Annotated in this window: 50 protein-coding genes (1 of these 50 running past the window's edge); 20 read left to right on the plus strand and 30 right to left on the minus strand. The window is 41.8% G+C overall.

The genetic code is table 11. The features are described from left to right. Positions 1-31 precede the first annotated feature (31 nt). From FCV43_RS10885 to FCV43_RS10895, 3 genes are all read right to left on the minus strand, one after another. Complete coding sequence (locus FCV43_RS10885; RefSeq protein ID WP_136995186.1) at positions 32-436, minus strand: cytochrome c3 family protein; 405 nt, start codon at positions 434-436, stop codon at positions 32-34. Positions 437-450: 14 nt separating this feature from the next. Further along, the gene (locus tag FCV43_RS10890; RefSeq protein WP_136995187.1) at positions 451-1,047 is read right to left on the minus strand and encodes a cytochrome c3 family protein; all 597 of its coding nucleotides are present in this window, start codon (positions 1,045-1,047) and stop codon (positions 451-453) included. 86 nt (positions 1,048-1,133) lie between these two features. After that, the gene (locus FCV43_RS10895) at positions 1,134-2,183 is read right to left on the minus strand and encodes an ethylbenzene dehydrogenase-related protein (protein WP_136995188.1); all 1,050 of its coding nucleotides are present in this window, start codon (positions 2,181-2,183) and stop codon (positions 1,134-1,136) included. Between the two features lie 299 nt (positions 2,184-2,482). On the opposite strand from FCV43_RS10895, the gene FCV43_RS10900 reads away from it, so the two are divergent. The 3 genes from FCV43_RS10900 to FCV43_RS10910 all read left to right on the plus strand — a co-directional run bounded on the left by FCV43_RS10900 (position 2,483) and on the right by FCV43_RS10910 (position 5,020). After that, complete coding sequence (locus FCV43_RS10900; RefSeq protein WP_136995189.1) at positions 2,483-3,880, plus strand: sensor histidine kinase; 1,398 nt, start codon at positions 2,483-2,485, stop codon at positions 3,878-3,880. Then, positions 3,871-4,503 carry a response regulator gene (locus FCV43_RS10905; RefSeq protein ID WP_017054572.1) on the plus strand — a complete coding sequence of 211 codons (633 nt, stop codon included), beginning with the start codon at positions 3,871-3,873 and terminating at the stop codon, positions 4,501-4,503. The genes FCV43_RS10900 and FCV43_RS10905 overlap by 10 nt, the downstream gene beginning before the upstream one ends. A 340-nt stretch (positions 4,504-4,843) precedes the next feature. Then, the gene (locus tag FCV43_RS10910; RefSeq protein WP_136995190.1) at positions 4,844-5,020 is read left to right on the plus strand and encodes a CCGSCS motif protein; all 177 of its coding nucleotides are present in this window, start codon (positions 4,844-4,846) and stop codon (positions 5,018-5,020) included. An 86-nt stretch (positions 5,021-5,106) separates the two neighbouring features. Here the strand turns inward: FCV43_RS10910 and FCV43_RS10915 are convergent, their stop codons facing one another. The 7 genes from FCV43_RS10915 to FCV43_RS10945 all read right to left on the minus strand — a co-directional run bounded on the left by FCV43_RS10915 (position 5,107) and on the right by FCV43_RS10945 (position 15,951). After that, positions 5,107-5,343: a hypothetical protein gene (locus FCV43_RS10915; RefSeq protein ID WP_017054391.1), complete on the minus strand. Its 237-nt coding sequence runs from the start codon at positions 5,341-5,343 to the stop codon at positions 5,107-5,109. 177 nt (positions 5,344-5,520) lie between these two features. After that, positions 5,521-7,410: a methyl-accepting chemotaxis protein gene (locus tag FCV43_RS10920; protein WP_136995191.1), complete on the minus strand. Its 1,890-nt coding sequence runs from the start codon at positions 7,408-7,410 to the stop codon at positions 5,521-5,523. Between the two features lie 354 nt (positions 7,411-7,764). Beyond that, positions 7,765-10,917 carry an efflux RND transporter permease subunit gene (locus FCV43_RS10925; protein ID WP_136995192.1) on the minus strand — a complete coding sequence of 1,051 codons (3,153 nt, stop codon included), beginning with the start codon at positions 10,915-10,917 and terminating at the stop codon, positions 7,765-7,767. 11 nt (positions 10,918-10,928) lie between these two features. Beyond that, complete coding sequence (locus FCV43_RS10930; protein WP_136995193.1) at positions 10,929-12,062, minus strand: efflux RND transporter periplasmic adaptor subunit; 1,134 nt, start codon at positions 12,060-12,062, stop codon at positions 10,929-10,931. A gap of 150 nt (positions 12,063-12,212) precedes the next feature. Further along, a complete protein-coding gene (locus tag FCV43_RS10935) occupies positions 12,213-13,058 on the minus strand; it encodes a mechanosensitive ion channel family protein (protein ID WP_136995194.1) in 846 nt (281 codons plus the stop codon). Between the two features lie 183 nt (positions 13,059-13,241). After that, positions 13,242-14,471, minus strand: coding sequence for a peptidase T (gene pepT / locus FCV43_RS10940; RefSeq protein WP_017054396.1), 1,230 nt, complete (start codon positions 14,469-14,471; stop codon positions 13,242-13,244). 271 nt (positions 14,472-14,742) lie between these two features. Then, positions 14,743-15,951, minus strand: coding sequence for a NupC/NupG family nucleoside CNT transporter (locus tag FCV43_RS10945; protein WP_136995195.1), 1,209 nt, complete (start codon positions 15,949-15,951; stop codon positions 14,743-14,745). A gap of 522 nt (positions 15,952-16,473) precedes the next feature. Here FCV43_RS10945 and FCV43_RS20385 point away from each other — a divergent pair. Next, the gene (locus FCV43_RS20385) at positions 16,474-16,611 is read left to right on the plus strand and encodes a hypothetical protein (protein WP_170961645.1); all 138 of its coding nucleotides are present in this window, start codon (positions 16,474-16,476) and stop codon (positions 16,609-16,611) included. Positions 16,612-16,618: 7 nt separating this feature from the next. Here the strand turns inward: FCV43_RS20385 and FCV43_RS20765 are convergent, their stop codons facing one another. Continuing rightward, a complete protein-coding gene (locus FCV43_RS20765; protein WP_136995233.1) occupies positions 16,619-17,170 on the minus strand; it encodes a type II secretion system protein in 552 nt (183 codons plus the stop codon). Positions 17,171-17,460: 290 nt separating this feature from the next. Here FCV43_RS20765 and FCV43_RS10955 point away from each other — a divergent pair, with 290 nt between their 5' ends. After that, positions 17,461-17,901, plus strand: coding sequence for a GNAT family N-acetyltransferase (locus FCV43_RS10955; protein ID WP_136995196.1), 441 nt, complete (start codon positions 17,461-17,463; stop codon positions 17,899-17,901). A 233-nt stretch (positions 17,902-18,134) separates the two neighbouring features. On the opposite strand, the gene dbpA is transcribed toward FCV43_RS10955, so the two are convergent. Next, on the minus strand, positions 18,135-19,514 hold the full coding sequence (dbpA, locus tag FCV43_RS10960; RefSeq protein WP_029203549.1) for an ATP-dependent RNA helicase DbpA: 1,380 nt from the start codon (positions 19,512-19,514) through the stop codon (positions 18,135-18,137). Positions 19,515-19,657: 143 nt separating this feature from the next. Continuing rightward, positions 19,658-20,566 carry an aldo/keto reductase gene (locus FCV43_RS10965; RefSeq protein ID WP_017054402.1) on the minus strand — a complete coding sequence of 303 codons (909 nt, stop codon included), beginning with the start codon at positions 20,564-20,566 and terminating at the stop codon, positions 19,658-19,660. A gap of 241 nt (positions 20,567-20,807) precedes the next feature. Here FCV43_RS10965 and FCV43_RS10970 point away from each other — a divergent pair, with 241 nt between their 5' ends. Beyond that, positions 20,808-21,755, plus strand: coding sequence for a LysR family transcriptional regulator (locus FCV43_RS10970; protein ID WP_136995197.1), 948 nt, complete (start codon positions 20,808-20,810; stop codon positions 21,753-21,755). 74 nt (positions 21,756-21,829) lie between these two features. Here FCV43_RS10970 and FCV43_RS10975 read toward each other — a convergent pair whose 3' ends face one another. Continuing rightward, positions 21,830-22,489 (minus strand): NAD(P)H-dependent oxidoreductase, encoded by a 660-nt coding sequence (locus tag FCV43_RS10975; protein ID WP_136995198.1) that lies wholly within the window; start codon positions 22,487-22,489, stop codon positions 21,830-21,832. A 250-nt stretch (positions 22,490-22,739) separates the two neighbouring features. Next, entirely contained in the window at positions 22,740-23,333 is a 594-nt protein-coding gene (locus FCV43_RS10980; protein ID WP_136995199.1) for a hypothetical protein, read from the minus strand. A gap of 331 nt (positions 23,334-23,664) precedes the next feature. On the opposite strand from FCV43_RS10980, the gene FCV43_RS10985 reads away from it, so the two are divergent. From FCV43_RS10985 to nqrM, 3 genes are all read left to right on the plus strand, one after another. Then, entirely contained in the window at positions 23,665-25,758 is a 2,094-nt protein-coding gene (locus FCV43_RS10985) for an alpha-amylase (protein ID WP_113800222.1), read from the plus strand. 263 nt (positions 25,759-26,021) lie between these two features. Next, positions 26,022-26,492 (plus strand): NifB/NifX family molybdenum-iron cluster-binding protein, encoded by a 471-nt coding sequence (locus FCV43_RS10990; RefSeq protein ID WP_136995200.1) that lies wholly within the window; start codon positions 26,022-26,024, stop codon positions 26,490-26,492. Then, positions 26,492-26,710 carry a (Na+)-NQR maturation NqrM gene (gene nqrM, locus FCV43_RS10995; RefSeq protein ID WP_136995234.1) on the plus strand — a complete coding sequence of 73 codons (219 nt, stop codon included), beginning with the start codon at positions 26,492-26,494 and terminating at the stop codon, positions 26,708-26,710. The genes FCV43_RS10990 and nqrM overlap by 1 nt, the downstream gene beginning before the upstream one ends. Before the next feature lie 21 nt (positions 26,711-26,731). Here the strand turns inward: nqrM and FCV43_RS11000 are convergent, their stop codons facing one another. Beyond that, positions 26,732-27,046, minus strand: coding sequence for a DUF134 domain-containing protein (locus FCV43_RS11000; RefSeq protein ID WP_136995201.1), 315 nt, complete (start codon positions 27,044-27,046; stop codon positions 26,732-26,734). 81 nt (positions 27,047-27,127) lie between these two features. Here FCV43_RS11000 and FCV43_RS11005 point away from each other — a divergent pair, with 81 nt between their 5' ends. After that, the gene (locus tag FCV43_RS11005) at positions 27,128-27,535 is read left to right on the plus strand and encodes a PaaI family thioesterase (RefSeq protein ID WP_170961646.1); all 408 of its coding nucleotides are present in this window, start codon (positions 27,128-27,130) and stop codon (positions 27,533-27,535) included. Positions 27,536-27,544: 9 nt separating this feature from the next. Here FCV43_RS11005 and FCV43_RS11010 read toward each other — a convergent pair whose 3' ends face one another. Together FCV43_RS11010 and FCV43_RS11015 are read right to left on the minus strand one after the other, a co-directional pair. Next, the gene (locus FCV43_RS11010) at positions 27,545-28,810 is read right to left on the minus strand and encodes a sensor histidine kinase (RefSeq protein WP_136995203.1); all 1,266 of its coding nucleotides are present in this window, start codon (positions 28,808-28,810) and stop codon (positions 27,545-27,547) included. Continuing rightward, entirely contained in the window at positions 28,811-29,491 is a 681-nt protein-coding gene (locus FCV43_RS11015; RefSeq protein WP_017054412.1) for a response regulator transcription factor, read from the minus strand. Between the two features lie 155 nt (positions 29,492-29,646). Between FCV43_RS11015 and FCV43_RS11020 the strand changes: the two genes are divergently transcribed. The 3 genes from FCV43_RS11020 to FCV43_RS11030 all read left to right on the plus strand — a co-directional run bounded on the left by FCV43_RS11020 (position 29,647) and on the right by FCV43_RS11030 (position 34,541). Then, a complete protein-coding gene (locus FCV43_RS11020) occupies positions 29,647-30,450 on the plus strand; it encodes an efflux RND transporter periplasmic adaptor subunit (RefSeq protein ID WP_136995204.1) in 804 nt (267 codons plus the stop codon). Positions 30,451-30,458: 8 nt separating this feature from the next. Continuing rightward, the gene (locus tag FCV43_RS11025; protein ID WP_136995205.1) at positions 30,459-33,509 is read left to right on the plus strand and encodes an efflux RND transporter permease subunit; all 3,051 of its coding nucleotides are present in this window, start codon (positions 30,459-30,461) and stop codon (positions 33,507-33,509) included. Positions 33,510-33,749: 240 nt separating this feature from the next. Further along, entirely contained in the window at positions 33,750-34,541 is a 792-nt protein-coding gene (locus FCV43_RS11030; protein WP_136995206.1) for a hypothetical protein, read from the plus strand. A gap of 84 nt (positions 34,542-34,625) precedes the next feature. On the opposite strand, the gene FCV43_RS11035 is transcribed toward FCV43_RS11030, so the two are convergent. Further along, positions 34,626-35,597 (minus strand): DUF2860 domain-containing protein, encoded by a 972-nt coding sequence (locus FCV43_RS11035; RefSeq protein WP_136995207.1) that lies wholly within the window; start codon positions 35,595-35,597, stop codon positions 34,626-34,628. A gap of 505 nt (positions 35,598-36,102) precedes the next feature. Here FCV43_RS11035 and hpf point away from each other — a divergent pair. After that, entirely contained in the window at positions 36,103-36,459 is a 357-nt protein-coding gene (gene hpf, locus FCV43_RS11040; protein ID WP_017054418.1) for a ribosome hibernation-promoting factor, HPF/YfiA family, read from the plus strand. Between the two features lie 189 nt (positions 36,460-36,648). Here the strand turns inward: hpf and glpT are convergent, their stop codons facing one another. The 3 genes from glpT to FCV43_RS11055 form a co-directional block, all read right to left on the minus strand. Beyond that, positions 36,649-38,025, minus strand: a complete 1,377-nt coding sequence (gene glpT / locus FCV43_RS11045; protein WP_136995208.1) for a glycerol-3-phosphate transporter — start codon at positions 38,023-38,025, stop codon at positions 36,649-36,651. 398 nt (positions 38,026-38,423) lie between these two features. After that, positions 38,424-40,022, minus strand: a complete 1,599-nt coding sequence (locus FCV43_RS11050; protein WP_113800160.1) for a BCCT family transporter — start codon at positions 40,020-40,022, stop codon at positions 38,424-38,426. Between the two features lie 318 nt (positions 40,023-40,340). Beyond that, positions 40,341-40,742 carry a hypothetical protein gene (locus tag FCV43_RS11055; protein ID WP_136995209.1) on the minus strand — a complete coding sequence of 134 codons (402 nt, stop codon included), beginning with the start codon at positions 40,740-40,742 and terminating at the stop codon, positions 40,341-40,343. Positions 40,743-40,917: 175 nt separating this feature from the next. On the opposite strand from FCV43_RS11055, the gene FCV43_RS11060 reads away from it, so the two are divergent. Both FCV43_RS11060 and FCV43_RS11065 read left to right on the plus strand, forming a co-directional pair. Next, the gene (locus tag FCV43_RS11060; RefSeq protein WP_017054422.1) at positions 40,918-42,765 is read left to right on the plus strand and encodes a M3 family metallopeptidase; all 1,848 of its coding nucleotides are present in this window, start codon (positions 40,918-40,920) and stop codon (positions 42,763-42,765) included. Between the two features lie 151 nt (positions 42,766-42,916). Next, positions 42,917-43,231 carry a DOPA 4,5-dioxygenase family protein gene (locus FCV43_RS11065; protein ID WP_136995210.1) on the plus strand — a complete coding sequence of 105 codons (315 nt, stop codon included), beginning with the start codon at positions 42,917-42,919 and terminating at the stop codon, positions 43,229-43,231. 133 nt (positions 43,232-43,364) lie between these two features. Here FCV43_RS11065 and FCV43_RS11070 read toward each other — a convergent pair whose 3' ends face one another. From FCV43_RS11070 to FCV43_RS11090, 5 genes are read right to left on the minus strand one after another with little or no spacing between them, the layout of a single operon-like run. Further along, the gene (locus FCV43_RS11070; RefSeq protein WP_136995235.1) at positions 43,365-44,057 is read right to left on the minus strand and encodes an ABC transporter ATP-binding protein; all 693 of its coding nucleotides are present in this window, start codon (positions 44,055-44,057) and stop codon (positions 43,365-43,367) included. 46 nt (positions 44,058-44,103) lie between these two features. Beyond that, positions 44,104-45,387, minus strand: coding sequence for an ABC transporter permease (locus FCV43_RS11075; RefSeq protein WP_136995211.1), 1,284 nt, complete (start codon positions 45,385-45,387; stop codon positions 44,104-44,106). Beyond that, the gene (locus FCV43_RS11080; RefSeq protein ID WP_136995212.1) at positions 45,387-46,631 is read right to left on the minus strand and encodes an ABC transporter permease; all 1,245 of its coding nucleotides are present in this window, start codon (positions 46,629-46,631) and stop codon (positions 45,387-45,389) included. Before FCV43_RS11080 ends, FCV43_RS11075 begins: the two co-directional genes overlap by 1 nt. Next, positions 46,628-47,929, minus strand: coding sequence for a TolC family protein (locus FCV43_RS11085; protein WP_136995213.1), 1,302 nt, complete (start codon positions 47,927-47,929; stop codon positions 46,628-46,630). The genes FCV43_RS11080 and FCV43_RS11085 overlap by 4 nt, the downstream gene beginning before the upstream one ends. Further along, positions 47,922-49,070, minus strand: coding sequence for an efflux RND transporter periplasmic adaptor subunit (locus FCV43_RS11090; protein WP_170961647.1), 1,149 nt, complete (start codon positions 49,068-49,070; stop codon positions 47,922-47,924). The genes FCV43_RS11085 and FCV43_RS11090 overlap by 8 nt, the downstream gene beginning before the upstream one ends. Positions 49,071-49,280: 210 nt before the next feature. Between FCV43_RS11090 and FCV43_RS11095 the strand changes: the two genes are divergently transcribed. Then, positions 49,281-50,531 (plus strand): DEAD/DEAH box helicase, encoded by a 1,251-nt coding sequence (locus tag FCV43_RS11095; protein ID WP_136995214.1) that lies wholly within the window; start codon positions 49,281-49,283, stop codon positions 50,529-50,531. A 127-nt stretch (positions 50,532-50,658) separates the two neighbouring features. Here FCV43_RS11095 and FCV43_RS11100 read toward each other — a convergent pair whose 3' ends face one another. From FCV43_RS11100 to FCV43_RS11110, 3 genes are all read right to left on the minus strand, one after another. Further along, on the minus strand, positions 50,659-51,453 hold the full coding sequence (locus tag FCV43_RS11100; RefSeq protein ID WP_136995215.1) for an EAL domain-containing protein: 795 nt from the start codon (positions 51,451-51,453) through the stop codon (positions 50,659-50,661). A 279-nt stretch (positions 51,454-51,732) separates the two neighbouring features. Next, a complete protein-coding gene (locus FCV43_RS11105; protein WP_136995216.1) occupies positions 51,733-53,658 on the minus strand; it encodes a M48 family metallopeptidase in 1,926 nt (641 codons plus the stop codon). Continuing rightward, positions 53,658-54,248 carry a LemA family protein gene (locus tag FCV43_RS11110; RefSeq protein WP_017054432.1) on the minus strand — a complete coding sequence of 197 codons (591 nt, stop codon included), beginning with the start codon at positions 54,246-54,248 and terminating at the stop codon, positions 53,658-53,660. Before FCV43_RS11110 ends, FCV43_RS11105 begins: the two co-directional genes overlap by 1 nt. Before the next feature lie 232 nt (positions 54,249-54,480). Between FCV43_RS11110 and FCV43_RS11115 the strand changes: the two genes are divergently transcribed. From FCV43_RS11115 to FCV43_RS11125, 3 genes are all read left to right on the plus strand, one after another. Beyond that, positions 54,481-54,972 carry a peptidylprolyl isomerase gene (locus FCV43_RS11115; RefSeq protein WP_136995217.1) on the plus strand — a complete coding sequence of 164 codons (492 nt, stop codon included), beginning with the start codon at positions 54,481-54,483 and terminating at the stop codon, positions 54,970-54,972. A gap of 140 nt (positions 54,973-55,112) precedes the next feature. Then, on the plus strand, positions 55,113-55,970 hold the full coding sequence (locus FCV43_RS11120; RefSeq protein ID WP_136995218.1) for a PA4780 family RIO1-like protein kinase: 858 nt from the start codon (positions 55,113-55,115) through the stop codon (positions 55,968-55,970). A gap of 269 nt (positions 55,971-56,239) precedes the next feature. Beyond that, a protein-coding gene (locus FCV43_RS11125; protein ID WP_136995219.1) for a GGDEF domain-containing phosphodiesterase crosses the window boundary here: on the plus strand, positions 56,240-57,671 show its 5' portion. The gene runs 872 nt beyond the window's last position; the window shows 1,432 of its 2,304 coding nt (coding positions 1-1,432); its start codon is at positions 56,240-56,242; its stop codon lies beyond the right edge, outside the window.

Below are 57,671 nucleotides of genomic sequence, written 5' to 3' on the forward strand. Positions count from 1 at the left end.
TAATTTTATAGCATCCATTTAGCTAAGATATTCAAAGATGAAATGCCTTGATATAGCGGTTTAATCTCATCGAGTAAAAATCAGACAATTCTTCATCATCTTCGTCGTGGCAATCAGTGCAAGTTTCTTTAGGGTCAAACTCCTCATGAGGAAGGTGGCACTCAACGCACTCCATCTCTTCGCTCTCTCTATGTTTTACGTTATGTTGACGCCCTTCCAGAATGCCGAAATCATCATGACACTCCATACAGCTATCATATTCAAACTTTAGATCATCAGAAGGATCTTCATCTTGGTGACACTGCCCAGCACAGGTTTCATCTTTTAAATGAAAATTCGCTAAGTTATTTTCATCTGGATTAGGCAAATCTCCAGCGTATGCCGATACGCAGAACACACTAAATAACAAAGCTATTGAACCTTTAATGATACTCATAACTCTTATCCTCGCTAATTCATTGCGGCCTTTCTTTCACGTACAATATCTTCATGACAAGTTGCACATAGCCCAATACGAAACTTCTTACTGATTCCAATGATAGGATCGGAATCAGCGTGTAAATTATGGCAATTTGAGCACGTAAGCTTGGTAACATGTACATCATGGGTCCATTCACTGCGCCTTAAATTTTGAGGAGTATGGCATGCAATACATTGTTCGTTCTGTACAAGAATGGGCATATCGATATGATCATCAAATGGGATGATATTCAGCACATCTGAATCCTTTGGATGAGCCCCTTTTCTACCATGGCAAGCGGTACAATTGTTATAAAACTCAGGGCTTGTATGCGCGCCAACAGAAGAAATGGCGTCTATGTTTTTAAGCAGACGCTTTTTTTTATGACAACGGATGCAACGCTTGTTCTCTTTGACTAAGATTTGCATTTCAGCATCATTCGTCACTTGGCTAGAAAATGATTTTTCTTCTTGGGTTATTAAAGGCTGAACACTTGACTCAGAAGAATATGATGTCGACACATATAGCGCATTAGCGATGATCAGCCAGAAAAGCATAGAAATATATCGAGTGACTGTTTTGGCCATAATAGTACTCTTTTATTTGAGAATGATTTGAGCCATTTTGATTAGCTCAAATCATTTCAGTTCATTGAAAAAATGCAATATTGCGCTTATTTAAATTCGAGATTTAATACTCCACGATGGAATATGTGATTAATCTGTGAATTGTCGAACACCGCAATACCAAATGGATACTCTTTACTCAAATCATTAAATTGAACATCTTGAGTGGCTGCATTTTCTCCAGTGGTCACCAGTTTACGTTTCATTTCAAGCGTCCAGACGCCATCTTTCCACTCAGCTCCTACGTCTATATCGCCACGAGATCCTGTAAATGGCTTACCCGTTAGCCCCGGAATACGATCCAATTTATCGTAACCAGCAGTGAAAGGTTGTTTCTCGGAATCTAAAATAAGCAACGTATCATCGGTCAAACTCGCCGATATATACGCTGGCTGTCCATCTTTTATGTTATTAACGTAGCCGCCACCTGTTTTACTATCTCCTTTACGTCCCCAACCTTTATTTTGCTTTGGATCCGTATTGCTATCTACATATTGGTCATCCAATTGATTATGAACTGCCGTTCTTACCCCTTTCCAGTGCCACATATCGATAAATTCACCTTCTCGCTTGGTGTATTTACGCGCAGGGTTTTTATCTTTACGTCCGGCGTTCATTCCATCTTTTGCTCTATGGCAAGCGATGTTACACCCCTTATCAGCAAAGCCTTCGGTGTTAATGTCCCAGAAAACCGCAAATTTATCTTCGTAATAAGTATTGTCGTGTCCGGTACTATCTTTATTCTTAAGCTGTTTCCAAGTGCCATCCTCTTGCTTCACCCAAGGAAAACGGTCGATGCTTTTAGTTGGATCGGCATAGGTAAATAGAAAATAAACATACTCATCATCATACAATGACTTCATTTCAACACTGGTTTTTTTAATCCCTTCATAACCATTATTGGGTTTATAAGGCAATTTTTTTAATTTCTGAGTTATCGATTTAGCTTGCTCCCAAACCGGATCTATTTTCCCATCAATAGTAATATTTGAAGTGATTTTACTGCTCTCCAAAGTCTTTCCTTTGGCCTGAGCGGCATTTATAGGCACTATCGCTAATGCGACCATGGTGGATACTGCGATTATTGAAAGCTTCATTGCTATTCTCCTAATGTCCATTGCTATGCTGTTATATTAAGCGTAGGAATGAATAGCCATTTGTCAGTTGATCAAAATCAAGTTGTGAGCGGGGAGAGAGATTCGTTGAATGCATCTGTGACGCTATATCGATAAGCTGATAATTAGGCTTATCCAATAATCTCAATATGATAAATATATTTATCACTTTCCATCTGAAATTCTTGTATTTTAATTGGGCGATACGTGGGACATCGCTCAATATAACCAACACATAATTCGTCTATAGTTATAAAAGTTTTATTTGATAATGAGTGGGTATGTTCGAGCTATTTCAATTTAGTCTCTATATTCTTTATGGCTTTGTTTTCATTGCAATAGGGTTTTCTATTCTATTTCGTGACATGCGTTTTAGTCATTTATCTATTGCCACCGCCCTCCCCTCATTAGCTGTTTTTGGGTTTATTCATGGTCTGCATGAAATCTCAGAGCTATACCTGATTGTTTATCAACAAGATATTCTTATGCACAATACGGTGAAGTTATTTAAGGTAATTAAGCTTTGGGTATCTTTCATTGCTCTGGGTTGCTTTGCAATGCAAATGCTGACGATGACGCAATGGCAGCGTAGAGACGAATTGAAAAAGTTAATTCAAGTCACCATCATCTTATTCATCATCTATTTTTGTTATCAGTTTGCCATCAAAAACATCGATGTCTTCCTTAATGAATGTACGCTATATATCCGCTGGTTATTTGGATCAGGATCTGGATTACTTGCAGGGTTAGCACTGATCAACTACTCCAAGAAATTAAAATTCGAAGAACGACAAGCCTCTCATGCCGTCCAGCATCTTGGTATATCTATCATTCTGTATGGTCTATTCGCTGGTATTTTTTACATCGATGATCTGTTTTATGGTGTCCCTATTCGAGGCGGCTTGGCTTTTGTTATTCTCATCTACCTTCAAAAAACCATGGCGCTATTCGATGCAGAACGACAAACTCAAATAGAAAGAGCACTTCAAAAAGCGCTGCATAACAAAAAACTGAGTGATGTCGGAGAACTCACATCAGGTATTGCCCACGAGATAAAAACACCGCTCAGTAGTGCTTTGATGCGTTGTGATATTTTAGAGAAACAGATCAACACAACAGGCTCAAGCGCAGCAGACTTTAAGCCTCAACTTGAACACATTCGAAAAGGTCTGTTAAAAGCCGCACACATTAGCCAAGAACTACTACAATTTTCACATAAGAGAGCACCAGTAATTGAAGAGATTTCCGTCAGTGTCTTAATCGATGAGGCTTTACAGTTAATGGTACATCGACTCGACGAGTTTGATATTCGTGTACTTGTGCCCAATGACTTGCATGTATTCGCAGATAAAGAGCAGATTGAAGAGGTCGTCGTCAACATACTCAACAACGCCATTGATGCCTCGACAGACAAAAAAGTAGTCTGTATTGAGGCACAACAAAAAGGGCTCAATATTCACCTGTCGATCACAGATTTTGGTAGTGGAATAGACGATAGCATTAAAGATAAAGTAACAATGCCATTCTTTACCACTAAGGCTAAAGGTTCAGGCACAGGGCTAGGTCTCACGCTTTGTCAAAAGATACTGGAACAAAATCATGCAAGATTCTGGTTTCAGAATACGAGTGATGGGCTCTGTGTCGTTATTGAATTACCAATGGAGTACTCATGGGCTTAAAACTGCTCTTAGCTGAAGATGATTTCGATTTACGAGAGTCGATTACCCTTGCTTTAACTATGGATGGCTTTGACGTCACGGCCTGTGAAAGTGCAGAACAAGCCATCGGGTGTACTATGCGCCATCAGTATGACGTCGCGTTGCTTGATTTAGTCATGGAAGGCATGAGTGGCATTGATGCCATTGCTTCCCTCAAGAAGTTAAATCCGAACATTGGGATCGTCATAGGGACCGCGTTTGGGACGATAGATACGGCTGTAGATGCAATGAAAAAAGGAGCGGACGAGTTCTTAACGAAGCCGTTTCAATTACAAACCTTATCCGTCACACTTAAACGAGTTCATGCTGAAAAATCTCTAAAAGCACCAACAGCAGATAAAGATAGCGATCAAGTGTTTAGTGCTTTGGCCAATCCTATTCGCCGCAATGTCATCTATCAATTAACGATTCATCAAAAGCTCAAATTTATGGATCTATGCCGCTTAGTTGGTATTGATGATCATACAAAGTTCAACTTTCATTTACGTCAATTGATTAAAAGTAACCTGGTAAAACAAGAGGAAGGAAAATCATATATATTGACGAAAAAAGGGGTTGATGTTGAATCTCGCCTTCATTTATAGGCGCAATCGGTGCTCTTGAGTAAAATTGCACTGATTAAAACCTTATCAAAATGAAGCAAGTAAAATCGTGAAGCTCAATAATGGATCGAAACCTCGATCAAATCAATATCCGACTAAAACACTATGGTATTATGTGCAAATACCGTACTACATAATACCAATCACAGTAAGTAGATGGTCATAAAAAGCGTAGGAAAAATGCTTGAGAACAAGGCAGAAATTTTCGATAAGTAGTTATTCTACAATCAAAATTTCTAACGCCGTTATCGAGTATTTTAACAAGCTAGGATGACCAGTTATTTACTACGATTGGTATAACTACCTGTATTGAGGCAACACCATGGCACTATCATTTAAGAAAATTTTCAAAGGCAACAAAGAAGAGACTGAACAGGTTAAAGTGACAACAGAAGCAGCGTCATCAGAAAACGCAGCAACTGAAGATAAGACTCAAGAAACATCAGGTGACAAAATCAAACACAATACGCCAAGTGGTTGCTGTGGCTCTTGCTCGTAAGTAACTACGGCTAAATTATTATTAATAATAAGCCTCGATTTTCGAGGCTTATTCATTTCCCAACTGTTATTTCCCAGCAGCTCACACTACTGAAATTCATCACCGTGATTCTCAAGCCTCTTATGGCCGCACTCCTGACACACAATATATCGGTCTACTAATTCTAAAGAGGCCAGCGCTGGACTTGCCACGCCTGAGAAAAAACCTTCAAGAAATGCTTTAAATTGCTCTTTTCTACTTTTTCCGTATTTAGATGGCTTTTGTTTAATTATCTCTTTATGCAGGGTTTCTTTATTGCATTGAACGCAAAATTGTTGATTCATATTCCATTAAGCCTTTGAATTATTCATTATATTTTCATATGCATTAAGTCACATCATCATAAACAAATCAATAATTTATAAATTACTTTTTGGCATAAAAAAAACCGTCTTAGACGACTACCTAGACGGTTTCATATACGCTCAATAACTGGCGATAATCATAATCGCCTAGTAGAGTTACACCTTAAACATACTAATCGCACTGCTTAAACGTGATGCCATTGTATTAAGCTCATCAGCGGTACGAACGTTTTCTTGTACGTCATTCGCGGTATTAGCCGCCAAATCATTCACACTAACAACATTTTCATTAATCTCTGCCGCTACGCTAGACTGCTCTTCAGCTGCGGTGGCGATCTGATTATTCATGTCTTGAATGGTTTTGATTTCACGCTCAATTGTCGAAAGAGCGCTGCTCGCTTCATCTGACTTGCCTAGTGTCTGTTGAGCATTGGTGGCATTTTCTGTCATCAAGCCTACAGAGCGTGACGCCTGCTCTTGTAGCTTCTCAATCATAGATTGAATTTCATTGGTACTTTGTTGCGTTTTCGTCGCCAAAGTACGAACTTCATCGGCTACAACTGCAAAACCACGACCATGTTCACCTGCACGAGCTGCTTCGATTGCAGCATTCAGCGCCAGCAAGTTGGTCTGATCGGCAATGCCACGAATAACATCTAGGATACCACCCACATTCTCAGTTTCAGTATGCACGTTGGTGATAACCTCTTGAACTTGGCCAATGTCGTTCACCAACCGAGTGATCTCTTCGTTCATTTGGCTCACAACTTGTAAGCCTTGAGCAGAACTTTGGCTCGCATCATCAGAAGAGCTAGAAGCTTCCACGGCGTTCTGTGCAACTTCATTGACTGTTGCCGCCATTTCGTTCATCGCGGTTGCGACCTGCTCTAGTTGCATCATCTGAGATTTCGACGAAGTATCAACTTTCGCAGATGAAGCACCTAATTGCGTTGAAACGTTAATCAGATGATTAGATGACTCATTAATATCGGTAATGATGCTTTTAAGATTGTTCGCCATGGCTACCGTAGAGCGGTAAACACCAACGCTACTATTGTCTAGTTGTGGCACATTAGTCAGATCACCATTAGCAATTTTGTTTACTAACGCTTCAATCTCTTTCGGCTCACCACCAATAGGAACGTACATCAATTTCGTAATCAAGAAATATACGCCAGCAACGCCTAAAACGATAAAGAATAGACCTGAAAGTACGTTTACTTTAACCGCAGAATTGGATGTTGCATTAATATCGTCCCATTTCGCCCACGCCCATACCGTCCAGTGGAGAGAATCTATCTTCGAAGAAACAACATAGAAATCCCCTTTATCCGGTACTGAGTATGAGTGCTCACTACTAGATTCATTGGCATACTGCTTATAGCTTGGGCGTAAATCAAACAGGTTTTTTCCTACATAATCTGCATAGCTTGCCGCCATAGTAAAGCCATCTTCACGAGCTACAAATATATTCGGTTCTGATGAAAGTTCGTTTACATAGTCCGTGATATCACTCATTTTCAAGCTCATACCAACAGTCGCAATAACGGTTCCATTTTGTTTAACTGGTACCACAAATGCCATCGTCAAGTGACCGGTGCTGGCCATAAATGGATTAGTTACCGTACGCTCCGCCCCTTGCATACCTTTAACAAACCACTCTCGCTGCTTTTGTTTTGCGTTAAAATTTGGAATGACCCCTCGATTTGATGCATCGTAAGTTGTCCCGTCAGGTAAACCGATAAACATATTTAGAGCTTTCATTCTTTGTGCGCTATCGACTAAAAGACCTAATGCTTTTTCATCAATTTCAACTTGACCTTGCTCAACATCAATTGCAGAAACTAAGCTTTCTAACGCTGTAAAATAGCTTTCAACTCGACCTTCAACTGACTTCGCGATTAAAAAAGATTTATTAGATAAATTGTTACGATAATCACGTGTAGACGAGTTGTTGATTTGCGTATAACCAAGGCTAGACAACACCAAAATAATCAGAGCAATCAATGCCCCGATAGACAACATTAATTTATTTCTTGCGCTCATAAGGATCTCGACTTCCAAATAGTGGATATATTCATTATGTAGAACGGAGGTTTATTCAACACATGAACGAATCGTGAGAATGTTATAATAGTGGTAATTCACCGCTCATTTCGTCCATTATTAAATTAACTGAAGGACAATTAATATATCGGCAATACCACTTTAAACTTAAGGTAGATTCATAGCGTTGCGCGAAGAATCTTTTGAAAATGCGAGATCACGGGCATGGGTCTGTCCAATATCCAACATAGGTCAAACTACCAGAAGCAAAAAGCCTCCTTCAAGTCCGTTGAAGAAGGCTTTGAAAAGATGACAGTAAGCACATTGTCATCTAAGAAGTCACGAACTGTTTACCTACTCATCATCTAATGGGATCAGCTTTGTGCTTCCTCCATGAATTTTTTCACGTCGCCTCTGTATTAATGCGTAAAATCCCGGGATCAAGAATGTTCCAACCAGCAACACACACAGTAAACCGCCGATCAATGAGACGCCTAATGAGTTTTGGCTTACATGCCCTGCCCCTGAAGCAAATAGCAGCGGCGTAATACCTAATATAAACGACCACGATGTCATGTTTACGGCGCGAAAACGTAGCTTACCACCAGAAACCGCAGCCTCATCGAGTGGGATTTCTTTCTCTTCACGTTCCACTTTAGCAAACTCCACAATCAGTATTGCGTTTTTGGCGGCTAACGCAATCAACAGAACTAACCCTATTTGCGCGTAAAGGTTGAGTGGCATTCCTGCGATCGTCAACGCTAAGAATGAACCGAGTGTTGCAACGGGCACCACCAGTATGATCGCGAGAGGAATACTCCAACTTTCATATTGAGCCACCATAAACAGGTAAATGAAGATTAAGGCCAAGGCAAAAGCATAAATCGCCTGATTTCCCGCTTGTACCTCTTGGTATGCCATGCCAGTCCACTCAAACTGATAACCTTGCGGCAGGATATCAGCCGAGACGCGCTCCATTGCAGCAATCGCGTCACCACTGGAATATCCCTCCGCCGCTTGGCCTTGAATAATTGCACTGCGATACATGTTGTAGCGCCACGCGACATCGGGTTCGAAAACCTGTTCATACGAAACAAGAGTACTAAGTGGAATCATATCACCAGACGACGAACGTACATGAAACAGAGCAAGATCTTCTATCCCACTACGGTGCTCACTATCGGCTTGCATCGTTACACGAAAGTTCTTACCGAACATCGTAAAATCATTCACATAAAGTGAACCTAAATTACCCTGCAATGTTTGAAATACTGATGCCAACGGAATGCCAAGTTGCTGAGCTTTCTCGCGATCAATATCAACATAGTAGTGTGGGACATTGGCACGAAAAGTACTGAAGGTATAGGCGATCTCAGGTTGCTTATTCGCTTCCTGAATCACGTCATTCATTAGAATCGCTAAATCCGTTCTGCTACGCCCTAATGAATCTTCCAGTACATATTCAAACCCTGAAGCAGCGCCCATACCAGGAACAGCAGGAGGCCCCATCGCAAACACTATCGCTTGTGGTAATTCGGCAGCTGCACGACCGTTGATCCTAGCAGCGATGGCATTGGCTGACTGCTCACCGTCCATTGCATTACGCTCATCCCACGGCTTTAACTTGATAAATAGAGAGGCTCCATTCGATGCCGCAGCGCCTGTCATAAAGGCATAACCGTTAGCGACCGTAATTCCGTCAATAGCGGGTTCCTGCTCAATCATTTCCATCAATTGCGCACTGGTCTCTTCCGTTCGAGATAAAGATGCGGCATCCGGTAGCTGCACATTAACCAACAAAATCCCTTTATCTTCTTGTGGAACAAATGCCGTTGATGTGGTTTTCGCTAAGTAAGTCACCGCCCCTAACGCAAAAACGAAGAAGGTAGCCAGTAAAAATACTTTCTTGACTAAGAAACTCGCCCCCCGTCCATAGCGTTCCGTCACTTTATCCAAACCACGGTTGAATGCTTTAAACCAACTCGCGGTATTACCACCACCTTGTTTAAGAACTAATGAGCACAAAGCAGGAGACAGCGTTAATGCATTAATCGATGAGATCACAACCGATATACAGATAGTGAGAGCGAACTGGCGATACATAATACCTGTAATACCCGGAAGCATAGCGACAGGTAAGAATACTGCGAGCAAAACTAAGGTAGAGGTGACAATTGGCCCCGTCACCTCCTTCATCGCGATCAACGTCGCTTTTCGTGGTGAGAGGCTTGGATCCTTTGCCATCGTCGTGTCGACATTCTCAATAACCAAGATGGCATCATCTACGACAATACCAATGGCTAAGATAAGCCCGAAAAGGGTCACGGTATTGATAGTAAAACCGGCCAACACCATAATCGCGAATGTGCCAATTAATGAAACCGGAATGGCAACCACAGGGATGAGTGTGGCGCGCGCACTTCCCAAGAACAGGTAAGTAACGGCGATAACCAATAGTATTGCTTCAATAAGCGTTTTCAGTACCCCCTTAATCGACTCTTCCACGAATAACGTCGTGTCATAACTTGTTTCATAGGCCATGCCTTCAGGGAAATTACCACTGAGGCCATCAAGCAGATCCATAACGGCTTGTCCGCTCTCTAAGGCATTGGCATCCGACTGCAACGATAGCGTGACAATAGAGGCATCTTGACCACGGAATTGACCGCTTCCATCATAGAATTTTTTACCAAGCTCAACGCGAGCCACATCCTTTAAGTAGACAGTCTCACCATCACTTTGAGCCCGTAATACCACCTCTTCAAACTCGCTTACCGATTCAAGTCTTCCTTTTGTCACTAGGTTAAATTGCACTTCTTGCGGGTTGTTATAAGGTGCAGCACCAATACGGCCGGTTGCAACCTGTACATTTTGCTCCGCAAGCGCAGCGTAAACATCGGAGGTCGTCAGCTTCAAGTTGGCCATTTTTTCAGGGTCAAGCCACACTCGCATGGCGTATTCACCGCCACCTATCACATTAACTTCACTGATCCCTTTAACACGTGCCAGTTGATCTTTCACATTCAAGTTAATGTAATTGATCAGAAATTTATCGTCATACTCACCATTCGGAGAGTAGAAGTTCAATACCATGAGAAGATCTGGTGAGCGTTTTTTGACAGTAACACCAACCATTCGAACATCTTGAGGTAGCTTAGATTCAATTTGAGAGACACGGTTTTGAACATTGACTTGCGCCATGTCTGGATCGGTCCCTACATCAAACGTGACGTTAAGGGAATAAGAACCATCATTGGCGCTTTTTGAAGACATATACAGCATATCTTCCACACCATTCACCGAAGTCTCGATTGGATCGGCAATAGCTTGCTCTACCACTTCTGCACTTGCACCGGTGTAATAGGCATTCACGCTCACAGATGGAGGGCTAATTTTAGGGTACTCCGCCACTGGAAGTACCGTGAGCGCAATCATCCCAGCAAGCGTGAGTATAATGGAGATAACCAGCGCAAATTTAGGACGCTGAATAAAGAAACGACTTAGCATAGACTTCTCCTTTATTTCACGTCAGTTGTTGCTGATTGTTGTTCCAAACGGACTGGCATCCCATTGCGGACGCGTTGCAACCCTTGAGTGATCACACGCTCACCGTCTGCGATACCGCTACGGAGAATGATCCCCTCTTCGACTTGTTTGCCTAACTCAACATTACGACGTTCCGCTACATTGCCTTCCGTCACGATCATCACGAAGTTGCCTTCTAGATCGGTCTGCACTGATCGGCGAGGAACAACAAAAGCTTTATCGACCTGCTTCTGGCGTAACTCAACACGGACATGTTGCCCTGGGAGCAGTCGCTGGTCAGGATTATCGACAACAGCTCGCATCGCGATCGTACCCGTATTGAGGTTGATACGGTTGGCTAAGTAATCAAGTTTGCCTAAATGCTCAAAAACATCACCTGTCTCTAAAATGACTTGCACTTCGACATTCTGAGATTCACCTGAGCCATCCCCTTGAATTTGATCAATCCCTAGCGCGATGCGTTCGCGTTCACTCATACTAAAACGAGTGTGAATAGGATCTAAACTAACCAAGGTGGTGAGCACGCCGGAAGAGGGAGAAACGAGATCGCCTTTGCTCACATTTGTATCACTGATTCGGCCTGAAAATGGTGCTGCGATTTGAGTATGAGAGAGATTTACTTCAGAGAGATTTAATTGTGCTGTTGCGGATTCAACACTAGCTTCAGCACCAAGTAAATTGGCCGTTAATGCATCGAATTCAGATTGAGAAATACTGCCTTTAGGTAGTAAGTTTTTTCCACGTTCAAAATCCAACTGTGCTTTTTTAAGAAGCGCATTGGCTTGCGCAACCGCAGCTTTTGCAATCGCGACTTGAGCTTCAAACGAGGAAGGTTCGATGGAGTAAAGCAGTTGGCCTTTTTCGACCATTTCACCTTCGACAAAATGGCGCTCTTTAAGATACCCAGATACTTGGGCTGTGATCGCCGTATCTTCAACTGCCTCAACGCGTCCAACGTAGCGTTTGCTTTGTTGGTGAGCAATGACATTTACATCCTGTACAGTCACTAAGGGTAAAGGTGCTTGTTGATTTGATGTGGTAGCTTCACCACAACCAACAAGTACTAAAGAGCTAATAATGGATGTAAGTAATAACTTCTTGCGCATTGATAAACCATAATATTGAATTAACAGAAAGTCGTTAAACCTTATCAATATCAAGTATTTCAATGTCCGAAGATTATCAAATCCTACGGCGCATTTGTTTCAAACTGTGTACTGCAGTATGAATCATTTGCGCCGATTCATCACTTCTATTTATGCTTCATTAATAGGGAACCTAATCGCATAGGCTTCCATAAAATCTTGACGGATATGTTGCTCTAAATGAGACGCTCTTTCTGTCGGACAGAAAATCATGAAATGAATCAATTGCTCACCCGTAGAGGAACTGGTGACATGAATATGAGGCTCAGAACCAGGTAAATCAACGCCTGCATGTTTCTCAATCACAGCATTATACCGACGAGCGACATCGATGAAGTCTTCACAATGTTCTTCAATTTTCGAGATCAATTCAGGAAACATTGGATACACATTCACAAAATCTCGCACCGTAATATTGAAGTTATGATAAACATAACGCTTCATGAAATTGAGATTCTTTACCGGGTAAGTAAAAAACATACTATTAGGCAATGTCGCCGTTTTTCCGGTGTAATGATATTGGCCGTGGTGAAGATCAATTTCCTGAATAACGGTTGCCATCATATTATGTTCGATAACTTCACCACAAAGCTTACCGACTTCGATCCAATCTCCAATCCGAAAAGAGCGAGAACTCGCGCGTTGAATTGAACCCGTAAAACACAAAATGATCTCTTTTGAGGCAACCACGATAGCCACCGCAATGGCAGTCACAGATAGTGCAAACTCATTAATTTCAAATCGCCATAATGCAAAGAGAGCAAAAATAGTTAAGGCAAATGACCAATTCTTAGTTCGTGACATCCAGTTGCGTTGATCTTCCGAAAGAAATGCAACATCCCCACGAATACGTGACAGTGTTATTCGTCTGATGAGAGCAATAATGGCTATGATTAACAAACTGGTGAGAGTTTTGTAAGTAAGAAGAAAATCAATTACCAACGACACTTTGTCCATGTTCTACACCTTTGACGCTTTTCATTATTTGGGAATATCACGACTAGCTTCCCATAATCGACGATTATCAGCCACTTTATTTTGATTATTTACTGAAATTTATAAACTAATTCAAAAGTTTGCAGATACAAAAAAGGCAACTTAAAAAGCTGCCTTTACGATTTGATGCTTAGCGAGAGTTAGTTACTTGTAGTTTAGTGCCGTTTTCTCAACTAATTTAACGATAACTTTCACAGAAAGCTCCATACCTTGAACGGTAATGAACTCATGAATACCGTGGAAGTTGTAACCGCCAGTGAAAATATTCGGACATGGTAAACCCATAAATGATAAACGCGCACCATCAGTACCACCACGAATTGGTTTAATCATTGGTTCAACGTCACATTCAATCATAGCTTGCTTTGCCAATTCAATGACATGTGGGTGTGGTTCTACCATTTCACGCATATTGAAGTAGCAATCTTTCATTTGAACTTCAATACGATCATGACCAAGCGTTTCGTTCAGTTCAGCGGCTTTTTGCAGCATGAACGCTTTGCGGTTCTCTAAACCATCACGGTCAAAGTCACGAATAATGTAGTTGAGTTCTGTACGTGCAACGTTCATCGAACCTGAACCAAGGTGATAGAAACCCTCGTAGCCTTCTGTTGTTTCAGGCGTTTCATCTGCAGGCATCATCGCTTGGAATTTAGCCGCAATATTCATCGCATTAACAAGTTTACCTTTTGCAGTACCAGGGTGAACACTTACGCCGTGGCAAACAACCGTTGCATTGGTCGCATTGAAGTTTTCAAATTCCAACTCACCAACGGGGCCACCATCAATCGTGTACGCCCACTGAGCACCAAACTTCTCAACGTTAAACAGATCAGCACCACGGCCAATCTCTTCATCTGGAGTGAAACCAATGCAAATCTCACCGTGTGGGATCTCTGGGTTCGCAACAAGTGTTGCCATCGCGGTTAGGATTTCTGCAATCCCAGCTTTGTTATCTCCACCAAGTAGAGTTGTACCATCAGTAGTAATAATGCTGTGGCCATGAAGCTTATGGAGATCTGGGTATTGAATTGGTGAAAGAACTTCATCACCTTTACCTAGAGCAATATCACCGCCACGGTAATCATCGATAATTTGTGGTTTAACATTGGCACCAGAAGCGTCAGGCGCGGTATCCATATGCGCAACAAAACCAATCGCAGGTACTTCATAATCAACGTTTGACGGTAATTTGGCCATCAAGTAACCATGTTCATCTAGGCTAACATCACTCAGGCCCATCTCGATCATTTCAGCTTTCAACTGTTCAGCCAGTACCAACTGACCCGGAGAACTTGGGCAAGTTGCATCAGACGGGTTAGATTGAGTATCAAAAGTTACATAACGGATAAAGCGATCAACAAGATTATTCATATTAAATTCTCAAAGCTTAAAAGCGGAAACGACTGCCATCAGGGCAGAAAGATAACCACTAGCAAAAGAGTTAACTAAGCCAGTGCAGTTAGATGCGCTAAATAGTACGCTGAATTGGATAAGATAAATTGCGGTGAATCAGTTTTTTTTAAGAAAGAACTGTTTTCTAAAGATAATGAGATATACAACAGGATCGAATAAAAAACGCTCATGCGAACCAATGGTTACAGGGCATGAGCGAGTTATATAGTAGATTAGTTCAATATAATAATTACAGTAAAATGAACATACCTGCTAGGCAAGCACTCATTAGGTTAGCTAATGTACCTGCAACTACCGCTTTTAAACCTAAGTTTGCCACTTCTGAACGGCGCTCAGGTGCAATCACACCGATTGAACCAAGTTGAATCGCAATAGAACCGATGTTAGCAAAGCCACATAACGCGAAAGTAATGATCACTTGGCTGTGTTCTGAAAGTAGTGCTTTGTTTTCAACAAAATCAATGAATGCCACAAACTCGTTCATTACCACTTTCTGACCAATATAAGAGCCCGCCGCTAATACTTCATGGCTTGGGATACCAATCAACCATGCCAATGGCGAGAAAATGTAGCCAAAAATTGCTTGTAGCGTGATGCCCGTGAAGCCAAATAGCTCACCTAAACTTTCTAGCCCAGTATTGACCATCGCGATAACACTCACAAAAGCAATCAGCATAGTGCCCACCGCTACCGCGACTTTCATGCCACTCATTGCACCGCTTGCTAATGCATCAATCACATTGCTTTGGTCCGCTTTATCCATCTCAATATCAGATTGGTTACAAGGAGTATCACGCTCAGGAACAATGATTTTCGCCATCATTAAGCTACCTGGAGCCGCCATAAAGCTTGCGGCAATGAGGTACTTAAGCTCAACGCCTAGCCCTGCATAACCCCCTAAAACACTACCCGCAACGGAAGCCATACCACCAGCCATCACGGCAAATAGCTCTGAACGCGTCATTTTTGATAAAAATGGACGGATAAGCAGTGGAGATTCACCTTGAGACAGAAAGATATTACCAGTAGCGACTAATGACTCAGCTTTACTCGTACCAAGAAATTTCTGAATCGCGCCACCAATCACTTCAATCACTTTTTGCATGATTCCAAGGTAGTAGAGCGCAGAAATAAGAGCACTAAAAAAGATGATGATTGGTAGAACACGAATCGCAAAAATGAACCCGCTGTTCGCCAGATCCCCAAATAGGAATGCAATACCAACATCAGCAAATCCAAGCAGGCTAGATACACCACTACTTAAACTGGTAAGCGCCGCTTGTCCCCAAGGAAAATAAAGAACAAGTGCAGCAAAACTTACTTGAAGTAATAACGCACGCGAAACCGTTTTCCAGTTAATCGCCTGGCGGCTTTCAGATAGTAGATACGCGCAAGCCATTAGTCCGACGATGCCGACTAAGCTAAATAAAATGTTCATTATATTGTCCTATTAAAGAGTGGAAATAAAAGCGGCACCAAAAGAATTGGCAAAAAAGGTATAGGACTGTGATTCGCCCGAGCAATTTGCAGCGAATGAATGGAGGAACAAGTTGTTCATATTGTAGATCACCTTATACAAGCATTAAAAATAGCTGGTCCGGTCCTTGAGGTCGTTCACTGTTCCATGTGACGGCTTGTATTGGCTAAGCATCGGCTTAAAACCGGGAGAGGATTATAACGAACAAAACGAGATATTCATCACATTTTCACACGCAAACGTTCAACCGTTTATTTTGCGTACAAAGCGACGAAAGATTGATTCAAAGGCAAAGAGATTCAGCAAGCTATCAAAACCAAGAAAGCAACAACTCACCCATAAAACCAACAAGAGGTTTATTTTTAATCAGCGCCTCATCCCTAAAAAATGACAAGCTCATCCCTTAAAAATTTTTAATAGGAGGATGATCACACTTTAGATATACGCCACTATCTAAGCATGCATAAACACTAGGATCTAAAAATGGTTATCAACAAATACTATGTTTTTATTGCTCAAGAACTAAATGAGTCAGAGAAACAGGAACAACAATCCCTAACGGAGCAAGAATTGCACCGCCAAGAATTATTGAAAAATGCACAACAACAAGGTGGGCTATAAGCTTATTCTAGTCGCAGTCAACGATCTCAATTGTTGGAGCAGGATCTTCTGCATCCAAATCGATAGATCGCCTATAACTTATATAACAGCGACTACTATCTGTACTACTCGCTGTTATTTTTACTTCATTTTCCGCCCCCACAACTCCGACACCATAGAGGAGCCAGTCTTCCTCTCCAGGAATTGCACTTAAGCCAGTCACTAAATTAGACAAGGTTGCAAAATTAGCTTTGGGGTACCCATAATCAAATTCACAAAAGGTCGTTAAATCACCAGGGTCTGAACCGCAGTCAGGCAGCATTGCAATAATATCAGCCTTATACTTACCCCCTTCTTTGTACCCGTTGACACTGGCTTCATTTTCCAAACCAGCAATGGCAAACTTTCCATATGTAATTCCAAGAGCACCTTCAAGCGAACCTTTCATACCTTCCAAAGCGGCTTGCTTGGCATCACTCTGTAGATTCAAAAATTTTGGAGCGGCAGTCACCGCTAAAATACCCAAAATAACGATAACCACAACTAGCTCGATTAAAGTAAAACCTTTGTTTTTCAATATTTTCACCTAAATTCATTCACGTAATCGTGACTATTTATAGTGCTCAAACGACTTATAACGCTTAAACTATTCTGCACACTCAACACAATAGTTGTCATTGTACTTTATTTTACTGTTCAAAATCCACACTCATTCTGTATCATTGTTCTCCAACATTCGGCAATATCGCTCACCTAGCGCAGTCAGATCGTTAAAATCAGATACACGTACAGCAAACTTTTAATCGCAATTACCCTCATGTTTAGTAAAGTAGAGTTTAATTTCACTGTAGGCTAGAAATTTAGGTGCTCATGGATTTCATGGTAAGAACCGCGACACAAGATGATTATGAATTTACATTTTCTCTCAAAAAATTGGCTGAGGTAGATGCTATTACTGCGATTTTTGGCTGGGATGAAGAGTTACAACGCGAATTACACCTTATCGAGTGGCACCAAGGGTTTCCGGAACTTATTTACGTTGACGGGGAACCGGTTGGCAGCTACATGTTGGTCGAAAACAATGAGGTTTGGCATTTTTCACGTTTTTTCCTACTACCCAATTTTCATGGGAAAGGGATAGGAAGCAAAATTTTACAACAAGTGAGCGACACTCTCGATTCGTATCAACAACCTTGCAAACTCTGTTACTTACAGGGAAGCCGAGTACAGACACTCTACCCTCGCTTTGGCTTTGTTAAATGCAGTGAAGATGATCAGTTTGTCTATATGATCCGTTATCCAACGAAATAACCCTACGAAAGAGTCAGTAAAACGAATGATGATGCTACATAAGTAATGACACTACATAAGCAATGGCATTAATAAGCGAAGTCGGTTCAAACAATATATTTAAATAGTTTATCAGGACTCGATATCGAAAAACAAAATGGGCCTCATGCAGTTAAAGCGTGAGGCCCATTTTTTATTGAAACGAACTTAATATCCTAAGCCCAATTCAACTACAGCATTTTTCTATAAATCAGTTATTTAAGCAAGCGAGCTCTAAATTGGCGGCCTTTCATTTTTCCGGCTTCAATTTTTTTCAGCGCCTGTTTCGCCACAGAACGATCAACAGCAACGTATGCACGAATAGCAAGTAGGTTGATTTTACCTACCATTTTGCCATCAATACCACCTTGACTAGTTAGCGCGCCCAGAATATCCCCTGCGCGTACTTTCTGCTTCTTCCCGCCATCAATTTGAATGGTGACCATCTTAGCTTGGTAAGGCTGTGCCGCTGGTTTTGCAGGTAATGTCACTGGCTCAATTGGCATGTCCATGTATTCATCAATCTGCATGACACGATGCATCTCTTTTTCGCTAAAGAAGCTGCATGCGATACCTTTACTTCCTGCGCGGCCTGTACGACCAATACGGTGAACATGGACTTCAGGATCACGAGATAATTCAAAGTTGAATACAGCATCAAGGTTATCAACATCAAGACCACGAGCAGCAACATCTGTAGCAACAAGAATGGAAACACTCTTGTTAGCAAACTGTACCAATGCTTGATCTCGTTCGCGTTGCTCTAAATCCCCATGCAATTCAATAACACTGAATCCACGATGATGCAGCTCATCCGCTACGTTTTGTACTTCTTTTTTGGTATTACAGAATACCACTGAAGATTCTGGTTGATGGTGCAATAAAAGTAATTCAAGCGCATTGTCACGAGCTTCACTGCCTTCCATTTTATAGAAGAACTGCTGAATACTTGAATGATCGTGAGTCGATTCTACTTTCACCATCTCAGCTTGCTTCGTAATACGATCAGCAACTTTTTTGATTTCTGCAGGGAATGTTGCACTGAAAAGTAACGTTTGACGATCTTTTGGTGCTTCACTGATAATTGCATCCAGTGAATCTTGGAAACCCATATCCATCATACGATCCGCTTCATCGAGAACCAGTGTATTTAGTTCTGACAAATCGATACGTCCACGATCCATATGGTCAAGAATACGACCAGGTGTACCCACTAAAATATGAGCGCCGTGTTCCAATGAACCAATTTGTGGTCCCATTGGCATACCGCCACATAAAGTCAGTACTTTAATATTATGAATAGTACGAGCAATAGTTCGGATCTCTTTTGCTACTTGATCCGCCAACTCACGGGTTGGGCAAAGTACTAACGTTTGAACTCGAAAGCGTTTCACATTCAGGTTAGACAGTAATCCCAGAGCGAATGCTGCTGTTTTTCCTGAACCTGTTTTACCTTGACCGATTACATCCTTGCCAGCCAAAATCGTTGGTAAACTCAACGCTTGGATCGGTGTCATTTGTGTATAACCAAGAGAATCAAGGTTTGTTAATAGCTCTGGTTGAAGACCCAAAGTGGAAAAAGATGTATTGCTCAAAGTAAGCGACCTTTCGTTAAACGTAATTTAGCTGTGTATTATCGTTATTTGACGCTGCGATACTAGTGTTATTTAGAATAATCTCGATGAGATAAAAAACCGACGCTCATGCATCGGTCTATTTGGATTAAAGCCGGAAATATCTAAGGCACACCGTGGCCTTTTGAAGCGACCCAAATTCGATACCACTGTTCACGCGTCATCTCTAATTTAAGTGCTTCAACCGCTGCTTTTACACGCTCGATTTTACCTGAACCAATGATAGGTAATGGTTTTGAAGGTAGGCGACGAACCCAAGCATAGATCACTTGATCAATACTCGCAGCACCAAGCTCTACTCGAATCGCATCCAACTCATCTCGTACACGTTTCGCCTGCTCAGTTTCGCCACTGAATAATTCACCACCCGCTAAACATGACCAAGCCATCGGGCGAACTCGGTTCATTTGCAATTGATCCAACGTTCCATCATCAACCACATCAAAATTAAGGGGATTGATTTCAACTTGATTGGTGACAAGCGATTTTCCTAAGCGTGATTGCAATAACTCAAATTGACGAGGGCTAAAATTCGACACACCGAAATGCTTAACCTTACCGACTTTATATAACTCAGCGAAAACATCCGCGACTTCATCAGCATCCATTAAGGCATCTGGGCGATGTATCAACAGTGCGTCAATATCATCCACTCCTAAACGCTCAAGTGAATTATTTACCGACTGATGAATATGAGCGGCGCTAGTATCGTAATGATTGATTTTACGATCTGGACTCTTCGCCCCACATAAGTTGATATCACATTTAGTGACGATTTGGATTTGTTCTCTAAGAGCTGGCTCTAAAGCCAAGGCTTCACCAAATAATTTTTCGCACTCGTAGTTACCATAAATATCGGCGTGATCAACCGTCGTGATGCCAAGATCAATGTGCTGTTTCAAAAAATTAAGACGTTGCTTTGATGTCATTTGCCAGTCAGCCGTTCGCCAATAGCCTTGAATCATCTCTGACAATTCTGGTCCTTGTGGCGCAATGGATACTTTAACAACCATCGGTTCTCTCCTATATAATGTCTGTTGCTACCGTAAACTTGTTTCGGGCAATCTTCAATCAATTAACACATATAGAGTTGCTGGCTCGCAATCAACGTCCATTATATGGTGCACCACCCCAAAATTAACTAACCCTAAACGAATTCACTAAAATCTATAAAGCGATCCTTCCCGCTATCTATTATATACTTCTCTGCATGAACCCATTTTTTGAACCACATTTGATGACTTTGGAGAACAAATGTCAGTGACCAGCCAGCTATCCCTATTTCGAGACGTTGTACAACAAGGTTCATTTTCCAAAGCGGCAGCTCTACACGACATGGACAACTCTTCACTTTCAAAGCAAATAAAGAAATTAGAGGTGGCGCTAGGCGTTCAACTCATTAACCGTTCCACACGATCATTTTCATTGACCTCTGCGGGTGAAGACATTCTTCAACAAACCCATATTCTGCTTGATACGCTTGACCAAATTCATAACATTGCAGACTCTTATCATGCAGAGCCTAAAGGTATCTTACGCATCACTTCTGGGATTTTCTTTGGACAACAGTATCTTCAACCTGTGATATCAACGTTCATGAAGCGCTACCCTGATGTGAAAATCCTCTTATCACTTGATGACAAAAAATCAGACATCATCGCGGATCATTTTGATCTAGCTTTTCGAATTGGGAAGCTTACAGAGTCCAATTTAATCGCAAAAAAAATAGCGAATACCAACTTCGCTCTCGTTGCGTCTGAACAGTTTATTGAACAATACGGGATGCCTACGACACCTGAAGAGTTGATTAAATTGCCTGCTGTTATCTATAGCAATGGTGATGTGAACTTAGATCATCTTCGAATGAGTGAAGAGCCACATGGTGAGGTGATGAAAAGCTACAAAATGCAGGGTAATTATAAAGTCAGCGATGTGAGAACCATGATAAGTGCAGTAAAAGATGGACTTGGTTACAGCCAAATTGATCTGTTTAACCTCGAGTGCCCAATCAAACATTCGCAACTAAAACCCTTGCTAACCAACTATACGATTTCCAACATGGATACAGGGATCTACGCCATCTACCCTCATCGAAAACAGACATTATTGGTTAAAGCTGTTATCGATGCCGTTCTTGATTACATTGGAACACCACCCTTTTGGGAAGAGCATATCCCAAACTATAAAAACCTCTATAAATAGCCTAAACCGTTCGCTAGCAGATACAAAAAAGGCTAGGAATTAAACCTAGCCTCTCAATCTCGATTCTATATCACTTACAATACAGTGATCACATCTTCTGTTGCCAGACGCGCTTTTGGTAAGCCGTGGTTATAATCTTCACCATCTTTATGGTAACCAATCGCTAATGCAAACTCACAAGCATAACCTTTAAGTTCTTCTTTAAAGATATCACCAATCATTTCAGGATCAACGCCTTCCATCGGAGTAGAATCAATGCCCAAACGAGCTAAAACATGCAGCGTATTTCCTAGCGCGATATAAGTCTGTTTTTGAGTCCAGTAGCCATTGAAGCCAGTGTCGTCAGTGTTTGACTCTGCAAATGCAAACGCGCCATTCAGCATGGTATCGAACATGTCAGCAGGTAAGTGTCCTGATGTCACTTCAGCATCCACCACTTTCTTGTAATCATCTTTCGTAAAGTACGGGTTATGAGCAAATAGAATGACATGCGAAGCTTCTTTTGCGTGTGGCTGATTAAATTGATGCTTGTTTGCAAAAGTATCGTGAAAGCGCTGTTTGGCTTCATCACTCTCAAGCACAATAAACTTCCAAGGCTGTGAGTTAATTGAAGATGCAGATAAGCGAATCGCTTCTTTCAGTACGTCCATGTCTTCCGCTGAAATACGCTTAGTCGAGTCATATTTCTTTGCAGTGTAACGATTATTTAGATCTTTGATGATTTGATGCGACATGTGACTCTCCGACTCTATTTGTTCACAAAATGGTACCCATACGGTATCAAGAAAAGTGCATCACACAATAAAACTCAATGAATTAATCTACCTAATTTCATAACGTTACTTACGGTGTAATGCCAACGAGGGAGATAGTAATGGGAACTCACACTAAATAAAAGGTTATTAGCACCCAATCATTATGGACAAATTAATCCACAATAAAAGCAGCCGACAATCAACCACCTTCATCTTAAGATCAAAAGCTCTAATTTCCGTCAAACTCACGAAGCTCTATGCGAATGCGGCTGCTATCACTAGCCATAATGACAGTTTTGGATTGAGAAAGAGACTCAGATTTATGTCGCCACACCAATATTCGTGGTACTGAAAGAGGCTGGCTATTTAAAAAAGTAATTAGCTTTTTATCAACAGCATCAGGGGATGATTGCAACAGTTTTTTTTCTACATCAAAAAATGAATTTCCAATTTTGATACTGATTAACCCATAGCCATCTTTACGTAAATTAAGCTGAAGATCTGAATATACTAAAGGGCTAAACGCGCTGTTTAACACCAGTTTATCGAAGCGGTTTTCAACGAAAAAAATCTCAGCAGTCACTTCCGTCTTGTAATACCTGACCACATCACTGCAAAATTTTTCATTCTCCTTCTCTAAACCACAATCAAACAGCGTGTTGTCATATTTGATAGACTCTAACGCCAATGAACCATCAGCAGAACTAAGAGCTTCACCTAACCACGATGGATCCGCCGCGTAAGATGGCAGAACACAAAAGCAAGAAACACCGAATATTAGAGTGGATAAACGCATAGGAAATAACGCCGATTGAGAAGTCATTTTAGGGTATCTACTCTGATGCGGAAAAACAATCTCGTTTGTACCGCCCGTATACTCTCAATTGTATTTTCTCGATGTGTTTATTGATAAATATTCAGCAAACTATAATTCATAAACCTATAATCCATCAACTTATCGCATAGCAGCCGAATTCATTCTCTATCCTCTACGCCTTTTACGATAAAACTGTGATCACCTTCAGATCTCAAGGCGTAGTTTATGGGAATGATGTCGATTGATTTTTCTTCTTTTATCATAAGGATAGATCACTAACTTCAATGGATTGCCGATGAAACAGCCACTGTTTAACCTCAATACCTTCACCGCGACGATGTTTTCGACCAAAGCCATCGCCACTGCTTATACTCTAGGGCTCACTTTAGTGGCTGCAAACGCATTTGCGGCACCAACAATTACCATTTCCACCACAACGAATAGCCGTGACTTCCCACTTGATCCACAGAATGCGTTGGTTGTCCCTCTTACCAAAGATTCATATACGCTTAATATCAGCGGTGTGGAGGGTAACTGTTCTGCACCTGAAACCCAAAAAGTGAAATTTAACCGACCACTTCAATTGCAGTGTGGTGCGCCAACTGAGTTACCATTAAAAATTCGTTTCACTGGCGATTACTCGTTCGCATATGATGAGCAGCAACATTCACTGACATTTAAGCGCGAACCTAAAAAGTCGACTAAGAAAGAGTTCAAGCGCCCTATCCCAAATGTCACTTGTGATGCTTTCAGTGACAGCTTAGATAGCGATGGGTTGGTTACCGTTAACCTTGGTGATAGCTATCCAGAAGGCACCGTTCTTACTGAAGCTTTTAGCCAACAAACAGTGGTCGTAAAAGATCAAGCCGTACAATTTAAGCCTGCAGCAAACAGTGGCAATCTGGCTTTATTCGAACCAGCAGAGAAGCAGAAAAAACCGCAAAATTTGGACTACCGAAATGCCAATATCTATTTTGTAATGGTGGATCGTTTCAACAATGCCGATAGCAGTAACGATCAAAGTTACGGACGAAGAAAAGATGGCAAAGACGAAGTCGGCACATTCCATGGAGGCGATTTAAAAGGCGTTATCGAAAAGCTTGATTACATTCAAAGCCTTGGTACAGACGCGATTTGGTTATCTCCAATTGTAGAGCAAGTGCATGGGTTTGTTGGTGGTGGCGACAGTGGATCTTTCCCATTCTATGCGTACCACGGATATTGGACTCGTGATTTCACCAAGATTGATGAGAATTTCGGTAACGACAACGATTTACAAACTCTAGTTCAAGAGGCGCATAAACGTGGCATTAAGGTGCTGCTAGATGCCGTTATCAATCACTCAGGCTACTCCACTTTAGCTGACTTACAGTTTGATGGCGTTAATGTTCAAACTCAACCAAACTCACTACCGACCAAATGGGCAGATTGGACACCTAAAAGCGGTGAAAACTGGCACGATTACCATAAGAACATCGATTATAAGAGCCCTAATTGGAGCCAATGGTGGGGTGGCGACTGGGTTCGTTCAGGGCTGCCTGGTTATACCGCTCCAGGTTCAAGTGACATCACTATGTCTCTCGCAGGGCTTCCTGACTTTATCACTGAATCCGATAAAGCAGTAACACCTCCACAATGGTTGCTGAATAACCCAGGCACGCGTGTAGAGAAACGAGATAACTACTCTGTTGCTGATTACTTAATTGAGTGGCAAACCGATTGGGTTAAGCGCTTTGGTATCGATGGCTATCGTGTTGACACCGTAAAACACGTAGAAGGCGACGTGTGGAAACGCTTGAAAAAAGAGGCAAGCTCAAGCTTAGAAACGTGGCGTAAAGCGAACGACAAATCAGGACAACCTTTCTGGATGATGGGCGAAGTTTGGGGGCATACTGCTTACCGTAGCCCATATTTTGATGATGGGTTCGACGCACTGATCAACTTCGATATGCAGAAAAAGTTAGACAAAGGCGCGGCCTGCTTTAGTCAAATGCAATCAACCTATCAAGATTACGCAAACACGATCCAAGAAGAGGCAGACTTTAACCCTGTAAGCTACATGTCTTCACACGATACCGAGCTATTTTTCAGCCGTTTCAAATCTTATGACATGCAACGCAACGCGGCGAATGCCCTACTTCTGAGCCCAGGAGCAATACAGGTTTATTACGGCGATGAAGTGGGTCGAAATACTGGTCCTTATGCAGATGACTTCCACCAAGGTACACGTTCTGACATGGTTTGGAAAAGAGACAATAACCAAGATACGCTATTGAAACACTGGCAAACCCTTGGCCAATTCCGTCAAGCTCACCCTGCAATTGGCGCTGGCGTCCATCAAGAGATCAAACAGAACAATGGTTATGCCTTCTCGCGCACCTTAGGTGAAGACAAAGTCATTGTGGCGTATTTTGGGCGAGATAAATCTTAACCAAAAGCCTAGTGAAAACGATGATTTTCAATCATATATGTTTCAATCGGACGCTCGTTATCTTCTTATAAATAGAGCTTAACCGTCCGTAAGAACCCTTTGAAATGCAGCGCATAATACGCTGCATTTTTTTATTTCAATTTCCTTGAATTCTAATTTTTCAATTTTAATTACTGGCATATGCCAATAACTAGGCGTATTGTTACCTCAACAAATACTTTAAATCCATCTCTTCTCGAGAACGGATCATTCAGGAGGTTTCTATGATCTACGCCGTACCTTGCAACAACGCGACTATCGCTGGGCACTATTCGAAAGCAAACCAATTCTTAATTGTTGATGACAATAAGACACAGTCATTTTTCATTGATAACCCCGCTGTTTCTGTTGGCGGTTGCCAAGGAAAAAAACAGCTTGTTGAACAGTTGATCAAGCACCACGTCGATACGGTTGTCATCCGAAATATAGGCGAGCGTTTGCTAACAAAGTTATTCAACCACAATATTTCAGTATATAAAGCGAGCCGAAATTCTGAGCTTATGTCCGTCCATCCATCACAACTTGAAATCGTGACAGATTTGAGTGCAGCACGTCCATCGATAAATCATAAAAAAAAGGGATGTCATTCAGAAAAAACAAGAGATGCGAACGGTCACTCTAAGAAGCTATCTCCTCAAACCGTTAAGTCTTTGCGTCAAGTTCTGGGGCTTCATTCGCAGGAAAGTGAACAATGATGGTCTATGTCGCGACATTTCTGGTTTTTCTGATCACCATTATTCTCATGGCTATTGGTGTGATCTTCCATCGGAGGAGTATTCAAGGAAGTTGTGGCGGATTAAATCAGGTCGATATTGAACGGGTATGTAATTGTGAAACGACTTGTGAGGAGCACTCTCGCGTTCTATACAAAATACAAGAACCTAGCACAACAAAAATGCCGAGTGAATCGTAACTAGTATTGCGCTTAATACTGCTACAGCTCTTGTTCTTGTTCTTGTTCTTGTTCTTGTTCTTGTTCTTGCAACATTAGCGCCTTACCTTCAACGATACTCAGGGCTATTTTTCCACGGGCTCTCTTAATGATATTACCGAAAGTTTGACGAGAGACGCCCATTTGATCGGCTGATTCTTGCTGGTTCGCCCCAACAACATCGGCTAAACGAATAGCTTCAAACTCTTCAGCCAACAACACGATCTGTTGAAGATCTTTCATTGGCACCCCGTTGGGCTTGAAACAACTGTGAGCAGGCGTGCTGCATATGCGTCGAGATATTTTAGGTCTAGCCATGGAAACTCCTACAATTCAGGCTAGCTAACATAAATGACTCAAGCTCATCTGCCAAGCCTAATCATTAAAAAGGAAAATATTATGTTAATACAACGACCTGAAAACCACCAATCGTGCGTGATTTGTGGTGAGAAAAAATCGGACCGTGAACTGGGACTCACCTTTATTGTGGAAGACGAAGGAGTTGTCAGCACAACATTTACCCCCACTCGTGTCGTTCAAGGTTACCAAGGAGTCATGCATGGCGGCATGATCTGTTCACTTTTAGACTCAGCAATGACCAACTGTCTATTTTCGTTAGGCGTTCATGCCATGACAGCCGATCTTAATGTGCGCTTCATTCACCCTGTTCCACTCGATCAACCGATTACCATTCTGGGTGAGTTTATCCAACAAAGGAGAGGGATATATCAACTATCAAGCAGTTTGACACATCTAGGCGTAAAACTTGCCACGGCAACCGCTAAGTTTGTGGTGCCAAAACCTTAATCACAGAACCTAAAAAGTCAGCTTTGCGCAACAACCTCTGGTTACATTATTAGATAATTCAAAAGTCCAGCCATAGCTATCACATAAGCGTTTTACAATAAGAAGACCTAAGCCATGTTCCGTTTCTAGCTTATCTGTTAAACCGCTACCCGAATCAATAACTTGGATACAGTGAGAATCAATCAAAAGAGAGATTTCACCTTGCTGAGTAAAACGGATGGCATTGTTGAGCAGGTTTTTTAATATCATATTGAGAACAACGGGAGGCATATTCAATTGGCAATTTGATTCAATTTCGCTGCGGAATACAACACCAGCCTCCATCTTATTACTGTATTTTCCAAGCTGAAGGTCAGACTCTTGTACAAGGTGGAGATCAGTCGCATTACGCACATTTTCCTGTTTCACTATGCTCAAGAGCACTTCAACCGTCGCCTGCATATTATTCGCCGCGACAAGAATTCTCTCGCGTTGCTTAGCTTGAAAATCGGGATCATCTTTCATTGCTTGAAGGTTTGCCGCCCCTAGCACCACGGCAATGGGTGTTTTCAACTCATGGCTCGCATATTTGGCAAACATCATCTCTTGCTTAGCAAGTCGTTCCTTCATCTGCTTATAATCATTCAGGTGTGAGGTTAACTGTTGAATTTCATCGATTGAATGCCTTGTAACCTTAAAGTCATCCTGACTATTGTTTGATAATTGTTCACTTAACTCCGACACAGGTGACATTAAACCATCGAAAACTCGACGTAATGCAAAACGTAAGAACAGGATCAAAAAACACATTAAGCCGAAAGAGCTCAGCATCAACACTTCCCACCCGTCATCACCAAAATCAATTGCACGATTACCTACAACCAAATAGAGCGGAACCGTATTGCCTTGGTTATCTAAAAATGATGAATAAAAAACTAAAAAACCGTCATCATCATACATTCGGAGTTGCGTTACACTATTGTTTGCAAGTGGGAGCAATTCTGTGATTTCAGAATCCAAATCAACGTCACTATAATAAGCTTGTATATAGGGTCCTAAACTAGCGGTATCACCTTTTACTAGCGAGTAATGATCTTTTGCTATTTGCTCAAAAGAACGAAGATATAGTTCTAACTGTGTATTTTCATTGAAAATCAGATAGAGAGAAAAAGAAAAAAAGACAAAAAATGATGTTGATAGCGCTAAGACTGAGAAAATAAAAATCAGTCGTTTTTTTACATCTTCAATCGAATTGCCTAATGATTGGTTAAACAATATTTCTCGTAATTTTCTCATCTACGCTTCTAACCTAAAGCCAAATTTTGGCACAGTAATTAGCATAGGTTTTTCAAATGGCTTATCCAACACATTTCTTAATAGATAAATATGGCTTCGTAGTACATCCTTGTCTGGTACATCATCTCCCCATATTTCATGTATAAGCACATCGCGAGAAACCACATCCGGAGCTGCTTTCACAAATTTCACCAATAGCTGATACATCACAGGAGTAACAACAAGCACCTGGCCTTCACGAGTAACTGTATGTGAATTTTGATCAATTTTTAAACCCCCATACTGAATCAAAGAGCTAGCAACCTCACCTCTGTACCGCTTGATTAATGCAGTTAGGCGTACTTCTAATTCAGGGAAGTTAAATGGTTTAGTGACAAAATCATCCACCCCATGTTCAAAACCTTTTAATAAATCATCTCGTCCATTCAGTGCCGTTAACATCAGTATTGGCGTGGTACAGCCTAATTGACGCAACTCTTTTGCGACCTGCATACCATCTTTCTTGGGCATCATAACATCGAGAATAATTGCGTCGAATTCATGCTCTAATGCGAGAGTTAAACCGAGTTCACCATTATCGGCAAAATCTACTTGTGCACCTTTTACTTCTAAAAAATCGGCCAAAATACCTTGAAGCTCTTCATTATCTTCAACCACAAGTATCTGTTTATTCTCTAACATCTTGCATTTCCAACTATGACTATTGTTACTACAGTCTATCAATTTATTGTCGAAATAATGTCGAAATCAATCATTTATTAACCACAAAATCATTTCGACAAATTCTCGACATATACTTTCACACAATGGTGCCATCAGATTATAGGATCACCATTATGAAAATTTTTTTATTTACTCCACGATACCTCGCATTGTGCCTATCGAGCGCACTTTTCTCTCAACATGTATTAGCTATCGACCTAATTGGACATACCAAAAGTAAGCAACCACTTAATGTCGTGTCTGAAATCAGTGGCAAAATTGAAACCGCCAATATTGAAATTGGTGAAGAAGTCATTCGCGGTAAGACTATCGCCAATATCAAAGCTCAAGACTTTGCTTTAGAAGTCAGAAAACAGACCGCTAACCTTGAGCTAGCGAAAGCTGATTTAACGATCAAAACGTCGGTCTATGAACGCTATAAAGAACTGCGTCAGAAAAAAAGCTTATCTCAAAATGAACTTGATATTGCACAAGCCGATTACCAAAGTGCAAAAGCAAAGGTATCACTGGCAGAAATTGAGCTAATAAAAGCAGAACTCGATCTTAAAAACACCCAAATCAATACTTCTATTAACGGCTACGTGGTTAATCGCGCGGTTGAGAATGGCACTTGGGTAAGCCAAGGCGATCTGCTTTATCAAATAGTCAACATTGACACTTTAAATGTTCGTTTGCTTGCCAGTGAGTTCGATATAGCAGAACTGAGTATCGGGCAACCTATCGAGCTTTGGTCAGAGTCTAATCCACAATCAAAAATTCAGTCCGTAATCAAACGTATTGGTGTGGAGATCGATCCTCAGCAATTTGCTTATCCGGTAGAAGTCGAAATTGATAATTTTCAACATCAGTTTAAGCCTGGAATGTCCATTCATGCTACGACAACAGTCACTCCTATTTCCCAAACTCAATCTGAATAGGCCCAACGATGAACGGTTTTATTGCATATTTTGCCCAGCGCAGTTTCCTTGCTCGCATCATTACTGTGATGGTACTGATGATCGGAGCCGCCTCTCTGACGACCCTAAAACTTCAGGAGTTCCCAGACATTGCTTTTGCTGAAGTGGAGATTACCACCCAATATCCGGGAGCCACCGCACAAGATGTTGAAGTTAACATCACTAACTTAATCGAAAAAGAGCTCAAATCCGTTGAAGGTATTCGTAAATTTACGTCTGAATCTTCCGATGGTTCTTCATATATCTCTATTGAAATAGACGAAGCCGTAGATACACCAAAAGTTCTACGAGACATACAACAAGCCGTAGACCGAGTCACGGGCTTGCCGAAAGATGTGAAAAACCCACCAGCGGTCGCCCAGAAAAGTACCTCATCCTTCGAAGTATTAACCTTTGGTGTCAGCCTCAAAGGTTTGAACCATGAGCAATACAATGAAGAGCAATACTCACAACTTCAAGCTTACACTCGACAACTGGAAAACCAGCTAAAAGGCGTTTCTGGTGTTGGTACGGTGACCATGACGGGCTTTAACGAGCGTGAATTTTGGATTGAAGTCGATCCTGAAAAAGTAAGTCGTTATCAGCTCACGTTCAATGAAGTCATTAATGCCGTCAATAATCGTAACCTTTCGCTGTCTGGTGGCGTTGTTGAGTCTTGGAACAGTGAACAAAAAATTGTCACCATGACTCAAGTTCAATCGGTCAAAGAGCTGTCAAAAACGATCATTAAGGTTCTCCCTACTGGCGGGCTTGTGCGCTTATCTGACGTTGCTGATGTGGTTGATACCTTTGAAAAAGCGTCTCAACAAGGTGTTCTGAATGGCGAATCTGCCATTTTATTTAGCGTAACCAACTCAGAAAGTGCGGATATTATTGCGACCATCGCCAATATTAAAAGCTTCCTTGAGAGTGAACAGCGCCAAATTGGTGAGGTGTTTTCATTCGATTACGGCTTAAATCTTGGCGATGACATGAGCGACAAATTCTCTATCGTCTCGATGAATGGCGGAATTGGCTTGGTCTTAGTATTAGCAATATTAAGTATGATACTGAAACGTCAAATAGCCTTTTGGGTATCGGTATCTATTCCATTTTGTATTTTGGGGGTAATAGCAATACTACCCATTCTAGGCATGAATTTAGACAGTATCACTCTCGCGGCTTTACTACTGGTTATCGGTATTATTGTTGATGATTCAGTCATTGTGGCAGAAAGCATTTACCAACAAAAAGAGTCTGGCAAAAGTGCCCTTGAAGCTGCCGTAGTTGGTACAAAAAATGTCATCAAGCCTATTATTGCGAGCTTAACGACTACCGCTTTGGTTTTTATTCCGATGTTTTTTATACCGGGGACAATGGGTAAGGCTATTATTGTGATCCCAATTACGGTGATTGCGGCATTACTCTTCTCTTTAGCTGAATGTACTTTCACTCTACCAGCGCATTTAGCCGACTCTCTAGCGACCAAAAAAGCGCAATCCAGTTCAAAGGATCACTTCCAAACCATCACCAAATTCTATTCTCGCCTTCTTGATTGGTCTCTGCAATTTAAGAAAAGCGTTTTGCTCATCGCCCTTTCAGCACTTGTTGTCGGTATTGGCCTTGCAACGCAATTAAAGCTCGATATTTTTCCATCAGAATCGGCAAAATACATTGAGGTGTATACTGAAGTTCAGCCAGGAACGCCATTAGAGCAAGTTCGTAAAGCCCACGCTCAATTAGAATCTGCAATAAGTGCTTTACCAAGCAATGAGCTTAAGAGTTATGAATTCACTTACAGCAGCCCTGTCACGACTGGTCTGATTGCGCTTACTAGTTTCGAACAACGAGATCGAACCGCTGACAATATTATTTCTGATCTTAACCGCCAGTTAGAAGGCATCGATGGCTTACCTTTCATAAAACTGTCTGTGGATGCGGGTGGCCCTCCTCCTGGTGAGCCAGTTGAAGTTCGCGTATTAGGCGGCACAATAGAGGAGCGAAGTTTAGCCGTCGATTCTGTAACTGAATGGCTGCATAACCAAGAAGGCCTCGATAAGGTCACGAATAATGAAGCGTTGAAAGATCCGCAACTGCAGATCATTCCTCAATATGAATGGTTAGCTCGCTATAACTTAACCGTTGCCGACTTGGCTTCCACTCTACGCATCGCATTTGAAGGTGACAGCGTAACCTCGACTTGGATTGGGGATCAAGAAGTGGATCTACGTGTGATCCTAAACGATAAGTATCGCAGTATCGAAAAGCTAGCGACCACAAAAATCTATACGCCATCGGGAACACAAGTTCCGTTGTCGAGACTAGCAAAAGTGACTCAAGTTGAAGCACCGCGTCTCATTAAGCACTACAACGGAACCCGTGAGATCACCGTTACGGCTCAAATCACAGATGACAACCTTAGCTCGGTAGATTTAAGCTCATCCATGCTAGCGGATTTAAAGGGCACATACCCATCAAGTGTGAAAATAGAAGCGGGTGGCGAAGCTGAAAGCACCAATGAGACCATGAGCGGGTTTGTTGTCGCTTTCCCTGCGGCAATGATTGGGATTTATTTCGTTCTCGCCATCATGTTTAATTCTCTGCTACAGCCACTATTAATTATGCTAGTGATCCCATTTGCGATCATCGCATCATTAATGGCGCTATTTGTTCACATGCAACCTATATCGCTCTTTGCCTTAATTGGTGTGCTTGGTATGACAGGGGTTGTGGTGAATAATTCTCTGGTGTTAATTAATAGAATCAACGAACTATTAGCCGATGACAACCTCTTAATCGACGCAGTAAGGGAAGCCGCCATAAGCCGATTGAGACCGATTGTTCTTACCTCTCTTACCACTGTGGTAGGGCTGCTTCCTTTAGCCTATGGTGTCGGTGGTACTGATGTGTTTATGGGACCAATGTCGTTAACCCTCGGGTATGGGCTGCTGTTCTCACTTCCGATTGTGCTACTCGTTATCCCATGCTTGTACTTACTTTTCTTCGGCCGAACTCATAAGAAATCACCGAGTAATCAGTAACCAATTCGCAAGTTAAAACATAATCTAAAGCCCACGCCATTATTGGTGTGGGCTTTGAAGTTTTTCATCCCCTGTGAATTCCCATGATGTATTCCGGGGTAATATCCACAAAATTTCCAATTTCCCCAACTTTTTTATCATAGTGATAGGTTGAAGTGATTTTTTGTGAGAATGGCGTTTTGTTAAAATTGATATAAGCGCATAATTAAATTCAACTAGCTGATTGATAAGAAGGAAATCATGCCCGAGAATTTGTCATTAATAGCTCAACCTGCTGAGTATTTAGCTCTAAAAGAGAAAACGTTTGACGAAAGACTTGAAGATATAAAACTTTCACAAGAAGAAAAAGATCTCATAACAGTGAGTCATACCAAGAAGATTGTCCTCGATAAATGTCTTGGAATGTTTAAGGTTGGCGAACTAGCTTCAACATTACTTAACTGGAATGAATCTATAGACCGAGAATTTAAAGAGGCAAAAAAAGAGCATCTCCTGACCACGTATTTTCAAAAAAATGAGAATAATGAGAACTCAATAAATGCAATAAAATCATTTTTACACAATCCACAAGGTAATGTTCTATTTAACAAAGTGCTCCAAATCTTGGATGACTCACCGCCAGATATTGAACTGTCAAATATCCTGTCTTCAGCATTACAGCATATAGTGAATGATGATTTTGTTTCGTTATTTGAGAAGCATAAATTTGCATTAGCTCAAATTGAAAAGCTAACACCTCAAGCACTTTTAATATTAAATGATCATCAGCTTTATCTGCTCATTCCAGCTTGGATGGGGCTTACAGCACAGGGAGATAAAGTTACATCATCTTGGTTAGAGCAATTTTCGGAAGCTTACATTGATAAAAAACAAATTCGAGATGAAGGGCATAAAATTAGAGTTACACATGCAATCAATGAATTAATTCAAGCCAAATTCATCGATGTTAGGCTCACAGGTGAACAAGGACGACTGGTTCAATGCGGTATAGAACAAATTGGTAATGAAATTAGAATGTACGTTGATAAGTAAACGCAATAAAAAAGCCAGCTGAATCATTCAACTGGCTTTTATTTCAATGGAGTAGTGAGTTACGCAACAACTGCCATTAGGGCGTTAAAATTCGTAGCTAACACCAACAGAAACTAGGTACTCTTTCTCATCATAGAATGCGATGTTTGATGATTGAACATCATATCCTAGCAAAGAAACGGCATTCCAATTTTCCCAACCCATTACGTCTTTGTACTCATAAGCGGCAAAAATACCGTAAGAGTTATCTTTACGCTTAACATTACCCAGTTTAGAGTTAGCAGCATCGTAGCTTGTGTTCATGTATTCCGCAGAAACAGATAAAGCATGGTTACCCATAACGCGCTGATATGACAACTCTAGACCGTAGCCTGTATTTGACATCGCTTTACCATCTGCTGAAAAAGATTTGTAGATAATGGCAGGAGATAGCATTGATGTTTCTGACAAGAAATGGTCGTAAGAGAATGATGTATAGATACCGTTACCGTCACGTGCTAAATCTTTGTCTTGAGCCGCAAGCAAGTCATTATCAACTTCACTGGTGTAGTAACCTAAGTCAGCAGAGAAGTCGCTTCCCATAATGCCATCAAGTTGAAGACGGTAAGCATTACCTGTAATGTCCGTTGCTTTACGTTCTGTACCTGTTAGATACGGATCTTCCCACGTTTCGCCACCAATGATTGACGGAAGGTAAGAAGCACTCACAACCATGCCACTTTCAAATTCTTTCGCATAACCAAGCTCTAATGCAAAATCACCTACGGCAACATCGCTTTCAGATGTACCAAAAAAGATCTGTTGATCATTATTCGAACCAAAAGTATACGTTAACTCACCCAGCGGTGCCGTTAGAAACTCAGATTCAGAACTACCTGCTGAGTCTAGGGTGCCGTTCTTCGTTTTCGTATCCATGTTAAAGTTACTTTCACTCGACATGACCCCTGTTAATAGAGCAATTTTACCGCCGAAGCCGCTTTCTTCAGATAGTTCAGCAAGTGTAGGAAATGACATAAGGCCAGCAAGAACTGACAGGCAGACTAGATTTTTTTTCATAATGATCTCTATAGTTATATGAAGTGGGCGGGGACAAATTAAATGTTTAACAGTGAAAAAAAAGTCGAACTTATCATCCACAAAAATAAATAAAGTAGCAATATGTCAATAAGGTGAATGCATGCACAAACAAAACAAATGTATGGAACTTAATACCAATTTTAGACCACACGACTTCATCAAATACTGTCCTATCCCATAACTAGTTACCGAACATACACTTATGAATGATGAGCAGCCCTACCACGACACTCTCATTGAATAGCCTATATAAATGTCACACCATGCGCGTTCAAAAAATAAACAAATTATTGATATTTAAGAATAATTACCAAAACCTTCAAAGAGAGTATAAATTTGAAATATTTGGTTTAGTTCAATATTTAAATGACAAGATTTTCAAAACACGGGGTCGAGTCACACATCTTAACAGCATCGCTTTGCGATTCGATGACAAGTTTGCTACGTTTAAAAGACGAAATGCTCGTATGAAAAGGTATTATCTATGAAAGTAAACATCCAAACTCATCACGTATCAATCAACGATGATTCACGGAAAGAAATTGAACACAAATTCGAAAAGATATCTTCTCACTTCCCAGATTTAATCAGTTGCGACATCATCATTACAAAGGAACACGGCGAACATAATGTTGAGACTTTTACTAACTACGAAGGCGTTCGAGTTTCTGCAAAAGCAACTGATAAAGTAATGTATCCAGCGATTGCAGCTGTGCTTAAAAAACTAGAAACAGGGCTTAAAAACAGAAAAGGTCAGCTTAAGTCTGATCTTCATGAAAAACCAACAAGTACTAAGCCTGAAATTGCATCAGACATCATTCAAGAGATGAAACTAGTTTAATTAAATATTGATTCAAATGAAGCCAGCACGAGTCGTGCTGGCTTTTTTAGTTTTGGTTCGTTTGAATGATAACCATCAATACAGTCGCGTTTCCCGTGGACCATTTCACTGCATAGAAAAAGAGAGGCAACTAAAGTCATTAGTTGCCTCTCTACTTACTGGTTCTATCTTTCAGTTACCGACCATCGGTTATGCGATGGCTTCCTCTTTTTGTTTTTCCTCTTGTAATTTATTTTTATGATGATTTTTTTCACCAACAAATGCATAAATCAAACAGATGATTGAGGCGATACAAGAACCGACTAAAATCATAAAGCCGCCATCCCAGCCAAAGTGGTCAACCGTATAGCCAAGTACCGCATTAGCAGCAACAGCTCCACCTAGATAACCAAACAGCCCTGTTAAACCAGCGGCGGTTCCTGCTGCTTTCTTCGGTGCAAGCTCCAAAGCATACAGACCAATCAGCATTACAGGACCGTAAATTAGGAAACCAATCGCGATTAAGGCTGCCATATCGACACCAGGGTTACCTGCTGGGTTAAACCAGTAAACAAGTACCGCTACCGTGACAAGAACCATAAACAAGATCCCTGCTGGTGCTCTTCTGCCTTTGAATAATTTATCTGAAATCCAACCACATAACAGCGTTCCTGGAATACCCGCCCACTCATACAAGAAATAAGCCCATGACGATTTATCAACCGTAAACTCTTTCGCTTCTTTTAAGTAAACAGGAGCCCAATCCAATACACCATAACGAATCAGATATACGAACGCATTGGCGATCGCGATTGACCACAATAACTTGTTAGAGAATACGTATTTGAAGAAAATCTCTTTCGCCGTCATCTCTTTTTCATGAGACGCATTGTAATCATCTGGGTAGTCATCTTTATACTCTTCAATCGGAGGAAGACCACACGATTGAGGCGTATCTCTCACGGTAAACCAGACAAAAATAGCCACTAATGTTGCGAAGAAAGCAGGGACATAAAATGCGGTTCGCCAATCATCATTAAAAGCCCATAGGCCCAAAAGGAACATTGGCCCAATTAAGCCACCACCAACGTTATGGGCGACATTCCACACCGACACCACTTCACCGCGCTCTTTTCGAGACCACCAGTGAACCATGGTTCGTCCACAGGCGGGCCACCCCATCCCTTGGAACCAACCGTTAAGGAACAGAAGAATAAACATTGCGGTAATGCTGCCAGTTGCCCACGGCATAAAGCCGAAACAGAACATCACGATAGCTGACATTAATAGGCCAGCACTGAGGAAATACCTCGGATTAGATCGATCCGAAACACTGCCCATTAAGAATTTTGATAAACCATAAGCAATCGAAACAGCCGCTAAAGCTACCCCTAAATCACCTCGGCTGTAGCCCTCTTCGATCAGATATGGCATCGCCAAACTGAAATTTTTACGGACAAGATAATAGCCCGCATAGCCAACAAAAATACCAAGAAACAATTGCCATCTTAAGCGCGTATAAGCGCCATCGATCTGATTTCCGGCTAACCGCTCCATGTGTGCTTTGGGTTTAAATATGCCAAACATAGTAGACCTCATTATTATATTGAGTTTACTTTCGAACGAATTAACAATCACGCGTTCGAAGCTTGCGGCATTGTGGACACGATATGCAATCAGAACTGTGACAAATGTTTACAATTTTAATTTCACACATAAAAACAAATGATTAGTTGTAATTGTTGTTAACTTCGTTCGAATTATCCGTTCTCACAAAAATGTCCGATTACGAATCAAGTGAACAATAATAAAGGAAATGTTCATACGAAATTACCGTCTTATATACTCATTGATTGTTGGATAATCTATCCAACACAAAAATCCGGGTATAAAAAAGCCGCAAACAAACTTACGTTCATTTGCGGCATTTTGTTCGATGTCAGATCTAAAACTGAGTACGTTCAGTCAGCGATCTCTTGGCTGAATTAAGCTTGAGCTGCAAGTTCACTCTCAGCGGAAAGACGAGCATCTTGTGCTTTAGACATCTTAATTGCGGCTATTGGCCCTGTAATAAGGGTAATCGCTATAATGAGTGACACAGGCACCGCAGTGATCACGATAAACGATTGAAGTGCATTTAATCCCCCTTCACCCGCCATCAATAATACAGCCGCAACACAGCCCATGATGACAGCCCAGAACAAACGCTGTTTGCGATCTGGTTCATTATCACCAGAAACCACCATGGCAATGGAGTAAGCCATAGAGTCACCTGTCGTCACGACAAACGTTGTGGTCAAAACCAAGAACGCAGGAAGTAGAATTTCACTAAATGGCAGCTGCTGTAGAGATGCCAGCAGTACCGCAGGCAGACCGGCGTCAGCCAATGGTCCAGATATTACCCCAGGAGTTTGCAATTCAAGGAAAATACCCGTACCACCAAGAACTGAGAACCAAAAATTGGTCACAATCGGAGCCCCAACAGCGACCGCAAGTACTAATTCACGGATGCTACGACCTTCAGAAATACGCGCGATAAAAATTGCCATCATTGGAGCAAAACCGATAAACCATCCCCAGAAGAACCAAGTCCACCAAAGGTTCCAGCCAGGATTGCTATCCGTCACGCTCATGGTCGGCATATCTTTCAAGTAGGTCGCAAACGCGAGACCAAACTGTTCGAAAATAAATTGGGTTGGGCCTAAAATCAAAATAGCCAACAGTAGTGCGAACGCCCCAATAACATTAAGACGGCTCAACCACTGTAAACCTTTATCCATTCCTGATGCCGCAGAGGCCGCACAAACAGCCACGACAACAGCGAGGATCATTAGCTGTGAACTCATGTCATTTTTTAGCCCAGTTAACACTTCTAAGCTATAGCCCATCTGGGAAGCTAAGAAGCCAATCGGACCAATCGTTCCGGCTGCAACCGCAATGATTGAGCACGCATCAATAACCGCACCAAACCAGTGGTTCTCTAAGCGATCACCCACAATAGGAAATAACAGAGCGCGTGGACGCAACTTGATTCCATGATTATGGTGAGCATACATAAGTACGATCGTAGCTAGTGTTCCAAGTACAGACCAAGCTAAGAATCCCCAGTGCAAAAAGCTTTGACTCAAAGCAGGCACAATCGCGCTCGCACTAGAGCCCGCAATATCTGGGTAACTTGCTGAAGGCGTAATGAAATGATAAATCGGTTCAGCTGCAGACCAAAAAACACCGCCACCCGCCAATAGCGTACACATGATCATCGCTAGCCAGCGAAATGTGCCTATTGTCGGTCTGTTTTTGGTTCCCATACGAGTTTTACCGTAGCGAGTCGCAGCAATAAACAGTGCCACTGCAAAGTTTGCCACCATAAGCCATTGCCAAAAGTAGCCAAATTGCCCGGCAGCTTTTGAGAATAAACTCTGGATTAATACGGTAAAGCGAGGGAGATCAATGATCGCAGCCAATAAAAATAGGCTGATGAATCCAATAGTGAGAATTGGAACAAGTTGGACGCCGATACGGCGCTTTGAGGTTGTTTCTGTTACAGGTAAATCTTTGCCAATCTGGCATGCATCGGTTAGCATAAAACGCTCACGTAGTGTGTGAGGGGCGTCATATTACCAGTCTGATGCATTTTTACCAGATTAAAATGATAGATTGCTCACATAACAAGCGCAAGCAATCGATAGATTACACATTACAATATCTAAAGTTGATGTTTATCATAATGTTAGTAGCACACTTAGGACTGCGAATCCTATTTGATTACGAACCTCATTTAAGCGGCTGCCTCTCACTTTCCGATCACAAACCGAAAAAACTCCTATAAATCAAAGGGGTTTATATAAACCTGTCATCGATGCCATTGCGTGATACGATTTCGAACCCTACCTAGAATGCCATTAACGCACGTACTTAGCATCTAGGCTGACGTACCAATGATATAAAATGCCATCATCTTGCTTCACCCAAACATCATTGGTGTAAGCATCGATTTTCCCATTTACCACCAGTGCCAATGTATTTTCCGCACTACCCTTCAGTTTTACAAAGGGATCAGTCGTAATAAGGAAAGGAGTATGATCTTTTACATCCTCACCCTCTAGAGTAATAAAGTAGTGATACGTCAATGGGAGGCTAGGATCCCCAGAGTTATGTCGAAAACCAACCAGTTTAAAAGACGCATTAAGATCTAGATCTAATGTCTGTTTCTCTAAACTGGCTTGAGGCGGAAGAAATAACCACCCTACATAACTCACGGCAGCAAAAAGAATTACAATCAAAACCGCTTTTAACACCTTCATAAAATCACTCATTCTCTCAATAAAAAACCAACTAATGATACCACCGATATCGCGTCTCTAGCTTTACTGTTTATTTGATCAAAATCCATCACTTTTTCGTATAGAATCACGCTATTACATTATGGTTTGTGTAATACTCACGACCAAACAGGCTTTCACATTTCTAGGGATTAAAATGACTGCAACCGCCTATCTAAACTCATTAAATGACCGCTACTTATCTGTTCACAGAACCAAAGAAGATTTCTTTTGGGAAACCTATATGGGCGTGAGCGACGACCACGATGGTTCGACTCAAGCTCAAACTAAGTGGACAGAATTCTTAAGCGCCGCTGAACAAATTTCTGCAATAAAAGCGCAGATCGATAGCCTCAGTGCACTGCCTGATTCTGAAGAAAAACAGCAGACTCTCATCGGACTCAACGGCTGGTTGGCAACATTTCAGGCTCATGCGATTGAATCTGAAGATGCTCAAAAACTGAAATCAGAACTTATTCAGTTTGAAGCGGACCTGTTTGAAAAGAAACAAAACCACATCATGACTTACACGGATGAAAACGGACAGCAAGCGGAAGGCTCTTTACCGGTTCTTGGATCTAACATTCGTACCAGCGCTATTGAAAGTGTTCGTCAATCTTCGCACCAAGCCTTTCTCGATCTTGAGCAGTGGCTATTAGAAAATGGCTTCTTAGAGCTTATCAAGCTTCGTAATAAATTCGCTCAATCTCTAGGGTACAAGACTTTCTTTGATTACTCGATTGTCAAAACGGAGCAGATGACAACGGATGAGCTGTTCAGCATTTTAGATGACTTTGAAGCACGCACTAAAGATTGCCATCAAAAGAGCCTCGACAATTTGGCGAAGGACAAAGGCCAAGATGCATTAAAAGGCCATAACTTTGTGTTCTCTTTTGCTGGTGACGTGATGCGCGATTTAGATCCATACGTCCCTTTTTCTCAATCACTACGTCGCTGGGTAGAGTCGTTTGGTCGTCTGAATATTGATTACTCAGGCGCTGAGTTGACGCTCGACCTTCTTGATCGTAAGGGGAAATACCCAAATGGATTCTGTCACGGTCCCGTTCCATCATTCTACAACCAAGGTGAATGGGTGGCCGCTAAAGTCAACTTCACCAGTAACGCTAAACCGGATCAAGTTGGCAGTGGCTATGATGGTATTAATACTTTATTCCATGAAGGCGGCCATGCGGCTCACTTCGCCAACGTAAAAATGAACGCTCCTTGTTTCTCACAAGAGTTTGCTCCAACATCAATGGCTTACGCTGAAACACAATCGATGTTCTGCGACAGCCTTCTCAATGACGCCGATTGGTTAAAACAGTACGCAGTTAATGCTGAAGGTCAGGCGGTTCCAGATACGTTGATCCGAGCAATGATCGACAGCAAACAGCCATTCCAAGCGTTCTCAGAGCGTAGCATCCTTGTTGTACCTTACTTTGAACGTGCGTTGTATCAACTAAGCGATGATGAGCTAAACGCTGAAACCATTACTAAACTTGCTCGCGATACTGAAAAGAAAATCTTAGGTTTAGAGTGTAGCCCTCGCCCTCTAATGGCCATTCCACACTTATTGTCAGATGAATCGGCTTGTGCTTACCAAGGTTACTTACTTGCTCATATGGCGGTATACCAAACGCGCGCTTACTTCACAGAAAAATTTGGTTACTTGACTGATAACCCTGAAATTGGACCTCTGCTTGCCGAGCATTACTGGCATAAAGGCAACAGTGTGAATCACAACGGTACGATTTTGGCGCTGACAGGTGAAGGGTTTAATGCTAAATACCTTGCCGATGAATGTAACCTAACTTCAGAGCAAGCGTGGGAAGTTGAGAAGGCCAAAATTGCGGCACTGTCGACCCGAACCCGAGCAGAAGTGTCCTCACTTAACGCAGCGATCAATATCGTGGATGGTGAAACACAATTAGCAAACAATTCAACGTCAGATTGCAGTATGTGTGACGATTTTGAGCAGTACATCATCTCTACCTACGGTCGATAATTCCACCTCTACGGCTACTCTATTTACTTAGGGTAGCCTTCTTCTTTTCCCGCAACATCCACAAAACAGAACAACTTGTTCTAAATTCTAGGTTTGCTCCCTGTAACCGCCTCGCTTATATTAGGCGCATAAGCCCTATTCGGAGTGACAAATGTATCACGCACACGTTTATTTTGGTTTGCTACAAAAATCCAAAGCAACAGAATTAAAGAAGAAAATAGAACAACAGAGAAGTGACATCATCACTCAATTTCCTCTCGTTGAGCGCTTAGTGGGCCCGCACCTGATGCCAATGTTTGAAATTCACTTCAAAGACAACAGCCAAAACTTCATTGAATGGCTAGATGAAAATCGTAATGGCATGGATGTTCTGATTCACCCAGTTGGAGGTGATGATCTGATTGATCATACTGAACATGCGATCTGGTTAGGCCGAGAACTCGGAATTGATGAAGCAGGCCTTTAAGGTGCGCGTGAATCTAACCTTCTAAATCCTTAGAATCGAGAACTCTAAATAAATGCCGAATCAAAAAATTCGGCTTTTATTATTTTAAGACCGCCATGATGCCGCATTAATACCAATCACAGTAAGTAGATTGTCATAAAAAGCTACGATTGGTATAAGCAACGTTGTCATCCGCGACCACTTGTCCATCCTTAATGGTGACAATTCGATGAGTTCTTTGAGCCAGCGCATTATCGTGTGTCACTATAATCAACGTCCTGCCCTCTTGATTCAACTCATTGAATAACGCTTCGATTTCCGCCCCAGACTTAGAATCCAACGCGCCTGTCGGTTCATCTGCGAGAATTATTTGCGGATCGTTCACTAATGCACGAGCAATGGCGACACGTTGTTTTTGCCCCCCAGAAAGCTGATTAGGCTTATGATGCATTCTGTCGCCCAAACCCACTTTATTTAGTAATGAGGCGGCTTTCGCTCTTCTTTCTGACGCTTTCACTCCTCTATACACTAGAGGTAATGCGACATTTTCTAATGCACTTGCGTATTCCAGCAAGTTAAAGCTTTGGAAAACAAACCCAATGTTCTGATTTCGAATTTTCGCGAGTTGGTTCCCAGTTAACGCGGATACATCTTCATCATTCAACAAGTACTCCCCAGCGGTTGGTTTGTCTAAACAACCAAGCATATTCATTAGTGTTGATTTTCCCGAGCCTGATGGCCCTAATATTGACAGAAATTCCCCTTTATTTATCGACAGAGAGACACCGTCTAATGCGCGAACTTCTTCATCACCACTCTTATAATGCTTACTGATCCCTGTAAGCATCACTAACGGTTTATCTACCGCTATCGTGTCACTACGATTCCAATCTTTATTCACTTTGTAATGCCTCTAAAGGTGTAATACTTGCTGCTCGATTGGCAGGAAACCATGCCGCGGCAACGCCTACAATGCCCAATGCAAGAATAACCAAACCAATAATGGGCAAAGAGAGTTCGGGGGTTGGCTGACCAAGTTCGTCATATAACCCATTGCCAGACAAAGGTAGAATTTGAATGATTCGGACCAAACCGAAAGTGGCCATTAAGCCCAAAACGCCCCCCAATAACATGGTAAGAAGTGCTTGAACTAGGTAGTGAGCTCTAATAATTGAAGGGCTTGCTCCTACCGCCATTCTGAGTCCAATGTCTCTCGTCGCACGCTTAACCGTCGCATACATAACATTCGCGATGCCAATTCCAGCCACCCCTAGCGTCACCAATCCAATAATGCCTAAAAAACTTTGTAAGCCGATTAAAAAGCGACGCATGGTTTTTTGCCTCAGTAACATATCGTTAATTTGAATCAACTGTTCGTCCTCAATGCTACCGCCATACTTTCTTGCGATTACCTGTTTGAGCGTGGTGGCCACTTGCTTACGGCTCACCCGTTCAGAAGGCTCGATATTAAATGCTGAGATGCCACTATTTGGATGAAAGCGCTGCCAAGTTGAGAATGGAACAAATATGGATTCATTGAGTGGCACGCCTTGTTCAACACTCGCGCTACTGTTTTTAAACAACCCAATAACCGTAAACTCATCACTACCCACTTTGACCTTTTTTCCGACGGGATTCACTTCTAACTTAGGTGTATTAATCCAGTCAAAATCATCTGATTGATTAAACAGGGAGATCGCAGCACTTTCTCCCATGACAATCACCTTCCGCTGCTCTTTCATATCCATAGGATTGAACCAACGTCCACCAGCGGTAATCTTCAAGCCGGTTAAACGTTGATACTCAGGCATTACTCCCAAAGGGTTTTGCCATGATCGGTGATCTTCAAATGTCACACGGGCATTCCATTCAGCGGACGGTTGAACACTTTTAACACTGGGTAAAGATTGAATGACGTCCAGATCATCAAAGTGCAGTTTGAGCTGTTTTCCGACATGGAAGTTTCCGTAATCCTTAGTCGCATAACCACCGGTTAAGTATATTAACTTGCCACTGCCGCTCTCTGAACTTCGAATCAATCCTTGGCGTAACCCCTCACCAGCCGACAACATAGTCGCAATACAGAGCGTTGCCCATGCGACGGCTAAAATGGTCAGACTTAAGCGTAACTTTTCTGCTGCCATCTCTTGGAATATTTGTCTTATCGGAAGCATCATCAAGCCCTCGCATTCAAAGCATTAACAGGAACAAGATTTGAAGCACGACGAGCGGGAAAATAGGCGGCAACCAAAGCAAGAACGGTGATCACTCCTAAAGACATCGAAACCGCATCGAGAGTTATCATGGGAGAGCCAAGCCATTCAGGCATGCCAATATAATTTAATAGCGCAATAAACGCATATGAGAAGGCGATACCAATAATCGTCCCGCAAGCCACAAGAATTCCACCTTCAATAACGAACTGCACAAGGATATTATTAGGTGTTGCCCCTATCGCTAAACGCACTCCAATTTCACGTGTTCTCTCTGTCACCGATAAGAACATTATGTTCGCAACCCCTAATGCTCCAACCGCTAACGTCATTGCACCACTCGCACCTAAAAACAGTTGAATACCGCGGAGTAGCGTTTTGAAGAATTTGGCCTCTCTCCCCAAATCAGGCATATACATCGCATTTTTATCACTAGGATCAAAGTGCTGCTGTTTAGCAAAAAACGACTGCAAACTCTTACGCAAAATCACACTCGAAACGGTTTCAGAGGGCGAAACGAGCAGCATGATGGGTTTACTATTCCACAAGTCATTAAATGTCGAACTTGGGATCATGACTTGGCTCTCTTCATCATTGAGCGAAATACCATTTTCATTCTTTTCGGTTATTCCGACGACGACAAAAGGAATACCGTTAACTTTCAACATTCCCCCAATTCTCAAATTGCCTATTTCAGCGAGTTGCCAACCTATCACGGCAGCCCGGTTGTGATTAGATAAATCGCTGCGACTGATGGCGCGTGATTTCTTGATTAATTTGAGGTTTCGCAATTTTAAAAATTGATCATCAATCCCACTGACGTTACCAGGTAATGTCCGCCCTTGTATATCCGTGACGCTTGCGTCCCATTTACCATAAACCACTGAAATATTTCGTATTGGTGACTGCTTCGATGTCGCATTATTCATCGAAGGGTTGAGTAATTGTCGCATCTCTGTTTCTGTGGGAGATATATCTCGCCTTGCAGCTAACCCCTGCCAAGGCTTTGTCGTCTGCTCGGGGAAAATCAATTGCGTATCGCTCATCAATAGTGCAAAAGATTTCGTATTCGTTTGATAGAATCCCTCACCTAAACCCACCAAAACGAGTACAGAAATAACGCCCCACATGATGGCGAGGATTGCGAGAAAACTGCGTAATCGATGCGCGAATAAGGTTTGAAAGGTCTGAGACAAAAGCGCAATCATGACTCTAGCGCCTGCGAAATCAAAATGATGGTTTTATCATCCAATTTGCCCACAGATTGAAGCAATGAAATACGATGACGCCAGTATTGATACAGTAATGATTGCAGTGCATTCTTGCTTGAGAACAAGCGATTGTGTGCATCAATAACATCCGATGCTTCCGCCATTCCCGCAGCATAAACGAACTGTTTACTCTTTAGCACTCGCTCACGAGATTCAACTTGCTGCTGCGCAATTTCAACACGTTGCCAATCAATCGATAGCTGTGAATAACGATTTGAAATTGTACTTTTGATACCGATTTCTACCGATCTCGCTTCCTCTTTTGCGCGTAAAACTCGCAATTTTGCACGATCAACATTTGAACTCGTCGCGCCATTCAAGTCCAACGGTACGCTCAAATTTAAGCTGGCACTGAATTCACCGTCGCGCTTACTGCCATCACCGTAGTCGACACTTCCGGTTACCGTTGGGTAATACCCTGCTTTTGCTTTTTCACTCTCCAGCTCTACCACTCGAACATTTTGCTTCGCAGCCAATAATTCCGGACTGCTGTTACTCGCTAATTTTAGCCAGTTGTTCTCACCTTTCACGATAAGTTGAGGCTGTTTCAAATCTGTTGTATTAATTTCGTCCACCACATCCGATGGGAGATTAATCAAAGAGATCAGTACCGCTTTTTTATCAACCACATTTGATTGATTTGTGAGTATTTCCGCCTGTTCATCAACATGATTAGCACGCATATCTTCAAGTTCAGTGGATTGAATCTTACCCGCGTTATAACGCTGTTGTGTAATATTCAACATTTTCTCTCCCTCTGAGAACTTCTGTTGCGACAACCGAAGATCACCTTGAGCCTGGGCTAACCCTAAGTACGCATTAATCAGTCGAGCAGCGAGTTCATTGTGGCTCTGCTTACGTTTCAGTTGAGCCGAAATATACGACGCTTGCGATTGATCCAGTTCCGACCATTTACTGCTATCCCATAGGGTTTGATTTAAGCTGATACCATAACGATTAGAGTTAGCACTGCCTCCATTGTTTCCGCTTAAATCCGTCCAATGACTACTCGCAGTGATCTCAGCACTCGGCAATAGCGCACTTTTGCTTGCTCGTATTTCAACTTCGCTTATTTGCTCATCTAATTGTGATTGCTGGTAAGTAGGGTCGTAATATTTTGCGGCTTGCCATGCCTGTTCAATGGAAACCGCATGAGCCGATAAACTAAAAGCGGTGACCATCAGACCAGTGAATACAGTGCAACAACCTTGAGCCTTGATGTTAAATTTACGCATTTGGATCTCCCATCATCATACTGATATCAATGATCGACTCTCCACTCCCTAGTCCTGAAAGCACTTCTACACTGATTCCATCAGAGAGACCTAGCGTCACTTTTCGAGGGGCATACCCGATTTCTGACTCATCAGGGATCCATACTTCAGGTTGCTCTCCATCAAAATTCAAGGCGCGTTCTGGGATTGTAACCACATCTGTCGCGTGTTTTAGTGTGATCTGAGCCGTAGCCGAAAAACCTGATCGAATGGTTATCTCTGGTGGGAATTGAATATTGCCAACTTCAACTTGGAAGCCATTATCAAAACTTTGAGATCCGTTTGATACTGTGCCGTTTAACGTTTCAGACTGCACCGCTACTTTGCTTAAAACACCTTGCATAACAATTTCAGGGTAAGGTGCAAGCGTAACGCTGACTGATGTCCCGACTTTTAGTTGCGCCGCATCATGCTCACTCACACTTCCCTTAAAAATCATATCCTGCATATCTGCGATAGACATCATTTCGGTTGCCTCTTGGCTCGATTCCGTCGAAATAATTGGCTCTCCAATTTCGACTTTTAAGTTCAAAATCGTGCCGTTTATTGGCGCTGTAATGGTCGAAGTTAACTTTGAGTTACCAACCGATGATTCTCCGCTTCTAATCAAATCAAAGTTCTGCTTTTTCTGCTGAACATCAGCCAAACTGGATTTCACGTTCGACTTTGCTTGGATGTATTCGCCATAGTTTTTCGGGATGATATTTTGCGCAACCAACTGATTTAAATTTTCAAGCTTCTGTTGTGCCGATTCTAGTTCAGCTTCACTTCGCATGAGCTCTGTATTAGCTTGTGTTAGCGCAGTAGGCGTTGGGTTCGGTCGCACCTTGATAAGAGGGGTGCCTACGGTAACTTCATCCCCCACTTGGTGATAAACCTCTCCAACAATGCCATCAATTTGAGACTTAATAGAAATAGAATGAGCAGGGACAATTTTTCCAACCGCAACCGCTTGTTTTTTGATAGTGCCTAATGTGGCTGAGATAGTAGGAAGAACATCACTCGATGTCGTAGATGGTGCGGTAAAGTAATAGCCAACTCCGGCAAGCGATACTGTAAATAATGCGATGAAGGCCCAACGTTTTTTCATGGTGTATTCCATATTCTATGTAAGTAAATGATGTTGGCAATAATGCTGAACAAACATCAGAATTCGGGTCGATATTGATGAAATTCAAGCAATATTACTCCCTTCATATCTCGCTGTATGTATGGATTTGTACTGTTTTGTACTCCTAGAGAGAAACGTCATTTACTTATCCCGATAGCCTGTTTAGACTCTGCGCACTTTCCTTTTGAATGGCATAAGTCTATGACTTTTTCTGAACTCGCATTGAACCCGGCACTTATCGCTTCCTTGCCTTCATCGATAAACACTCCCACACGCATCCAAGAGTTAGCCATTACGGCCACTTCGACGAAAAAAGATGTGCTTGCATTAGCGCAAACGGGCAGTGGAAAAACCCTGGCATTCGGGTTGCCGTTACTGCAACAACTGATTTGCCATTCAAAAGATGAATCTGAGCTTGGGGTTAAGGGATTAGTGATTGTCCCGACAAGAGAGCTTGCTGTACAAGTGAGTGATTCGCTGCAAAAGAGCGCTCAAACGGTTGGTGTTCGCTTAGTCACGCTATGCGGAGGGGTACCTCAAGAGGAGCAGATCGCACAAATGGATCGAAATCCTCACCTCATCATCGCAACGCCAGGTCGCTTATTGGATCTTGTTAAACAGAAGCATGTTGATCTCAGCTCACTGACTCAACTGGTATTAGATGAAGCGGATCGGCTGCTCGATATGGGGTTCTGGCCTGATATCCAAACACTGCTTGGCTTAATGCCTGTCTCTCGTCAAACATCTCTATTTTCAGCCACATTGCCTGACAATTTACGATCTCTTGCAATGGAGATATTAGATGAGCCACTACAACTTGAAGCTCACACAGCAAACAGCGTTGTAGAAGAGATTAATGAACGACTCTACTTGGTTAATAAAGGAAGCAAGACTCAAGCTTTACTTTCGTTAATCAAGCAAAGCGCTTGGAAGCAAGTGTTAGTCTTCATCAGTGCGCGTGACAATGCCGATAATCTCACAAAAAAACTGGCCAAAGCAGGCATATCTGTCGCGGCTCTGCATGGCAATAAAGATCAAGCAGTGAGAGAACAGACATTAGACGATTTCAAATCTACTAAAATCCAAGTGCTAATTGCAACCGATGTCCTAGCTCGTGGCATTCACGTAGAAGCACTGCCTGTAGTGATCAATTTCGACCTACCGCTTAGTGCGCCTGTATACGTACATCGAGTAGGAAGAACAGCCAGAGCAGGCCAAAGCGGTTTAGCCATCTCATTAGTCTGTCATGGGGAAAGCGAGGCATTAAATGCAATCCGATCTCTGACGAAGCGTGAGTTATCGTTATCGGAACTAGACGGGTTCCCGGTCACAGATAAACCGACCACCAGCAATTCAGTGGAAAGGAAGCGCGCACCAAGAGATAAGCAAGCTAATCGAAGAAGTGCAAAAAAGCGCAGCATCAAACAATTTAAAAGTAAAACGGATCGCTAACCAGTCGCTAAAAATATGCAATGGCCTGATTCACTGCGATGAAGGCCGCTAGGTTAGGCGTTGAAGCTATTGTTGGTCATTAAAAACCATTGTTGGTAGTTGAACCCACTGTTGATCCTTGAAACCATTAAACAGCAAGTGGAGTCTTATGAGGTCGAGATAGGAAGAACCCTTGAAATAGATCGACATTACATTGCAAGCAATTATCTAGTATGTCTTGAGTTTCAATACCTTCAGCGATCACCAGTGATTGCACATCACGCCCCAACCCCACCGCATGTTTCAGCTTTTGTTTTCCATCAGGAAAAGGGACATCCACAATACTTTTATCCAGTTTTAAAAAATCAGGTTGAATGATTTTAACGCGCGAAATGGTCGAGTGATCCGTTCCGTAATCATCCACCGCGACTCTGATATTGCTCTTTGCCAGAGCTCGAATGCCGCTTATCGCAAGATTCTTATCGCGCCCTTCAAATTCCATAATCTCATAAATGATTTGATCAGATCTTAACTGCAATAGCGCTAATTTCTTTAATAAACTATCAATCGCGGTTTGATCGTTTGCGACAAGTTCGAAAATTGGAGGGGCTACATTAATAAATATACATTTATTTCTATAGATAGAGCGTGAAAAGTTGATGACATGAATCGCAGAGCACATCAATGTGGAAAAGATTGACTCTTCATCATCTCCTTCTATGGATTTAAAATAATCGTAAGGGCTAACTGGGTTCCCTTGAGAGTCAGAAATTCGAACTAAAGCCTCAACACCATAGACTTCCATATCTCTGTCATAAATAGGTTGATAAAAACTATTGAAAGACATGCCATGATGCACAGTATATGCAAAGCCAGCTTCGTCGAGCCTAATGAGCTTCTCAACTTTATCGCGTATCTTTATATAGTCGTACTCAAACCCCATGGACACTCATCCTCAATAAAAGCAGATACAAAAAGCCTAACACAATTGTCAATGTCATAGGTCTAGATTCGTAAGAAGTTGTAAGCAGCTCACTCATTCAATATCCCATACTTTATTTTGATTAAAATTCAGCCCGACAACGCTCAAACTATAGACAAACCAACATTGAGCGATCACAAAGCTAGATGCTTCCCCCCGCGCATACTCATCACATAAAAAACTAAAAAAATGGCAGGCTTGTTAGGGCCTGCCTAGATGTCTTTTCGTTTCAATTTGAATCTATGTTTCACTCTCTGTCACGGTAAGAGGAGATACAGGCACTTCTAAGAAACACGCAATCACTCGATATAACTCAGCCTCATCGACATTAATCACCCCATCAGACTCGATAGCAAGACGACAAGCCTCTAAGAATGCCTGCTTGTGCAATGGTTTAAGCTGAACTAAAAGTTGCAGTGCCACTTTGGTCAGATCCCAATTCGCGCTCTTGGCTTTTAATTCAGGTTTGGACATCTGAATATGCTCACAAGCCAGAGTAAAAGCATGATTCGCTTCGGCTTCACTGCTGTGACAAACCCAAACCAATTCATTCAATACCCACCGAGTACTTTCTTCTATCTGAGTCAGCGTTTTATTTTGTTTAACATGGCCTTGAACAGGTAAAAGTAACTTCTCCACCAAGTTAACCACGCACCACTCACCAATCGAATACTCATTGTCGGCATCCGCAAGAGCCTTTAATACATCAAGCAGCTTTTCAATTTGAGGAGGACTCATCGATTTAAGCGCTGGAATTGATAATTCTAAAAGCGATAACCGCAAATGCGAGGGGACTTGATAATCTAACCATGGTGATATTTTACCCCATAACCCCATAGGAATATGGCGAGCAATAATATCCCGTTGTTCATCACTACGATCATAGATTAGAAGCAACGGTATGAAACGCGCACTAAATGGCTCCCTTGCAAATCCCAATAATTCATCAGGGAATTGTGCAATCACTTTCTGGCCAATGTCACCGATATCTTCGGCAACCAAACCATTGGCCAAAACAGAACCACCTACCGCAACAGAACCGCCAACCACAACAGAATCTAACATCTCACTATTTAGCACTCTGTCACGGTTGGATTGAGAAGACTTTGCTTGTTCGCGGCTCTCACTTTTCCTATTGGTTCTTTTTTGTGGTGAGGTAAAATTGCCATCCCACTGTGGTTCAATTCGCTGAATACGATTCTCTAATGGTGGGTGAGTCGCAAATAAGTTATTAAACCCTTTAAGCTGACTCTGACCAAACATCATATGACTCGCTTCTTGTGCATCACTTGACGCTAATAAGGATTGCTCAGAATGACCACCAATTTTCTTAAGCGCCCCCGCAATACCTTGATCGTTGCGAGTAAATTGAATTGCACTTGCATCAGCCAAAAACTCACGTTGACGAGATATCGCCGCCTTTATCATTGAGCCAAATAATGTCCCCGCCCAACCGACAAGCATAAAAGCAATACCAATCAAAATAAGCGCACCGCCACTGTCTTTTGAATTCGATGAACTGGATCGACTGTAGCTGCGGTATCGTGAAGCATCTAAAACAAAACTGCCAACATGCCCAAGACACGTGATGCCATATAATAGCCCCATTAAACGCATGTTCAATCGCATATCGCCGTTAAGAATATGACTAAACTCATGAGCAATAACGCCTTGTGTCTCTTCTCTATTAAAGCTATCTAGTGCGCCTTGCGTAATACCGATAACAGCATCATCGACACTTAACCCCGCAGCAAAGGCATTGATCCCTTTTTCATGTTCAAGTAAATAAACCGGAGGCACTGGCATTCCGGATGCGATAGCCATCTCTTCGACGACATTCAATAGTTGCCGATGTTGAGGGTTTTCCGTGTTTGATGAGAGTAAACGTCCGCCCATTTTTTCGGCCAGCCCTTGACCTCCGCTATTAGAAAGCTCGATCAAGCGAAAGCTCATCGCACCTAGCACTGCAAACGTCACGCCTCCAAGAGACATTAATCCATAACGAATCATTTCAGGTTTGGTGACACTGTCACCAGAAACCTGAACATGTGCCGTAACAATAACTACACTGAGAATGGCACTTATCACCAATACGGCACAAACGAGTAAAAAAAGAAGTAGCCCCGTTTTTCTTCTTGCTTCTTCCTGATGTTGGAAGAAATCCATTAGAAACTCACCTTAGGAGCTGCTTGCATGGCTTCACTCTCTGCAAATTCCAACAATTTACCATCTTGAAAGTTAAACATATTGGCAAAAAATAGAGGTGGGAATGTCTGTTTGTAAGTGTTGTAAGTGGTCACTGAATCATTAAATGCTTGGCGAGCAAAAGCGACTTTGTTTTCGGTACTCGTCAACTCTTCTTGCAGGTTTGCCATTGTGTCATTTGCTTTGAGCTCAGGATAAGCTTCAACGACAATATTCAGCTTTCCTAGCGCACCTTGAAGTTGACCTTCTGCTTGATTTAACTGTTTGATCGCACTTTCACTGTCTGGATTTTCACTTGCTGCTTTAAGACCTGACATGGCTTGATTTCGCGCTTGAATCACTCGTTCAAACGTCTCTTTCTCATGCTCCATATAACCTTTTGCGGTTTCAACAAGGTTTGGAATTAAGTCATATCGTCTCTTTAACTGAACTTCTATTTGAGAAAAGCCATTCTTAAAACGATTTCTCAGCGTTACCAGTTTGTTGTAAACCGAAACCGCGTAAATCGCCAAAAACACTAAAATAACAACGAATACAATCAATGCAGTCATACTACTATCCATATTTTATTTAAATGAATCAGTTTTATAACAGCTATTTAGCTTATATGCATCCGCAATCTATAAAATCACGATCAAGTCTTAAAGTTAGTCAAATAATGATAAACAGAAAAAGTTATGCTCCGATTCTTCTCGCGACCTCATCTCATAATCAATCTATGATGCAGGGGTGTAATTGCGTATACTTTGCTACCAAATTCCACTCTAATGCAGTAATAAAACCATGATTATTTTCACCACCAATTTCGGCGATATAGAAATTAGCCTTGATTTAGAAAAAGCCCCTATTAGCTCAAAAAACTTCTTAAAATACTGCCAAGATGGCTTCTATACTGGCACTATTTTTCACCGCGTGATTAAAGGATTCATGATTCAAGGTGGTGGTTTTACTCACGAAATGGATGAGAAAGAGACTCGTGCCTGCATTGTAAACGAAGCGAATCGTGGCCGTAAAAATATGATAGGTACTCTAGCAATGGCTCGTACCGATGCCCCGCATTCCGCTACGGGACAGTTTTTTATCAACTTAGACAATAATGATTTTCTTGATCATACTGCCACAACGAATGCAGGCTGGGGCTACGCCGTGTTTGGTGACGTCATGGCGGGAATGGATGTGGTCAATAAAATCGCACAAGTAAAAACAACGTCTAAACACGGGCATGATGATGTGCCTTGCGAGCCTATCATCATAGAAAAAGTGACCATTTCATAGTGTTACTCTTGCTCACTTTTTAACAGAACATCATTAATGAAGTGGCTTAAACCTAATGGTACGGTACAAACATACCGCTAATTAAGTTATCACTCATTAAAAATATATCGTTAACAGTCTAAGTAAGGTATAACGGCGCGATGAAAATTCCAAAACGTATACAACCACTAATTGACGACGGTCTTGTTGACGATGTTATCGGTCAATTAATGAGTGGTAAAGAAGCCTCCGTATTCACAGTACTTTGTGGTGAAGAAATTCGCTGCGCCAAAGTGTATAAAGAAGCAAGTCAGCGCAGTTTCAAAAAAGCCGCGCAATACCAAGAAGGTCGAAAAAGCCGTAATAGCCGACGCGGTAGAGCGATGGAAAAAGGCTCGAAATATGGCCGCGCTCAGCAAGAGAAAGCTTGGCAAACCGCAGAAGTAGATGCGTTGTACAAATGCGCAGAAGCGGGGGTTCGAGTTCCTCGTCCTTTTGGTTGTTTTGATGGCGTACTATTAATGGACCTCATCACCGATGAAGATGGAGACGTCGCCCCGCGCCTTAATGATGTTATGATGTCGGAAGAGCAAGCTCTTGAAGATCACGCTCAAATGATGATTTATGTGACTCGTATGCTGTGTGCCGGAATTGTACATGGTGATTTATCAGAATTTAACGTTCTCGTTGATGAATACGGCCCCGTGATTATCGACTTACCTCAAGCAGTAGATGCATCGGCTAATAATAATGCGGAAGCAATGCTTGCCCGAGATGTGAATAACATGACGAGCTATTATGCTCAATTTGCTCCTCAACTCGCGGCGACGCAATATGCAAAAGAGATGTGGGCGTTATACGAAAAAGGGCTTCTTACTCCTGATACCGAACTTACAGGTCTTTTCGAAGAAGATACCACTAGCGCTGATGTTGATGGTATTTTAGATGAAATAGAAGCCGCCTATTATGAAGAGCAAGAACGTCGTGAACGAATCAGTGACGCGGAATCTACTACTTAAATAATGACTTATTTGCTGTTATAACCCGTTATGACAGCAAACTCTCTCAATTTTTCTACTCGCATTTCATTTGAAAAACATCATACCTTTCTTTAATACCTTCATCTTCACACCAACTGTAATCTAAGTTCCAATTTACATTATGAAGTGCTTATAATTCACACTCGAACCTTTATAAAGCGCGAAAGAGCGCTACAATGATAAAATAATAATTAAAGGGTTAGTCGTCGTTATTTTCCCTATCTATGCAATAAATGAAGAGAGTCAATATGACATCCAGTCTCCCATTATTAGAACAAATTAATCAGCTTCAAAGTAAACTTGAGTCCATTCAGAAAACAAATGAACAATTGAAAACTGAGCTAATTGTCAGCCAAGATAGATTTACTCGTTCACTGATTAATGCCAGTGAAGGCTTATGGGACTGGAACCTAGAAACAAATGAAATTTATTACTCCCCCCGTTGGAAAAAAATGCTGGGATACGATGATCATGAGCTGAGTAATACTCTTGATACATGGATTCAATTAATTCACCCCGATGACAAAGAACCCACTTTAGAAAAATTATTTTCCTATATTTCAGGTCAATCACTCTCTTATGAAACTGAAATTCGGATGATTCACAAAGATAATTACTATGTCCTACTGCATTCTTGCGCCATTAAATTAATTCGAAACTCTGACCGTTCGCCTACCAATATTATTGGTTACCATTTAGATATTTCCAAACAGCGACATGCTGAAACCTTCACTCAAAGTCATAACCAAATTCTGGAGATGATTGCCAAAGGTGAGCCAGCTAAAGAAATCTATAACGCGATTGGGCTGCTGTATGAAAGCAGGCATGCAGGGTTACGATGTTCAATGCTAGAACTGGAAGGTGATACACTACTTCACGGCGGAGCACCTAGCTTGCCGAAAGAGTATTGTGATGCGGTTCATGGCTTAAAAATTGGGCCTAATATTGGCTCTTGCGGGACCTCTACATACACAGGGAAAAGAGTCATAGTTGCTAATATTGAAACGGATCCCAAGTGGGCTGCAATTAAGCATGTCGCCCTACCTCATGGAATGCGGTGCTGTTGGTCTGAACCAGTAAAAAGCTCCTCTGGTGAAGTTCTAGGTGCATTTGGCATGTACTATGATCACCCCGCAGTACCTAACGATGAAGAGTCTAAAGATCTTATTTCTGCTGCCATGCTGACGGGGATTGTCATGGAGCGAGATCAGAATCAAAAACGCATCCAATCATTAGCTTTTGTCGATGAACTTACCGGGTTATCTAGCCGTGCCCATTTTTATCAAGCACTCGAAAAACTTATCATTGAATCAAAAGAACATGATCTACGTTTCAGCCTTTTGTATATCGATCTTGATAGCTTCAAAAATATTAACGACAGCTTAGGGCATGATGTGGGCGATCAGCACCTCAAACAAATAGCAACTCGACTCACTGCGTTAAAAGAGAATGTATGCTGTCATGCTCGTCTAGGTGGGGATGAATTCTGCCTTATCATCAAGGAGCAAGGTGATAATTCAAATGCAGAATCTATTGCAAAAGAGTGTTTAAAGCTTATATCTATGCCCTCATCTCTTGCGGGCCGCAAATGTATTCAAACTTGTAGTATCGGAATTTCGACTTATCCCGATGACGGTTCCGATCTGAAAACACTATTAAAAGCCTCTGATATTGCACTAT

It is taken from the genome of Vibrio genomosp. F6, from assembly GCF_005146325.1.
GTDB lineage: Bacteria > Pseudomonadota > Gammaproteobacteria > Enterobacterales > Vibrionaceae > Vibrio > Vibrio cortegadensis.

Excerpts from the sequence above, each read along its gene's own strand:
- FCV43_RS10905 (WP_017054572.1), top strand. The coding sequence starts at position 3,871 with ATGGGCTTAAAACTGCTCTTAGCTGAAGATGATTTCGATTTACGAGAG.
- FCV43_RS10925 (WP_136995192.1), bottom strand. The coding sequence starts at position 10,917 with ATGCTAAGTCGTTTCTTTATTCAGCGTCCTAAATTTGCGCTGGTTATC.
- FCV43_RS11110 (WP_017054432.1), bottom strand. The coding sequence starts at position 54,248 with ATGACTGCATTGATTGTATTCGTTGTTATTTTAGTGTTTTTGGCGATT.
- FCV43_RS11105 (WP_136995216.1), bottom strand. The coding sequence starts at position 53,658 with ATGGATTTCTTCCAACATCAGGAAGAAGCAAGAAGAAAAACGGGGCTA.
- FCV43_RS10955 (WP_136995196.1), top strand. The coding sequence starts at position 17,461 with ATGGATTTCATGGTAAGAACCGCGACACAAGATGATTATGAATTTACA.
- FCV43_RS11085 (WP_136995213.1), bottom strand. The coding sequence starts at position 47,929 with ATGCGTAAATTTAACATCAAGGCTCAAGGTTGTTGCACTGTATTCACT.
- FCV43_RS10985 (WP_113800222.1), top strand. The coding sequence starts at position 23,665 with ATGTTTTCGACCAAAGCCATCGCCACTGCTTATACTCTAGGGCTCACT.
- FCV43_RS11050 (WP_113800160.1), bottom strand. The coding sequence starts at position 40,022 with ATGCTAACCGATGCATGCCAGATTGGCAAAGATTTACCTGTAACAGAA.
- FCV43_RS10975 (WP_136995198.1), bottom strand. The coding sequence starts at position 22,489 with ATGTCGCATCAAATCATCAAAGATCTAAATAATCGTTACACTGCAAAG.
- FCV43_RS11120 (WP_136995218.1), top strand. The coding sequence starts at position 55,113 with ATGAAAATTCCAAAACGTATACAACCACTAATTGACGACGGTCTTGTT.
- FCV43_RS11090 (WP_170961647.1), bottom strand. The coding sequence starts at position 49,070 with ATGGAATACACCATGAAAAAACGTTGGGCCTTCATCGCATTATTTACA.
- FCV43_RS10915 (WP_017054391.1), bottom strand. The coding sequence starts at position 5,343 with ATGAATCAACAATTTTGCGTTCAATGCAATAAAGAAACCCTGCATAAA.
- FCV43_RS10935 (WP_136995194.1), bottom strand. The coding sequence starts at position 13,058 with ATGGACAAAGTGTCGTTGGTAATTGATTTTCTTCTTACTTACAAAACT.
- FCV43_RS11035 (WP_136995207.1), bottom strand. The coding sequence starts at position 35,597 with ATGAAAAAAAATCTAGTCTGCCTGTCAGTTCTTGCTGGCCTTATGTCA.
- FCV43_RS11055 (WP_136995209.1), bottom strand. The coding sequence starts at position 40,742 with ATGAAGGTGTTAAAAGCGGTTTTGATTGTAATTCTTTTTGCTGCCGTG.
- FCV43_RS10920 (WP_136995191.1), bottom strand. The coding sequence starts at position 7,410 with ATGAGCGCAAGAAATAAATTAATGTTGTCTATCGGGGCATTGATTGCT.
- FCV43_RS10980 (WP_136995199.1), bottom strand. The coding sequence starts at position 23,333 with ATGACTTCTCAATCGGCGTTATTTCCTATGCGTTTATCCACTCTAATA.
- FCV43_RS11065 (WP_136995210.1), top strand. The coding sequence starts at position 42,917 with ATGTATCACGCACACGTTTATTTTGGTTTGCTACAAAAATCCAAAGCA.
- FCV43_RS10990 (WP_136995200.1), top strand. The coding sequence starts at position 26,022 with ATGATCTACGCCGTACCTTGCAACAACGCGACTATCGCTGGGCACTAT.
- FCV43_RS11015 (WP_017054412.1), bottom strand. The coding sequence starts at position 29,491 with ATGTTAGAGAATAAACAGATACTTGTGGTTGAAGATAATGAAGAGCTT.
- FCV43_RS10910 (WP_136995190.1), top strand. The coding sequence starts at position 4,844 with ATGGCACTATCATTTAAGAAAATTTTCAAAGGCAACAAAGAAGAGACT.
- FCV43_RS11005 (WP_170961646.1), top strand. The coding sequence starts at position 27,128 with ATGTTAATACAACGACCTGAAAACCACCAATCGTGCGTGATTTGTGGT.
- FCV43_RS11080 (WP_136995212.1), bottom strand. The coding sequence starts at position 46,631 with ATGATTGCGCTTTTGTCTCAGACCTTTCAAACCTTATTCGCGCATCGA.
- FCV43_RS10890 (WP_136995187.1), bottom strand. The coding sequence starts at position 1,047 with ATGGCCAAAACAGTCACTCGATATATTTCTATGCTTTTCTGGCTGATC.
- FCV43_RS10900 (WP_136995189.1), top strand. The coding sequence starts at position 2,483 with ATGTTCGAGCTATTTCAATTTAGTCTCTATATTCTTTATGGCTTTGTT.
- FCV43_RS10945 (WP_136995195.1), bottom strand. The coding sequence starts at position 15,951 with ATGAACATTTTATTTAGCTTAGTCGGCATCGTCGGACTAATGGCTTGC.
- FCV43_RS10885 (WP_136995186.1), bottom strand. The coding sequence starts at position 436 with ATGAGTATCATTAAAGGTTCAATAGCTTTGTTATTTAGTGTGTTCTGC.
- FCV43_RS11020 (WP_136995204.1), top strand. The coding sequence starts at position 29,647 with ATGAAAATTTTTTTATTTACTCCACGATACCTCGCATTGTGCCTATCG.
- hpf (WP_017054418.1), top strand. The coding sequence starts at position 36,103 with ATGAAAGTAAACATCCAAACTCATCACGTATCAATCAACGATGATTCA.
- FCV43_RS20385 (WP_170961645.1), top strand. The coding sequence starts at position 16,474 with ATGGTTATCAACAAATACTATGTTTTTATTGCTCAAGAACTAAATGAG.
- FCV43_RS11010 (WP_136995203.1), bottom strand. The coding sequence starts at position 28,810 with ATGAGAAAATTACGAGAAATATTGTTTAACCAATCATTAGGCAATTCG.
- FCV43_RS11095 (WP_136995214.1), top strand. The coding sequence starts at position 49,281 with ATGACTTTTTCTGAACTCGCATTGAACCCGGCACTTATCGCTTCCTTG.
- FCV43_RS10930 (WP_136995193.1), bottom strand. The coding sequence starts at position 12,062 with ATGCGCAAGAAGTTATTACTTACATCCATTATTAGCTCTTTAGTACTT.
- FCV43_RS11000 (WP_136995201.1), bottom strand. The coding sequence starts at position 27,046 with ATGGCTAGACCTAAAATATCTCGACGCATATGCAGCACGCCTGCTCAC.
- FCV43_RS10965 (WP_017054402.1), bottom strand. The coding sequence starts at position 20,566 with ATGGTTGTTAAAGTATCCATTGCGCCACAAGGACCAGAATTGTCAGAG.
- pepT (WP_017054396.1), bottom strand. The coding sequence starts at position 14,471 with ATGAATAATCTTGTTGATCGCTTTATCCGTTATGTAACTTTTGATACT.
- FCV43_RS10895 (WP_136995188.1), bottom strand. The coding sequence starts at position 2,183 with ATGAAGCTTTCAATAATCGCAGTATCCACCATGGTCGCATTAGCGATA.
- FCV43_RS11070 (WP_136995235.1), bottom strand. The coding sequence starts at position 44,057 with ATGCTTACAGGGATCAGTAAGCATTATAAGAGTGGTGATGAAGAAGTT.
- FCV43_RS10970 (WP_136995197.1), top strand. The coding sequence starts at position 20,808 with ATGTCAGTGACCAGCCAGCTATCCCTATTTCGAGACGTTGTACAACAA.
- nqrM (WP_136995234.1), top strand. The coding sequence starts at position 26,492 with ATGGTCTATGTCGCGACATTTCTGGTTTTTCTGATCACCATTATTCTC.
- FCV43_RS11060 (WP_017054422.1), top strand. The coding sequence starts at position 40,918 with ATGACTGCAACCGCCTATCTAAACTCATTAAATGACCGCTACTTATCT.
- FCV43_RS11100 (WP_136995215.1), bottom strand. The coding sequence starts at position 51,453 with ATGGGGTTTGAGTACGACTATATAAAGATACGCGATAAAGTTGAGAAG.
- FCV43_RS11115 (WP_136995217.1), top strand. The coding sequence starts at position 54,481 with ATGATTATTTTCACCACCAATTTCGGCGATATAGAAATTAGCCTTGAT.
- FCV43_RS11030 (WP_136995206.1), top strand. The coding sequence starts at position 33,750 with ATGCCCGAGAATTTGTCATTAATAGCTCAACCTGCTGAGTATTTAGCT.
- FCV43_RS11025 (WP_136995205.1), top strand. The coding sequence starts at position 30,459 with ATGAACGGTTTTATTGCATATTTTGCCCAGCGCAGTTTCCTTGCTCGC.
- glpT (WP_136995208.1), bottom strand. The coding sequence starts at position 38,025 with ATGTTTGGCATATTTAAACCCAAAGCACACATGGAGCGGTTAGCCGGA.
- FCV43_RS11075 (WP_136995211.1), bottom strand. The coding sequence starts at position 45,387 with ATGATGCTTCCGATAAGACAAATATTCCAAGAGATGGCAGCAGAAAAG.